This window comes from Rhodococcus sp. SJ-2 (assembly GCF_053750035.1).
Window position 1 is genome coordinate 3,599,389 of the sequence record NZ_CM132340.1, and the last position, 56,015, is coordinate 3,655,403.

General features: G+C 66.4%; 54 protein-coding genes and 1 tRNA gene (2 of these 55 only partly in view). 28 read left to right on the top strand and 27 right to left on the bottom strand.

Annotation, left to right across the window (positions count from 1 at the left end; translation table 11 throughout):
* Window positions 1-424, top strand: partial view of a thioredoxin domain-containing protein gene (locus tag ACSYG9_RS16965; RefSeq protein ID WP_454839257.1) — the end only. It extends 1,568 nt beyond the left edge of the window; only the last 424 of its 1,992 coding nucleotides appear in the window; its start codon lies beyond the left edge, outside the window; it ends in the stop codon at window positions 422-424.
* A 41-nt stretch (window positions 425-465) separates the two neighbouring features.
* Here the strand turns inward: ACSYG9_RS16965 and ACSYG9_RS16970 are convergent, their stop codons facing one another.
* On the bottom strand, window positions 466-1,128 hold the full coding sequence (locus tag ACSYG9_RS16970) for a TetR family transcriptional regulator (RefSeq protein ID WP_440123642.1): 663 nt from the start codon (window positions 1,126-1,128) through the stop codon (window positions 466-468).
* Window positions 1,129-1,271: 143 nt separating this feature from the next.
* Here ACSYG9_RS16970 and ACSYG9_RS16975 point away from each other — a divergent pair, with 143 nt between their 5' ends.
* On the top strand, window positions 1,272-3,356 hold the full coding sequence (locus tag ACSYG9_RS16975; protein ID WP_454839259.1) for an ABC transporter permease: 2,085 nt from the start codon (window positions 1,272-1,274) through the stop codon (window positions 3,354-3,356).
* A gap of 52 nt (window positions 3,357-3,408) precedes the next feature.
* On the opposite strand, the gene selB is transcribed toward ACSYG9_RS16975, so the two are convergent.
* The 3 genes from selB to ACSYG9_RS16990 all read right to left on the bottom strand — a co-directional run bounded on the left by selB (window position 3,409) and on the right by ACSYG9_RS16990 (window position 6,600).
* Entirely contained in the window at window positions 3,409-5,169 is a 1,761-nt protein-coding gene (gene selB / locus ACSYG9_RS16980) for a selenocysteine-specific translation elongation factor (RefSeq protein ID WP_454839260.1), read from the bottom strand.
* Complete coding sequence (gene selA / locus ACSYG9_RS16985) at window positions 5,169-6,473, bottom strand: L-seryl-tRNA(Sec) selenium transferase (protein WP_454839261.1); 1,305 nt, start codon at window positions 6,471-6,473, stop codon at window positions 5,169-5,171. The genes selB and selA overlap by 1 nt, the downstream gene beginning before the upstream one ends.
* Before the next feature lie 35 nt (window positions 6,474-6,508).
* A tRNA-Sec gene (locus ACSYG9_RS16990) sits at window positions 6,509-6,600 on the bottom strand.
* Between the two features lie 57 nt (window positions 6,601-6,657).
* Here ACSYG9_RS16990 and selD point away from each other — a divergent pair.
* The 5 genes from selD to ACSYG9_RS17015 all read left to right on the top strand — a co-directional run bounded on the left by selD (window position 6,658) and on the right by ACSYG9_RS17015 (window position 14,378).
* A complete protein-coding gene (gene selD, locus ACSYG9_RS16995) occupies window positions 6,658-7,677 on the top strand; it encodes a selenide, water dikinase SelD (protein ID WP_440123646.1) in 1,020 nt (339 codons plus the stop codon).
* Window positions 7,678-7,785: 108 nt separating this feature from the next.
* Window positions 7,786-11,112 (top strand): formate dehydrogenase, encoded by a 3,327-nt coding sequence (gene fdh / locus ACSYG9_RS17000; protein ID WP_454839262.1) that lies wholly within the window; start codon window positions 7,786-7,788, stop codon window positions 11,110-11,112.
* Window positions 11,109-12,023, top strand: coding sequence for a 4Fe-4S dicluster domain-containing protein (locus tag ACSYG9_RS17005; protein ID WP_454839263.1), 915 nt, complete (start codon window positions 11,109-11,111; stop codon window positions 12,021-12,023). Before fdh ends, ACSYG9_RS17005 begins: the two co-directional genes overlap by 4 nt.
* Complete coding sequence (gene nrfD / locus ACSYG9_RS17010; protein WP_440123649.1) at window positions 12,020-13,039, top strand: NrfD/PsrC family molybdoenzyme membrane anchor subunit; 1,020 nt, start codon at window positions 12,020-12,022, stop codon at window positions 13,037-13,039. The genes ACSYG9_RS17005 and nrfD overlap by 4 nt, the downstream gene beginning before the upstream one ends.
* Before the next feature lie 34 nt (window positions 13,040-13,073).
* Window positions 13,074-14,378, top strand: coding sequence for an L-lactate MFS transporter (locus ACSYG9_RS17015; protein WP_454839264.1), 1,305 nt, complete (start codon window positions 13,074-13,076; stop codon window positions 14,376-14,378).
* Between the two features lie 15 nt (window positions 14,379-14,393).
* Here ACSYG9_RS17015 and ACSYG9_RS17020 read toward each other — a convergent pair whose 3' ends face one another.
* The gene (locus ACSYG9_RS17020; protein WP_440123651.1) at window positions 14,394-15,308 is read right to left on the bottom strand and encodes a mechanosensitive ion channel domain-containing protein; all 915 of its coding nucleotides are present in this window, start codon (window positions 15,306-15,308) and stop codon (window positions 14,394-14,396) included.
* Window positions 15,309-15,372: 64 nt separating this feature from the next.
* The gene (gene trhA / locus ACSYG9_RS17025; RefSeq protein ID WP_454839266.1) at window positions 15,373-16,038 is read right to left on the bottom strand and encodes a PAQR family membrane homeostasis protein TrhA; all 666 of its coding nucleotides are present in this window, start codon (window positions 16,036-16,038) and stop codon (window positions 15,373-15,375) included.
* Between the two features lie 157 nt (window positions 16,039-16,195).
* Between trhA and ACSYG9_RS17030 the strand changes: the two genes are divergently transcribed.
* Window positions 16,196-16,963, top strand: coding sequence for an isoprenyl transferase (locus ACSYG9_RS17030; protein WP_440123653.1), 768 nt, complete (start codon window positions 16,196-16,198; stop codon window positions 16,961-16,963).
* A gap of 57 nt (window positions 16,964-17,020) precedes the next feature.
* Here ACSYG9_RS17030 and coaA read toward each other — a convergent pair whose 3' ends face one another.
* Complete coding sequence (gene coaA / locus ACSYG9_RS17035; RefSeq protein ID WP_440123654.1) at window positions 17,021-17,953, bottom strand: type I pantothenate kinase; 933 nt, start codon at window positions 17,951-17,953, stop codon at window positions 17,021-17,023.
* A 175-nt stretch (window positions 17,954-18,128) separates the two neighbouring features.
* On the opposite strand from coaA, the gene ACSYG9_RS17040 reads away from it, so the two are divergent.
* The 4 genes from ACSYG9_RS17040 to ACSYG9_RS17055 all read left to right on the top strand — a co-directional run bounded on the left by ACSYG9_RS17040 (window position 18,129) and on the right by ACSYG9_RS17055 (window position 23,203).
* The gene (locus ACSYG9_RS17040; RefSeq protein ID WP_454839267.1) at window positions 18,129-19,328 is read left to right on the top strand and encodes a DUF885 domain-containing protein; all 1,200 of its coding nucleotides are present in this window, start codon (window positions 18,129-18,131) and stop codon (window positions 19,326-19,328) included.
* A 94-nt stretch (window positions 19,329-19,422) separates the two neighbouring features.
* A complete protein-coding gene (glyA, locus tag ACSYG9_RS17045; RefSeq protein WP_440123656.1) occupies window positions 19,423-20,718 on the top strand; it encodes a serine hydroxymethyltransferase in 1,296 nt (431 codons plus the stop codon).
* A 223-nt stretch (window positions 20,719-20,941) separates the two neighbouring features.
* A complete protein-coding gene (locus ACSYG9_RS17050) occupies window positions 20,942-21,628 on the top strand; it encodes an isochorismatase family protein (RefSeq protein WP_440123657.1) in 687 nt (228 codons plus the stop codon).
* Window positions 21,629-21,883: 255 nt separating this feature from the next.
* Window positions 21,884-23,203: a PhoH family protein gene (locus ACSYG9_RS17055; RefSeq protein ID WP_440123658.1), complete on the top strand. Its 1,320-nt coding sequence runs from the start codon at window positions 21,884-21,886 to the stop codon at window positions 23,201-23,203.
* A gap of 70 nt (window positions 23,204-23,273) precedes the next feature.
* On the opposite strand, the gene ACSYG9_RS17060 is transcribed toward ACSYG9_RS17055, so the two are convergent.
* The gene (locus ACSYG9_RS17060) at window positions 23,274-23,684 is read right to left on the bottom strand and encodes a carboxymuconolactone decarboxylase family protein (RefSeq protein WP_440123659.1); all 411 of its coding nucleotides are present in this window, start codon (window positions 23,682-23,684) and stop codon (window positions 23,274-23,276) included.
* A gap of 52 nt (window positions 23,685-23,736) precedes the next feature.
* Window positions 23,737-24,171 carry a limonene-1,2-epoxide hydrolase family protein gene (locus tag ACSYG9_RS17065; protein WP_454839269.1) on the bottom strand — a complete coding sequence of 145 codons (435 nt, stop codon included), beginning with the start codon at window positions 24,169-24,171 and terminating at the stop codon, window positions 23,737-23,739.
* Window positions 24,172-24,413: 242 nt separating this feature from the next.
* Between ACSYG9_RS17065 and ACSYG9_RS17070 the strand changes: the two genes are divergently transcribed.
* Window positions 24,414-25,028, top strand: coding sequence for an LGFP repeat-containing protein (locus tag ACSYG9_RS17070; RefSeq protein WP_440123661.1), 615 nt, complete (start codon window positions 24,414-24,416; stop codon window positions 25,026-25,028).
* Between the two features lie 46 nt (window positions 25,029-25,074).
* On the opposite strand, the gene ACSYG9_RS17075 is transcribed toward ACSYG9_RS17070, so the two are convergent.
* Together ACSYG9_RS17075 and glpX are read right to left on the bottom strand one after the other, a co-directional pair.
* Window positions 25,075-26,493: a class II fumarate hydratase gene (locus ACSYG9_RS17075; protein WP_454839271.1), complete on the bottom strand. Its 1,419-nt coding sequence runs from the start codon at window positions 26,491-26,493 to the stop codon at window positions 25,075-25,077.
* A gap of 77 nt (window positions 26,494-26,570) precedes the next feature.
* Window positions 26,571-27,608, bottom strand: a complete 1,038-nt coding sequence (glpX, locus tag ACSYG9_RS17080; RefSeq protein ID WP_440123663.1) for a class II fructose-bisphosphatase — start codon at window positions 27,606-27,608, stop codon at window positions 26,571-26,573.
* Window positions 27,609-27,797: 189 nt separating this feature from the next.
* On the opposite strand from glpX, the gene ACSYG9_RS17085 reads away from it, so the two are divergent.
* Complete coding sequence (locus ACSYG9_RS17085) at window positions 27,798-28,367, top strand: DUF4245 domain-containing protein (protein WP_440123664.1); 570 nt, start codon at window positions 27,798-27,800, stop codon at window positions 28,365-28,367.
* A 4-nt stretch (window positions 28,368-28,371) separates the two neighbouring features.
* On the opposite strand, the gene ACSYG9_RS17090 is transcribed toward ACSYG9_RS17085, so the two are convergent.
* The 3 genes from ACSYG9_RS17090 to ACSYG9_RS17100 are packed head-to-tail and all read right to left on the bottom strand — an operon-like array spanning window position 28,372 to window position 30,694.
* Window positions 28,372-28,611 (bottom strand): exodeoxyribonuclease VII small subunit, encoded by a 240-nt coding sequence (locus ACSYG9_RS17090; RefSeq protein WP_440123665.1) that lies wholly within the window; start codon window positions 28,609-28,611, stop codon window positions 28,372-28,374.
* 11 nt (window positions 28,612-28,622) lie between these two features.
* Window positions 28,623-29,870: an exodeoxyribonuclease VII large subunit gene (xseA, locus tag ACSYG9_RS17095; protein WP_454839274.1), complete on the bottom strand. Its 1,248-nt coding sequence runs from the start codon at window positions 29,868-29,870 to the stop codon at window positions 28,623-28,625.
* Window positions 29,867-30,694, bottom strand: coding sequence for a lipid droplet-associated protein (locus ACSYG9_RS17100; protein WP_454839275.1), 828 nt, complete (start codon window positions 30,692-30,694; stop codon window positions 29,867-29,869). Before ACSYG9_RS17100 ends, xseA begins: the two co-directional genes overlap by 4 nt.
* 78 nt (window positions 30,695-30,772) lie before the next feature.
* Between ACSYG9_RS17100 and ACSYG9_RS17105 the strand changes: the two genes are divergently transcribed.
* Complete coding sequence (locus ACSYG9_RS17105; RefSeq protein ID WP_440123668.1) at window positions 30,773-31,771, top strand: 4-hydroxy-3-methylbut-2-enyl diphosphate reductase; 999 nt, start codon at window positions 30,773-30,775, stop codon at window positions 31,769-31,771.
* A 16-nt stretch (window positions 31,772-31,787) separates the two neighbouring features.
* On the opposite strand, the gene ACSYG9_RS17110 is transcribed toward ACSYG9_RS17105, so the two are convergent.
* Window positions 31,788-32,705 carry a DUF6542 domain-containing protein gene (locus ACSYG9_RS17110; RefSeq protein ID WP_454839276.1) on the bottom strand — a complete coding sequence of 306 codons (918 nt, stop codon included), beginning with the start codon at window positions 32,703-32,705 and terminating at the stop codon, window positions 31,788-31,790.
* Between the two features lie 24 nt (window positions 32,706-32,729).
* Complete coding sequence (locus ACSYG9_RS17115) at window positions 32,730-33,893, bottom strand: DNA recombination protein RmuC (RefSeq protein WP_440123670.1); 1,164 nt, start codon at window positions 33,891-33,893, stop codon at window positions 32,730-32,732.
* A gap of 78 nt (window positions 33,894-33,971) precedes the next feature.
* On the opposite strand from ACSYG9_RS17115, the gene ACSYG9_RS17120 reads away from it, so the two are divergent.
* On the top strand, window positions 33,972-35,165 hold the full coding sequence (locus ACSYG9_RS17120; RefSeq protein WP_454839278.1) for an exonuclease SbcCD subunit D: 1,194 nt from the start codon (window positions 33,972-33,974) through the stop codon (window positions 35,163-35,165).
* Window positions 35,162-38,140, top strand: a complete 2,979-nt coding sequence (locus ACSYG9_RS17125) for an AAA family ATPase (protein ID WP_454839280.1) — start codon at window positions 35,162-35,164, stop codon at window positions 38,138-38,140. Before ACSYG9_RS17120 ends, ACSYG9_RS17125 begins: the two co-directional genes overlap by 4 nt.
* A gap of 7 nt (window positions 38,141-38,147) precedes the next feature.
* Here the strand turns inward: ACSYG9_RS17125 and ACSYG9_RS17130 are convergent, their stop codons facing one another.
* A complete protein-coding gene (locus ACSYG9_RS17130) occupies window positions 38,148-39,392 on the bottom strand; it encodes an AI-2E family transporter (protein WP_454839282.1) in 1,245 nt (414 codons plus the stop codon).
* A gap of 167 nt (window positions 39,393-39,559) precedes the next feature.
* On the opposite strand from ACSYG9_RS17130, the gene ACSYG9_RS17135 reads away from it, so the two are divergent.
* Both ACSYG9_RS17135 and ychF read left to right on the top strand, forming a co-directional pair.
* Window positions 39,560-39,982, top strand: a complete 423-nt coding sequence (locus ACSYG9_RS17135) for a hypothetical protein (RefSeq protein ID WP_454842979.1) — start codon at window positions 39,560-39,562, stop codon at window positions 39,980-39,982.
* Between the two features lie 36 nt (window positions 39,983-40,018).
* On the top strand, window positions 40,019-41,098 hold the full coding sequence (gene ychF, locus ACSYG9_RS17140; protein WP_440123675.1) for a redox-regulated ATPase YchF: 1,080 nt from the start codon (window positions 40,019-40,021) through the stop codon (window positions 41,096-41,098).
* A gap of 90 nt (window positions 41,099-41,188) precedes the next feature.
* Here ychF and ACSYG9_RS17145 read toward each other — a convergent pair whose 3' ends face one another.
* The 4 genes from ACSYG9_RS17145 to ACSYG9_RS17160 all read right to left on the bottom strand — a co-directional run bounded on the left by ACSYG9_RS17145 (window position 41,189) and on the right by ACSYG9_RS17160 (window position 45,577).
* A complete protein-coding gene (locus tag ACSYG9_RS17145) occupies window positions 41,189-43,027 on the bottom strand; it encodes an ABC transporter ATP-binding protein (protein ID WP_454839284.1) in 1,839 nt (612 codons plus the stop codon).
* Entirely contained in the window at window positions 43,024-44,616 is a 1,593-nt protein-coding gene (locus tag ACSYG9_RS17150; protein WP_454839285.1) for an ABC transporter transmembrane domain-containing protein, read from the bottom strand. Before ACSYG9_RS17150 ends, ACSYG9_RS17145 begins: the two co-directional genes overlap by 4 nt.
* A gap of 228 nt (window positions 44,617-44,844) precedes the next feature.
* Window positions 44,845-45,075, bottom strand: a complete 231-nt coding sequence (locus ACSYG9_RS17155; protein ID WP_440123678.1) for a DUF1059 domain-containing protein — start codon at window positions 45,073-45,075, stop codon at window positions 44,845-44,847.
* A gap of 37 nt (window positions 45,076-45,112) precedes the next feature.
* Window positions 45,113-45,577 (bottom strand): iron chaperone, encoded by a 465-nt coding sequence (locus ACSYG9_RS17160; protein ID WP_440123679.1) that lies wholly within the window; start codon window positions 45,575-45,577, stop codon window positions 45,113-45,115.
* A 124-nt stretch (window positions 45,578-45,701) separates the two neighbouring features.
* On the opposite strand from ACSYG9_RS17160, the gene ACSYG9_RS17165 reads away from it, so the two are divergent.
* Entirely contained in the window at window positions 45,702-46,313 is a 612-nt protein-coding gene (locus ACSYG9_RS17165; RefSeq protein ID WP_440123680.1) for a TetR/AcrR family transcriptional regulator C-terminal ligand-binding domain-containing protein, read from the top strand.
* Here the strand turns inward: ACSYG9_RS17165 and ACSYG9_RS17170 are convergent, their stop codons facing one another.
* A complete protein-coding gene (locus ACSYG9_RS17170; RefSeq protein WP_454842980.1) occupies window positions 46,314-47,294 on the bottom strand; it encodes a pseudouridine synthase in 981 nt (326 codons plus the stop codon). It abuts the gene before it with no gap.
* A 154-nt stretch (window positions 47,295-47,448) separates the two neighbouring features.
* On the opposite strand from ACSYG9_RS17170, the gene ACSYG9_RS17175 reads away from it, so the two are divergent.
* The 4 genes from ACSYG9_RS17175 to ACSYG9_RS17190 all read left to right on the top strand — a co-directional run bounded on the left by ACSYG9_RS17175 (window position 47,449) and on the right by ACSYG9_RS17190 (window position 49,692).
* Window positions 47,449-47,736 (top strand): FmdB family zinc ribbon protein, encoded by a 288-nt coding sequence (locus ACSYG9_RS17175; protein WP_440123681.1) that lies wholly within the window; start codon window positions 47,449-47,451, stop codon window positions 47,734-47,736.
* A gap of 27 nt (window positions 47,737-47,763) precedes the next feature.
* Entirely contained in the window at window positions 47,764-49,017 is a 1,254-nt protein-coding gene (fmdA, locus tag ACSYG9_RS17180) for a formamidase (RefSeq protein WP_454839287.1), read from the top strand.
* 142 nt (window positions 49,018-49,159) lie between these two features.
* Complete coding sequence (locus tag ACSYG9_RS17185) at window positions 49,160-49,441, top strand: type II toxin-antitoxin system prevent-host-death family antitoxin (RefSeq protein ID WP_440123683.1); 282 nt, start codon at window positions 49,160-49,162, stop codon at window positions 49,439-49,441.
* Window positions 49,438-49,692: a Txe/YoeB family addiction module toxin gene (locus ACSYG9_RS17190; RefSeq protein ID WP_440123684.1), complete on the top strand. Its 255-nt coding sequence runs from the start codon at window positions 49,438-49,440 to the stop codon at window positions 49,690-49,692. The genes ACSYG9_RS17185 and ACSYG9_RS17190 overlap by 4 nt, the downstream gene beginning before the upstream one ends.
* 203 nt (window positions 49,693-49,895) lie before the next feature.
* On the opposite strand, the gene ACSYG9_RS17195 is transcribed toward ACSYG9_RS17190, so the two are convergent.
* Entirely contained in the window at window positions 49,896-50,771 is an 876-nt protein-coding gene (locus ACSYG9_RS17195) for an RCC1 domain-containing protein (RefSeq protein WP_454839289.1), read from the bottom strand.
* A 98-nt stretch (window positions 50,772-50,869) separates the two neighbouring features.
* Between ACSYG9_RS17195 and ACSYG9_RS17200 the strand changes: the two genes are divergently transcribed.
* Window positions 50,870-52,492 (top strand): long-chain fatty acid--CoA ligase, encoded by a 1,623-nt coding sequence (locus ACSYG9_RS17200; protein WP_454839290.1) that lies wholly within the window; start codon window positions 50,870-50,872, stop codon window positions 52,490-52,492.
* Between the two features lie 53 nt (window positions 52,493-52,545).
* Here the strand turns inward: ACSYG9_RS17200 and ACSYG9_RS17205 are convergent, their stop codons facing one another.
* The 3 genes from ACSYG9_RS17205 to ACSYG9_RS17215 are packed head-to-tail and all read right to left on the bottom strand — an operon-like array spanning window position 52,546 to window position 53,948.
* On the bottom strand, window positions 52,546-52,815 hold the full coding sequence (locus ACSYG9_RS17205; RefSeq protein ID WP_454839291.1) for a GlsB/YeaQ/YmgE family stress response membrane protein: 270 nt from the start codon (window positions 52,813-52,815) through the stop codon (window positions 52,546-52,548).
* 57 nt (window positions 52,816-52,872) lie between these two features.
* Complete coding sequence (locus tag ACSYG9_RS17210; protein WP_454842981.1) at window positions 52,873-53,286, bottom strand: hypothetical protein; 414 nt, start codon at window positions 53,284-53,286, stop codon at window positions 52,873-52,875.
* Window positions 53,287-53,303: 17 nt separating this feature from the next.
* Entirely contained in the window at window positions 53,304-53,948 is a 645-nt protein-coding gene (locus tag ACSYG9_RS17215; RefSeq protein ID WP_454842982.1) for a DNA alkylation repair protein, read from the bottom strand.
* Between the two features lie 151 nt (window positions 53,949-54,099).
* Here ACSYG9_RS17215 and ACSYG9_RS17220 point away from each other — a divergent pair, with 151 nt between their 5' ends.
* Window positions 54,100-54,468: a hypothetical protein gene (locus ACSYG9_RS17220; protein WP_440123688.1), complete on the top strand. Its 369-nt coding sequence runs from the start codon at window positions 54,100-54,102 to the stop codon at window positions 54,466-54,468.
* On the opposite strand, the gene ACSYG9_RS17225 is transcribed toward ACSYG9_RS17220, so the two are convergent.
* Window positions 54,448-55,047, bottom strand: a complete 600-nt coding sequence (locus tag ACSYG9_RS17225; protein WP_440123689.1) for a helix-turn-helix domain-containing protein — start codon at window positions 55,045-55,047, stop codon at window positions 54,448-54,450. The two genes, ACSYG9_RS17220 and ACSYG9_RS17225, sit on opposite strands and share 21 nt — an antisense overlap.
* A gap of 48 nt (window positions 55,048-55,095) precedes the next feature.
* Between ACSYG9_RS17225 and ACSYG9_RS17230 the strand changes: the two genes are divergently transcribed.
* Window positions 55,096-55,938 (top strand): methyltransferase domain-containing protein, encoded by an 843-nt coding sequence (locus ACSYG9_RS17230; protein ID WP_440123690.1) that lies wholly within the window; start codon window positions 55,096-55,098, stop codon window positions 55,936-55,938.
* A protein-coding gene (locus ACSYG9_RS17235; protein ID WP_454839293.1) for an NAD(P)/FAD-dependent oxidoreductase crosses the window boundary here: on the top strand, window positions 55,935-56,015 show its 5' portion. The gene runs 882 nt beyond the window's last position; only the first 81 of its 963 coding nucleotides appear in the window; it begins with the start codon at window positions 55,935-55,937; the stop codon falls past the right edge of the window. The genes ACSYG9_RS17230 and ACSYG9_RS17235 overlap by 4 nt, the downstream gene beginning before the upstream one ends.

The window sequence follows — 56,015 nt, forward strand, 5'->3', positions numbered from 1 at the left end:
GCGCGATCCTGTCGACGGCGCGATGCCGTCCGGTGCAGCTCTGATCGCCGAGGCCTTGCTCACGTTGGCGGGGGCGGTCGACGACGGGGACAGGTACGCGGAGGCGGCCGACGCATCGTTGGGCGCCGCGTCGGTCCTGCTCGACCGCGCTCCGCGCTCCGCCGGACATTGGCTCACCGTCGCCGAGGCGGCGGTGCGTGGTCCGATCCAGGTGGCGGTCGTCGGGGAGGGCGAGTTGCTCCGGGCCGCGCGACGTGAGGCACCGGGCGGATCGCTCGTGGTCGGCGGCGAGCCGGACTCGTCTCCACTTCTGCGGGGTCGGCCCCTCGTCGACGGAGCGCCCGCCGCCTATGTCTGCCGAGGGTTCGTGTGTGATCGGCCGGTCGGTTCGGTGTCCGCGTTACGCGAAGCGCTGGCCCAGTGACCGGGCACGCGGCAGCACCAGAGGCTGGGCCGCACCAAAGGCTAGGGCCACACCAGGGAGCTGCGTGCTCCGAGGAAATCGCCTTCACTGGTCACCGGTGCCTCGAGTAGCCCCGCGCACGCGTCGATGAGGAAATTGGCGAAGCCTGTCCAGTTGGGCGGGGCCTTCTCGGACTCGAGGCGCGCCTCGTAGTCGGCGCAGAGATCGGTGACGATGCGACCGAGGATCCAGGATCGGCCGGTGAGGACCGACGGTGGGATCTCGGTGAGTAGCGCACGCACGCGCTGGATGAGATCGTCCACGACCGGATCGGCCGTGATAGCACCTGCCACGGTTTCGGTGACCGACGGAACGCTTCGCATCTGGCGGAGGAATCTTGCACGCCAACCCGGGACAGGCATCGATGCGAGCTGGTCGGTGAACGGAACGATCAGGCAGCTCAAGAGATCCCGTAGGCCGGATTCCGGGGCGAGCATCGCGACCAGCTCCCGTCGTCGGGCGTGGGTGTCTTCGGAGAACCGATGCAGCAGGGCGCGGATGAGTTCGTCGCGTCCGCCGAAGTGGTAGTTGACCGCGGAGTGGTTGGAGTTGCCTGCGTGTTCCGCGATGCGCCGGTTCGACACTGCGTCGATGCCGTGTTCGGCGAAGAGTTCTTCAGCGGAGTCGAGCAGGGTCTGCCGAACTCGATCGCCGTAGCTGCCCATGTCCGCTTCCGTCGCTTCCTGTGTCGATCGATGTCCCCGCGGCATGTGGGACGAACGTCACCAGTCTTGCAGCTTGGAGGATTTAAGACACCTAGCGTAGCATTTTTAAGTCACGCAACGTAATTATTCGAGGAGTATCGCAGATGTCCACAACCACCCTCGAGCAATCCGCCAGCGGTCCGCCGGGCGATGGCGAGACCACAGAAGCCGACCTTGCTCGTGCACGTAAAGAACAGATCGGACGTGTAGTCGCGATCTTCGTCATGCCCTTCCTGATGGTCGGGATGATGATCACCGGGTATCTCTTCGCGATGCACGCCCCGGCGCCCCACAACATGCCCATCGCCGTTGCCGGTACGAGCCAGCAGGTGGAACAGTTCGCTCGGTCGCTCGAGGATGCCGACCCCGACGCCGTCGACGTGCGCATCGTTGCGACCGACGAACAGGCCCGCGATCTCGTTTTCGACCGTGAAGTTGCAGGGGCGGTCTCGCTGTCGGACACCGGCTCCGCCACGCTGTACACAGCGGGCGCGGCAGGCGCATCCCAGTCGTCCACGGTCACCGGCCTCGTGGCGCCGCACGTGATCGGCCAGGGGCTCGACCTCGTCACCGAGGATCTGGCTCCGCTGCCCGGCCACGACACCGCCGGTCTGGCGGCGATGTTCATGGCGACCGGTCTGATGCTCGCCGGGTACATGCCGTGGAGTATCACGCTGTCGAACTCGCCCGAGCTGCTCCGTAAGCGCCGCGCGATTCCTCTGCTGGCCGGCTGGTCCGCGCTGATCGCCGCCCTCGTGTGGTTCGTTGCCGATCCGGTGCTCGGCGCCGTCGAGGGGCATACCGCAGCGGTTCTCGGAATCTCCTGGCTTGCAGTGTTCGCGGTGGGGTCGGTGCAGTTCTTCCTCACCCGGATCTTCGGTCCGATGGCGGTGCTCGTCGGCATGCTGTTCGTCATGGTGCTCGGCGTGCCCGCATCCAACATGGGTATGTCGATCTACACGCTGCCCTCGATGTACGTGAAGTTGCACTCGTTCCTGCCCACCGCGGCAACCGGTGAAGCGCTCCGCTCCGTCCTGTACTTCGACGGCGTCGGGCTCGGTTCCCACATTCTCGTGATGGTGATCGGTGCCGTTCTTGCGCTCGCTGCGGTATTCGGGATCGACGCGATCAAACGCAAGCGGAACCCGGATGCCCGCGACCCCGAGATCACGGTCGCCTCACTCACCGCAGGACCGCGTCCGCAACGCAATTGGGTTCGTTACGTGACGCTCGCGGCCTTCCCGCTCGCCATGGTCGTCATGATGTTCTCGATCATGCTCGGTGCGATGTACCAGCCGGCGCCCCGTGAGATGCCCGTGACAGTGGTGGCCGCTACCGAGGATGTGGCAGAACAAGCGGTCGCAGGCCTCGAACAGAACATGGACGGACTGTTCGACTTCACCGCGTCGGCATCCGTCGACGAGGCGCGTGCCGCGGTGCAGGATCGCAGCGTCGTCGCAGCATACGTGCTGCCGTCGGCCGATTCGCCCACCGCCACGTTGATCGCGAACCAGTCGGCGGGTATGAGCCAGCAGCAGGTCGTGTCGATGACGTTCCAGCAGGTGGCCGCAGGCCAGCAGGTCCCGCTGACGATCGAGGACATCGCCCCGCTGCCGGGGTCCGACACCATGGGCACGGTCGCGATGTACGTCGCGATGGGCTGGATCATGTCGGGCTTCATGCTCGCCGTCGTGGGCAACAGTGCCGCTCCCGCAGCCATGCGACTGAAGTCGCTGCTGCCGATCGCCGCCGGGTTCTCGGTGTTCATGTCGCTGGTCGTGTGGGTGATCGCTTCTCCGCTCACCGGCGCCGTCGACGGGCACTTTCTGCAACTGTTCGGTACCGGAGTGCTGGCGATCTTCACGACGTCGATGTTCGCCACGTTCCTCACCCGGTTGTTCGGCATGCTCGCCGTGGTCCCGGCAGTCGCAGTCCTGATGTTCCTGGGTGTGCCCGCGTCGAACGGTGCAATGTCGATCTTCATGAGCCCGGAGATCTTCCGGGTGCTGCACGACATCCTGCCGATGCCCGCGGCGGTGGAGTCGGTCCGGTCGATCATGTACTTCGGCGCGGACAACGTCGGTGGCCACCTGGTGACGTTCGTGATCTGGGGTGTCGTCTCACTCGCACTCGTGGCCGCGGTCGACCTGATTCGCTCCCGCAAGTCTGCGCAGGAAGCCGAGGTCTAGCGTCGCGCGCCCGTCGATTCGTTGCACTGGTCCGGTCGGCCGGTTTCAGCTCTTACCGGGCTACCTCGCGACGGTCGTCGGCGAGCCGCCGCGTGCGGCCGGCTCGGTCGAGCTGATCGAGCAACGGCAGCACCACCCGTCGGGTCGTCCCCAGCCGCTCCCGCGCGGCGCTGGTGGTGAACGGCTGCTCCAGCTCCCGAAGCCGTGCCACGGCGGCGTCGGCGGCGTCGGGAAGCAGGACGATCCCCGGGCCGACCCGCCACAGCTGCCCGCTGCGGTCGGCCGCTCCCAGAGCCCGGTCGTCCAGGCCGAGCTCGCGGAGCCGGTCGGCCGTCGGCGCGACGAACGGCGCCGCGAGGAGATCGCGGCGCACCACGTCGACTGCCGTCCGGACCTTGCTCGGCAGTACCTCGGTTGCTGGTCCGGAGACCCGGCCCCCGACCACGCGGAGGGGCAGGCGTACCAGCTCCCGGACCAGGTCGGGAGTGGGCAGTCGCAGCTGCGACGCCAGAACGGTCAGCGGGACGGCCGGATCCAGCGGATGCGCGCGAGCATGCTGCTGGACGAGTGCGGGCAGCCGATCGGCGACCGCTCTTGCGAGAGCGGGTGCGACGAGCCACGGCCCTACGGCCAGGTGGTCGCCGGCCTCCTCGGGGATACCCAATCGACGCAGCTGCTCTCGGTGCAGGAGCCCGCGGCGGCCGAGTTCGTCCGTCAGCCTCGCAGTGCCGTCGGCGCCCGCGAGTTGCCGGGACCGGCGTGTCGCAGCACCGCGTCGCCGGAGACGTGGCGGGTCGGGATCGAGCACGTCGGCACGCCAGATCATCCGGCGTCCGGGGTCGCGAAGCAGGGCGCGGTCGCCGATGCGGAGAGGCAGCGCCCGGTCGAGGGTGAGTCTGACGAGATCGTCTCCGAGCGGGCGACACCGGACTGCGACATCCACCGCCCCGATATGCAGCACTGGAGCGAGCGGAGGCCGGTCCGTTCCTGTGATGCGCACGTCCACGACGGAGGTGTGGTGCCATGCGCCGGGTGTCACGAGCACACTGCCCCGCACCACGTCGTCGACTCGGCCGCTCAGATTGAGCGCGACCCTGGCCACGCCGCTCACTGCTGTCTCGTCGCTACCGAGCGCTTGAATACCGCGTACCCGCACGGGTGTGTCGTCGACGGCGAGTGTGTTTCTGACGACGAGGGTGTCTCCGACGCGGACCGTCCCGGCGGGCAGCGTCCCGGTGACGACGGTCCCCGCTCCTCGCACGGTGAACCGGCGGTCGACCCAGAGCCGGACGTCGGCGTCCGGATCCGGATCGGGTAGCTCGGCGACCATCGTCACCAAAGCTGAGCGAAGGTCGTCGAGCCCCATCCCGGTGTGGCCGCTCACGGCGACGACGTGAGCCCCCGCCAAACCGGTGCGGGCAATCTCCGCGGTGGCCTGCGCGGCAGCGGGACCCGGATCAGCGAGGTCGGCGCGGGTTACCGCGATGACGGCGTGCCGCACTCCGAGAGCGTCGAGCGCGGTGAGGTGTTCGGCCGCTTGCGGCATCCACGGGTCGTCGGCGGCCACCACGAACAACACCGCCGGGACCGGTCCCACTCCGGCGAGCATCGTCGTCAGGAAGCGCTCGTGTCCGGGGACGTCGACGAAGGCGACCTCCCCTACATCCGGCCAGGACGTCCAGCAGTAGCCGAGCTCGATGGTCAGCCCTCGCCGCCGTTCCTCGGCGAGCCGATCGGGGTCGGCGCCGGTGAGCGCTTCGACCAGCGTGGACTTTCCGTGATCGACGTGGCCGGCGGTCGCGATGACGTGCATCAGCGTTCTTCGTGACCGGCCGCGCACCTGACGGCGTCGATCAGGTCGTCGTCCTCGTCGGGAGCGACCGTCAGCAGGTCGAGCAACAGCCGGGCGCGCTCGACTCGTCCGACGACAGGTTTCGCGCCGAGTCGCAATGGGCCGGCGAGGCGTTCGGGCAGGGCGATCGCGACGCTGGGCAGGATGACGTCCGGGGCACCGCCGCCTCCCACAACACCGTCGGAGTCGAACACCTCCGGATTCAACTCGCCCGGGAGCGCGGCGCAGATCGTCCGCGCCCGGGCACGGAGATCGTCCGGCCGAGCGGCCAGCGCGGCTGGCACCGGAGGGGTCGGCCCCGTCAGGGTCGCCTCCAGCGCAGCCAGGGTGAGTTTGTCGACGCGAAGTGCACGAGCGAACGGGTCGCGTCGAAGCCGCTCCACCAGCCCCGACTCGCCGAGCAGCAGTCCGGCCTGCGGACCTCCGAGCAACTTGTCGCCCGAGGCGGTCACGAGATCCGCTCCGGCGCGCAGCGCACTGGCGGCGTCCGGCTCGTTCGGCAGACGCGGATGCGGGGCCAGCAGCCCCGACCCGATGTCGACCACCACCGGCAGGCCCAACCCCGCCAGCTCCCGGACCGGCACCGACGACGTGAAGCCGCTGACCGTGAAGTTCGACGGATGCACCTTGAGAACGAAGGCGGTGTCGTCGTCGACCGCCGCGGCATAGTCGCTCAGACGCACCCGGTTGGTGGTACCGACCTCCCGCAACCTGGCGCCCACGGACTCCAGCAATTCCGGGATCCGGAAGCCGTCGCCGATCTCGACCAGCTCGCCCCGCGCGATCACGATCGAGCGGCCACCGCGCGCGAGCACCCGGGCGACCAGTGCGAGCGCGGCGGCGCCGTTGTTGACCACGTGGACGCCTCCGGCGTCGGGCACCTGCTCTGCGAGGGCCTGGAGGGCGCCACGCCCGCGCCGGCCGCGCCGACCCGTGGCCAGGTCCAGTTCGACGTCGGTCGCGCCTGCCGCCGCGGTCACGGCGTCCACCGCCGCGCGGGAGAGCGGGGCGCGGCCGAGATTGGTGTGCACCACCACCCCGGTCGCGTTGACGACGCGGCGCAGGGTGGTCGCCCCGTCGGGCAACGATGCGACCGCTTCGTCGGCGACGGCGGCCGGTTCGATCTCGCCGGCGCGGCACCGCTGCTGGGCCGCGGTCACCGTCTGCTTGACCAGGCGGGTGCCGAGCCGGTCGACGGCCTCACGCAATCGCGGGTCCGCGAGGACCTGGTCGGTGCGGGGCGTGCCCCGTCTCGGGTCCGGCACGCCCCTCCTCATCCCACGGCTGACCTGAAATCCGGCGGAGGCGGACGGGAATCGAACCCGCCTGACCCAGATGCTGGGCCACAACGGTTTTGAAGACCGCGTCCATCACCAGACGAGAACCGCCTCCGCGCTCACCCTAACCGAAGTCGAGCCCCGTGTTACGGCTCGCCCGTATGTTGGGCCCATGACCACACACGTCCACCTTCCCGAGGGCATCAGACTCACCCAGTACGCAGCCGGCGGTGGCTGCGCTTGCAAGGTTCCGCCGGGTGAGCTCGAGCGGGTGCTCGGTGGTCTGCAGGGCGGCCGTGCCGGAGGCGACCTGCTGGTCGGTGTCGAAAACGGAGACGACGGGGCGGCGGTCCGTATCGACGCGGCACCCGACGGGAGCGGCCGAGCGCTGATCGTGACCGCCGACTTCTTCACCCCGGTCGTCGACGACCCCTACGACTGGGGACGAATCGCCGCCACCAACGCCATGTCCGACGTCTATGCGATGGGAGGCACGCCGATCGTCGCGGTGAACCTGCTCGGCTGGCCGCGGGAACTCATCCCCTTCGAGCTGGCCGCCGAGGTGATGCGGGGCGGTGCCGACGCGTGTGCCGAGGCCGGTGCTCATCTCGCCGGCGGGCACAGCATCGACGATCGGGAGCCGAAGTACGGGCTCGCGGTCACCGGGCTGGGCGACCCGGACCGCCTGCTGCGCAACGATGCTGCCGCGCCGGGCCTGCCGCTCACCCTGACCAAACCGCTCGGACTCGGCATCCTCAACAACCGCCACAAGGCCACCGGCGAGCGGTTCGAGGAAGCGGTCGCGGTGATGACGACTCTCAACCGCGACGCGGCGCAACTCGCCCACGCCGCAGGTGTCCGTGCCGCCACCGACGTCACGGGTTTCGGTCTGCTCGGCCACCTGATGAAGATGATGCGGGCCAGTGGCACAACCGCAGTGATCGATGCCGCGGCCGTGCCGTACGTCGCCGGAGCGCGCGAATCGCTCGCTGCGGGATTCGTGCCCGGCGGGAGCCGTCGCAATCTCGACTGGGTCCGTGACGAGGTCGACTCCGAAGTGGACGACGACGAGCTGCTGTTGCTCGCCGATGCCCAGACCTCGGGCGGTCTCCTGGTCGTCGGGGAGCTCCCCGGCCATCCGGTCATCGGCGAGGTGGTCCCCGCGGGCGAGCACGCGATCCGGGTGCGCTGACCTCGACGACCGCCGGACATGCCGACACACCTGCACGGGATCCCGAATACCGGGCACGAAGCGTGGGTAGACGGTAACTTCGGAAACGACAGCGCGGAGAGGAGACCGATGGCGGAGAAGGACACGTCCCTCCCCTGGCCCGTCCTGCGACAGTTCCTCGGTAAGGACCTGCTCGGGCGTGGCAAGGCCGCCCGTTCCCGTCGCACCGACGAGGTCGAACCACGCACCTCTACCGCCGATCGGGTGGCGCACAGCGTGTGCCCTTACTGCGCTGTCGGTTGCGGACAGAAGATCTTCGTCAAGGACGAACGGATCGTCCAGATCGAAGGCGACCCCGACAGCCCGGTGAATCGCGGGCGCCTCTGCCCCAAGGGTTCGGCCAGCAAGAACCTCGTCACCAGCGAGTTGCGTGAGACCAAGATTCGCTATCGTCGGCCCTACGGCACCGAATGGGAAGACCTCGACCTCGGCACGGCCATGGAGATGGTCGTCGATCGCGTGCTGAAGACCCGCCGCGAGACGTGGCAGGAGTTCGACGAGAAGGGTCGCCGCGTCCGACGCACGATGGGCATCGCAAGCCTCGGCGGTGCGACGCTGGACAACGAGGAGAACTACCTCATCAAGAAGCTGTTCACGGCGATGGGGGCGATCCAGGTCGAGAATCAGGCCCGCATATGACACTCCGCCACCGTCCCCGGTCTGGGGACCAGCTTCGGGCGCGGCGGCGCCACCGGCTACACAGCCGACCTGGCCAACGCTGACTGCATCGTCATCCAGGGCTCCAACATGGCCGAGGCCCACCCCGTGGGCTTCCAGTGGGTCGTGGAGGCTCAGAAGCGCGGTGCCCGCGTCATCCACGTCGATCCGCGCTTCACACGCACCAGCGCGGTGGCGGACAAGCATGTGCCCATCCGGGTCGGCAGCGACATCGCCTTCCTCGGTGGCGTCATCAACTATGTCTTGAGCAACGAGCTGGACTTCCGCGAGTACGTCGTCAATTACACCAACGCGGCGATGCTCGTCAGCGACAAGTTCGAGGACACCGACGACCTCGACGGGCTCTTCTCCGGCTTCGATCCGGAGAAGCGGACCTACGACCCGACGAGCTGGCAGTACGACGTGGAGGACGAACCCGGCGACCTGCACAAGTCTCAGGCCGACGATTCCGGCGAACATGCCGAGCACCGAGCGACCGCTGCCGGACTGCAGAACGAGGCGCACGGCATCCAGACGGCGGGCCACCCGAGGCGCGACGAGACCCTGCAGCACCCGCGCTGCGTCTACCAAGTGCTCAAGCGGCACTTCGCCCGCTACACGCCCGAGGTCGTCGAGCAGGTGTGCGGCGTCTCGCAGGAGGACTTCCTCGACGTCTGCCGCGCATGGACGGCGAACTCCGGTCGGGAGCGGACGACCGCGCTCGTCTACAGCGTGGGCTGGACCCAGCACAGTGTGGGCGTGCAGTACATCCGCACCGGCGCGATCCTGCAGCTGCTGCTCGGCAACATGGGCCGCCCCGGCGGGGGGATCATGGCGCTGCGCGGTCACGCCAGCATCCAGGGCTCGACCGACATTCCGACGTTGTTCAACCTCCTGCCCGGCTACCTGCCGATGCCCGATGCGAACAAGCACGAGTCGATGACGGACTGGGTGGACAGTGTCCGCAACCCGGGCAGCAAGGGCTTCTGGTCGAAGGCCGACGCCTATGCCGTGAACCTGCTCAAGGCCTACTGGGGCGATGCGGCGACCGCCGACAACGACTACTGCTTCGACTACCTGCCCAAGATCACCGGCGATCACGGTACCTACCGCACGGTGCTCGACATGATCGACGGCACGGTCAAGGGCTACTTCCTTCTCGGCCAGAACCCCGCGGTCGGGTCTGCCCACGGCCGCGCGCAGCGTCTCGGGATGGCGAACCTCGACTGGCTCGTGGTCCGCGATCTGTTCGAGATCGAGAGTGCGAGTTTCTGGAAGGACTCGCCGGAGGTCGAGACCGGCGAGATCGTCCCCGAGGAATGCGGCACCGAAGTGTTCCTGTTCCCCGCAGCCTCCTACGCGGAGAAGGAGGGCACCTTCACGCAGACCCAGCGGATGCTGCAGTGGCGTGAGAAGGCGGTGGAGCCGCCGGAGGACTGCCGCTCGGAGCTGTGGTTCTTCTACCACCTCGGACGGATGATGCGGGAACGGCTGGCCGGGTCGACGGACGAACGCGACCGCCCGCTGCTCGACCTGGCATGGGATTATCCCGAGCACGGCGAGCACGACGAGCCCAGCGCCGAAGCCGTGCTGATGGAGATCAACGGCTACGACGTGGCGACGCGCCGGCCGCTGTCGTCGTTCACCGAGATGAAGGACGACGGCTCCACCCTGGGTGGCTGCTGGATCTACACCGGTGTCTATGCCGACGGCGTCAACCAGGCCAACCGTCGCAAGTCCCGTCACGAGCAGTCGTTCGTGGCTCCGGAGTGGGGTTGGGCGTGGCCGATGAACCGTCGCATCCTCTACAACCGGGCGTCCGCCGATCCCGAGGGCAGACCGTGGAGCGAACGCAAGGCCTATGTGTGGTGGGACGCCGACGCGCAACAGTGGACCGGCGAAGACGTGCCCGACTTCGAGAAGACCAAGCCGCCGAGCTACCGCGCGCCGGCGGGTTCCGACGGTGTCGAGGCGATCGAGGGAATCGATCCGTTCATCATGCAGGGCGACGGCAAGGGCGCCCTCTACGCGCCGCAGGGACTCGTCGACGGCCCGATGCCGACCCACTACGAACCTGTGGAGTCGCCGTTCCGGAACCAGCTCTACGGGCAGCAGGCCAACCCGACGCGCGTCGAGTACCGCCGCGACGACAACCCGATGAACCCCGCCCCGCCCGAGGAGCACGTCGACGTCTTCCCGTTCGTGTTCACGACCAGCCGGCTCACCGAGCACCACACCGCGGGCGGGATGAGCCGTTACCTCGAACATCTCGCCGAGCTTCAACCGGAGATGTTCGTGGAGGTCTCGCCCGCACTGGCAGCCGAGCGCGGCCTCGAGCACATGGGGTGGTGCCACGTCGTCACCGCACGTTCGGTGGTCGAGGGCCGGGTACTGGTGACGGAGCGACTGCGGCCGCTGAAGGTCGAAGGACGCACCGTCCACCAGGTCTGGATGCCCTACCACTGGGGCAGCGGCGGTCTGGTCACGGGTGATTCCGCCAACGACCTGTTCGGCATCACGCTCGACCCCAACGTGCTCATTCAAGAAACCAAGGTCGGTACGTGCGATGTCCAGCCAGGACGGCGCCCGACCGGAGCGGCGATGCGACAGTACGTCGAGGAGTACACGAGCAGGGCCGGGGTAACCGACACCGAGTATCCACCCATCGTCACCGTCTCGGACGACATTGTCGCCGCCTCGGAAGACGCAGGTACCCAAGAGGAGGAGGACGACGAGTGATCGGCCGCAACAGTCTCTTCGGACCGCTCGACCCGGCATCCGATGCCGGGTACGAGGATTCGCCGGCACGGAAGGGCTTCTTCACCGACACGAGCGTGTGCATCGGATGCAAGGCCTGCGAGGTCGCATGCAAGGAGTGGAACGACGTCCCCGAGAACCTGTTTCAGATGCTCGGCACCTCCTACGACAACAGCCACTCGCTCAACGCCAATCAATGGCGGCACGTCGCCTTCATCGAACGCCCGGCAGAGAAGCCGGCCGCGGTGGCGTTGGGAATGCCCTCCGTCGGTGCGGCACCGAGTGATCGGCCGGATGAGGAGAAACCCGACTTCCAGTGGCTGATGTCCTCGGACGTGTGCAAGCACTGCACCCACGCGGCCTGTCTCGATGTCTGCCCCACCGGTTCCCTGTTCCGAAGCGAGTTCGGCACGGTGGTCGTGCAGGACGAGATCTGCAACGGCTGCGGCTACTGTGTGGCCGCCTGTCCGTACGGTGTCATCGACCGTCGCAAGGGACCGGAGGACGACCCGAAGGTCGGAATCGCCCAGAAGTGCACGCTCTGCTACGACCGGCTCACCGACGGCCAGACGCCCTCGTGTGCGCAGGCATGCCCCACCGAGTCGATCCAGTTCGGCGACGTCGAGGAGTTGCGTGCGCGGGCCGACGAGCGACTGGCGTTGTTGCACGAGCGAGGGGTGTCGGAGGCACGTCTCTACGGCAACGATCCGGAGGACGGGGTCGGCGGAACCGGCGCCTTCTTCTTGCTGCTCGACGAGCCGGAGGTCTACGGACTGCCTCCGGACCCGGTGGTGACCACCAAGGACCTACCGGAGATGTGGAGTCGGGCCGCCGTCGCGGCGGTCGCGATGCTGGCGGGTGCTGCCGTGTCGTTCCTGAGGAGGCGCGGATGACCCAGGTGCAGCACGGCGGCAGTCCGGGCAATCCCCATCGGTCGGGCGGCGCTCGTGGCGGTGACCGGGTGATGGTGCCGGAAGCCGACTTCGAGTCCTATTACGGGCGCCCCATCGTGAAGCCCGCGCCGTGGGAGCACGACATCGCCGTCTACCTGTTCACCGGTGGCGTGGCGGCCGGATCTTCTCTGCTCGCCGCGGGCGCGGACCTGACCGGTCGCCCTGCACTGCGTCGGGTCGCCCGGTTCGGGTCGCTCGTGTCCCTGCTCGTCAGTGTCGGTGCCCTCGTCCGCGACCTGGGCAAGCCGAGCCGTTTCCTCAACATGCTGCGGGTCGTGAAGCCGACGTCGCCGATGTCGGTCGGTACCTGGATCCTGTCCCTGCACGGCCCGTTCGCGGGTATCGCCGCGGCGGCGGAAGTGGCCGGAATGCTGCCCGACGGCGTGAAGCGGGGGCCGGTTCGGCTACTGCTCGCCCTCGGTCGGCCCGCCGGGATCGTGGGGGCCCTGACCGCAGCGCCTGTGGCCTCCTACACGGGAGTGCTGCTCTCGGACACCGCCACCCCGGCCTGGCACTCGGCCTACAAAGAGCTTCCCTTCGTGTTCTGTGGGTCGGCTGCCGCCGCGTCCGGCGGTCTCGGTCTCCTGGGCGCGCCGGTCGCCGAGGCCGGTCCTGCGCGCGCGTTCGCAGTCGGCGGCGCGTTCGTCGAACTCGCGACAGAACATCGGATGGAACAGTCGATGGGTCTGGCCGCCGAGACTCTTCACCAGGGCAGGGCCGGACAGTTCATGAGGGTCAGCAAGGCCCTGACGGCGCTGGGTGCCGTCGGAGCACTCGCCGGGCGTCGCAGCCGGGTGCTGTCGATGGCGTCCGGTGCCGCACTCATGGCGGGCTCGCTGTGCACTCGCCTCGGCGTCTACGAGGCGGGTATCGCCTCGGCGAAAGACCCGAAGTACACCGTCGTTCCACAGCGTGAACGAGTCGATCGCGGGGAGCCGGTGCGCTACCGGGGCTGAGGTTCGGCTCCCGGGCAGAACGAAGGAGAACGGCATGGACTCCGAGAAGGCCACCGACGAGCAACTCGGCACCGGTGCACGGGAGGGGCAGCGTCCGGGGAGCTTCCGCTGGGTGTTGGTGGCAGGCGGATTGCTGCTGCAGTTCTCGATCGGGGCGGTCTATGCGTGGTCGGTCTTCGGCGGGGCGCTAGAGAGCGCAGAGTCCTGGCAGCTCAGCACGGTCCGGGCTTCACTTCCGTTCACCGTCACGATCGGCATGATCTTCATCGGCACTTACGCCGGGGGCAGACTGCAGGATCTCAGGGGCCCGCGCATCGTCGCGTTGATCGGCGGTGTCATCTATGCCGTCGGCATTCTGCTCGCCTCGCTGACCAACGGTGCCGAGGACTACTGGTTGCTCATTCTCGGATACGGCATCATCAGCGGCTTCGGGTTGGGTTTCGCCTACATCGTCCCGATCGCCATGCTGCAGAAGTGGTTCCCCGACAAGACCGGTCTCATCACCGGTCTGGCCGTTGGCGGTTTCGGATTCGGCGCGGTGCTCACCTCGCCGGCCGCGCAGTGGCTCATCAACCGGAACCCGGAGGACCCCACGAGCGCATTTCTTCCGTTGGGCATCGTCTACCTCGTGATGTCACTGGCGGGCGCAGCGCTGTTCCGCAACCCGCCCGAGGGCTACACCGTGCCGGGCTTCGAACCTGTCCATCGAGGCGACGACCATGCAGCCGCCGGTAAGGAATACACCCAGGGCGAGGCGTTGCACACGCCGCAGTGGTACCTACTCACCGCGATTCTCACCCTCAGTGTGGCAGCCGGCATCTCCTTGATCTCGCAGGCCAAACCGAGCGCCACCGACATCGCCGGGTTCAGCGTCACCGGTGCGGCGACGTTGGTGGGTGTGCTGGCGATCTTCAACGGTGCCGGCCGGATCGTGTGGGCGGCGATCTCCGACTACACCGGTCGGATGAAGACGTTCACTGCCATCCTCGTGCTGCAAGGCGTGTGCCTGATCGTGCTGCCGCACGCCGACAACGCCGTGGTGTTCTCGATCCTGGCTGCGATCGTCTACCTGTGCTACGGCGGCGCATTCGGTACGATGCCTGCCACCGCAGGCGATTTCTTCGGAGTCCGCAACGCCGGCGCCATCTACGGGCTGATGCTCATCGGCTGGAGCCTCGGGGGCATCATCGGCCCGATCGTCGCCTCCACGCTGATCGGCGAGGAGAAGGCCTACACCCTCGCCTACACCACCATCGGCATCATCGCCCTGGTCTCGGTGCTGCTGACGGTCGTCACCAAGGTGCCCGCAGCCCGGCGGTCGGATGATGCCGATGTATAGGCGAGTCGGCCCCGGCTACGTCGCGACCGGCGCGAGCATCAGCGACGGCGACTCGATTCCGTTCGAATCGAACGACTCGAGTACCGCGCCGGTCAGGGCGCGGCGGACCGCCCACTGCTTGCCGGCTCGCACCCGCACGGTCATGCGGAGGGTGACCGCGCCCGCGGTGACCGAGTTCACGCCGAGCAGTTCAGGTTTCTCCAGAACGTAGGGTGCGATGTCGTCGCGGTCGGCCGTTTCGATCACCGCACGGAACGCGACCTGTTGCGCGCGGTCGACGTTCGCCGTGGGGGCGATCGGCACATCGACGACCGCGACCGCGTGACCCTGGCTCATGTTGCCGACCCGCAGAATCTCCCCGTTGCGGCAGTACCACAGTGTCCCGTCGATGTCGCGGATCGTCGTCACGCGGAGCCCGACGGATTCGACCGTGCCGATGGCATCTCCCACATCGACCACATCACCCACGCCGTATTGGTCCTCGAGCAGCATGAACATGCCGGAGATGAAATCCCGGACCAGGTTCTGGGCGCCGAAACCGAGCGCGACACCGGCGATACCGGCCGAGGCGATGAACGGTGCGACGTTGAAGCCGAGCTTGTCGAGGGTCTGCAACACCACCCAGGCCAGCACGATGATGGACACGCCGGATTTGAAAACGGACCCGATGGTCTGGGCGCGCTGAGCGCGTCGCTCGCGTGCGGCCGGATCGCCTAGGGTCTTGCCCGTGCGACCCTGCAGGGGACGCAGGATCGACCGCTTGGGCGGCCGGTCGGGATCGCGGGGCAGCGTCATGCGGTCGATCAGTTTGTGCAGCACATATCTGAGCACCACTGCCACGACGAGGTAGCTGACGATCGCGAGCGGCTTGTGGATCAGCCACTCGCGATTCGTTTCGGTCAATTCGAAGGCGAGAAGCGAGATAGACATTGCCCGCGAGGTTACCGAACCGTGACCATTGGTGCGGCAGGTGTGACGAGTCCGATCGAACGATTCAGGCGAACACGACGAGCCAGACCGCAACTGCGTGACACACCGCCGCGATGACGGTGGCAGCGTGGAAGAACTCATGGTGCCCGAACGTCGAGGGCCACGGGTCGGGCCATTTCGTCGCGTACAGAATCGCTCCGCCGCTGTAGAACAGTCCGCCCACGACGAGCAGGACCATCGGGGCGACGCCCGCTTCGGATACGAGGTCGCCGGCGACGGGAACGATCGCCCATCCGAGCAGCAGGTAGAGGGGCACGCCCACCCATCGCGGTGCGGTCGGCCACAGCATCTTCAGTGCGACGCCACCGGCTGCCCCCGCCCATACGATCGCCAAAAGTGTCCGTCCGGTCTCGGGTGGCAATGCGAGCGTCGCGAACGGGGTGTAGCTGCCTGCGATGAAGATGAAGATCATCGAATGATCGGCTCGCTTCATCCACATTCTGTGCCGGAGGTTGCTCCAGTGCACGCGGTGATAGAGGGCACTGATTCCGAAGAGGCCGCACACCGTGATGCTGTAGATGACGGTCGGCCACGTCGCGGCGGGGTGCGTCATCGCGGCGGCGCTCACCAGGATGATGCCCGCGATCACCGCGGTCCCGAATGCCCACAGGTGAATCCACCCGCGCATGCGAGGTTTGACGGGCAGCTCGTCGATCCCGAAGACCGTCATCTGAGTGGATCCTTCCCGACCGATCAGTAACCTACGGTTGCGTAGGTTCGGTGGATGTCACGCTACCGGGGCGGGGGCGGAGTGCGCGAGTGTCGTTGCCCACCGTCGCAACCGCGACAACTCGTGGGCGTAATGTGACTCACGTGGTGATGACGCGGTGAGGCTCAGCGGCGTGCTGTACGGGCTCTACGAACGGCGATTGCTCAGGGAGCTCGAAGGGGCTCGCCAACCGCGACACGTTGCGGTGATGTGCGACGGGAACCGCCGATGGGCACGAGAGAACGGGTTCACGGACGTCGCGCACGGTCACCGCATGGGCGCCCGCAAGATCGCCGAATTGCTGAGCTGGTGCGACGCCGCGGGTATCGAGACCGCAACGATCTATCTGCTGTCCACCGAGAATCTCGGCCGTGACCCCGAGGAACTCGACGCACTCCTCGAGATCATCGCCGACGTCGTCGAGGAGATCTCGGCGCCGGATCAGAACTGGAGCGTCAAGATCGTCGGCACTCCCGAACTGCTTCCGGACGATCACGCGACTCGGTTGCGTGAAGCCGCGGCCGGGACCGCGGGTCGTACCGGCACGCACGTCAACGTTGCCGTCGGATACGGCGGTCGGCAGGAGATCGTCGACGCGGTGCAGGCGCTGTTGCGCAAGAAGCAGGCCGAGGGGCTCTCGGGCGACGAGTTGATCGACGCGATCACCGTCGAAGGCGTCGACAGCCACCTCTACACCTCCGGGCAGCCCGATCCGGATCTCGTGATCCGCACCTCCGGTGAGCAGCGCCTCTCGGGTTTCCTGCTGTGGCAGAGCGCGTACTCGGAGATCTGGTTCACCGAGGCGTACTGGCCCGAGTTCCGGCGAGTCGACTTCCTTCGTGCCCTCCGCGACTTCGCGGCCCGGCATCGCCGTTTCGGAGTCTGAAGAGGTCGGTCGGATTGTGCACGACCGGGTCGGTCAGATCTTGCACGACCGGGTCGGTCAGATCTTACGCAGCCGCAGCCTGTTGATGGAGTGGTTGGCGTCCTTGCGGAGTACGAGCGTCGCGCGCGGCCGGGTCGGCAGGATGTTCTCCACCAGGTTCGGCAGGTTGATCGAGTGCCAGAGCTCTTTCGCGGCGCTCATCGCATCACGATCGGACAGTCCCGCGTAGTGGTGGAAATGCGCGTCGGGGTTCGAGAACGACGTCTTTCGCAGGGCGAGAAACCTGTCTACGTACCACTTCTCGATGTCCTCGATGCGAGCGTCGACGTAGATGGAGAAATCGAACAGGTCGGACACCATGAGGCGGGGTCCGGTCTGCAGGACGTTGAGGCCCTCGATGATGAGGATGTCCGGCTGCCGGACCACATGGTACTGGCCGGGGACGACGTCGTACGAGATGTGCGAATAGAGCGGGGCTGCAACCTCTTCGGCACCCGATTTGACCTCGGTGACGAAGCGCAGAAGCTTGCGCCGGTCGTAGCTTTCCGGGAAGCCCTTCCGATGCATGATGTTCCGGCGGATCAGTTCCTTCGACGGATACAGGAAACCGTCGGTGGTCACCAGGTCGACGCGGGGATGATGCTCCCATCGCGCCAGTAGTGCTTGAAGCACGCGCGCGGTGGTGGATTTGCCCACGGCAACCGAGCCCGCGACACCGATCACGAACGGCACCTGGCGGTCGGGATGCTTCTCCCCGAGGAAGGTTGCGGTAGCTGCGAACAGACGTTGTCGCGCTGCGACCTGGAGATGGATCAGGCGAGCGAGAGGCAGGTACACCTCGGCCACCTCGGCGAGGTCGATCTGCTCACCGAGTCCGCGTAGCCCTACGAGTTCGTCCTCGGTGAGCACGAGCGGTGTGGACTTACGCAGCGTTCGCCACTGCTTGCGGTCGAACTCGACGTACGGGCTGGGTTCGCTCAAACGCGCCATCGGTACGTCCCTCCGATGACGCACATCCGGTTGATGCGGCCCCTGCGTGGGTCGTGGCGCTGCGTGTCCATGCAGGGGATTGTGCTCGCTGACACAGGATGATGCGTCGCCGGGGTCCCCGCACGTGGCGGAACCGCGCGTCGTCCCGTCGGGGGAGCGACTAGTGTTGCCGGGTATGGGATCGGACGCATTCGTACGGGAATACCTGCTGCTGGGGCTGGCTTTCGACCGTCTCGAAGAGGGGTTCGTCGACGCCTACACCGGCGACCCGGAGTTGCGGCACCGAACGGAGAACGCGCCCCCGGCGGCGCCTCGTGATCTATCACACATCGCGCAACGGCTCCGCCGCGAGCTTCCGGCTGCGGGACTCTCGGACGAGCGGACCCGGTTTCTCGACGCCCACCTGCGGGCACTGGACTGCTCCGCCCGCAAGTTCGCAGGCGACGACATCGGATTCGTCGACGAGGTCGCAGCCTATTTCGACGTGTACATCGAGCCCGGAAACGAAGACGACTACCGCGACGCGCATCGACGCCTCGACGCGCTGCTGCCCATTCGGAGTAGTGGGGCGTCGCTGGCCGAACGGCTGCAGGCTCATCGCAAGACCGAGGTGATTCCCGCCGACCGGCTGGCCGAATGCGTCGAGGCATTTTCGAGTGCGCTGCGCGACAGAGTCCGCGCGGTCTACCCGCTGCCCGAGACCGAGCACGTCGAATACGAGGTGGTCGGCGACAAGCCGTGGTCCGGGTTCAACTACTACCTCGGCGACTATCGGTCGCGGGTCGCGATCAACTCCGACCTCGAGCAGCAGATGTCGAATCTGCCGCGGCTGATCGCGCACGAGGCCTATCCCGGCCATCACACCGAACACTGCAGGAAGGAAGCGGGCCTCGTCGCGGGCGGGCAAGGTGAACAGACGTTGTTCCTCGTCAATACCCCGCAGTGCCTCATGGCCGAGGGGCTCGCCGACCTCGCGCTGGAGGCGATCGTCGGGCCGGGTTGGGGGCTCTGGGCGCAGGAGATCTACGCGGATCTCGGACTCCGATTCGACGGGGAACTCGCAGAGCAGCTGGGGCAGGCGTCCGCCGGGTTGCTTTCGGTGCGTCAGGATGCCGCGCTGTTGCTGCACGACCGCGGGCGCAGTCACGACGATGTCGCCGAGTTCCTGCAGCGCTGGTCGCTGTCGAGTCAGGAACGCGCGCGGCAATCCCTGCGGTTCCTGTCGTCGCCGCTGTGGCGCGCCTACATCAGTACCTACGTAGAGGGCTACCGACTGCTCGGCGGCTGGCTCGCTCAGGTTCCGGTCGGCGACGCGCGTTCCGAACGCTTCCTGCGCCTGCTCGACGAGCCGCTCGTGCCGAGTTCGCTGCGGTGACCTCGGTCACCTACGGGGACCGGGTTCCTCGAATGGAGGCGCGGTTCGTAGACTGGACGCCGTATCCTGCCGTCCTCAGCTTGGAGAATCCTCGATGACAACTGTGCCCGGCACTGACGTCAACACCGCTTCGCTCGCCGATCTCGACCCGGAGGTCGCGCAGGCGATGGCCGGTGAGTTGTCTCGTCAGCGCGACACCCTCGAGATGATCGCGTCGGAGAACTTCGTGCCGCGTGCGGTCCTGCAGGCCCAGGGCAGCGTCCTGACCAACAAGTACGCCGAGGGCTACCCCGGTCGCCGCTACTACGGTGGCTGCGAGCACGTCGATGTCATCGAGGACCTCGCCCGCAACCGCGCGAAGGAACTGTTCGGCGCCGAGTTCGCAAACGTTCAGCCGCACTCGGGCGCGCAGGCCAACGCGGCTGTGCTGATGGCGCTCATGACGCCGGGGGAGAAGCTCCTCGGTCTCGATCTCGCGCACGGCGGTCATCTCACGCACGGCATGAAGCTCAACTTCTCCGGCAAGTTGTACGACGTGGCGTCCTACGGGGTCAGCAAGGACGATCACCGCATCGACATGGACGAGGTCCGCGACATCGCGCTTCGGGAGAAGCCGAAGGTCATCGTCGCGGGCTGGTCGGCGTACCCGCGGCACGAGGATTTCGCGGCGTTCCGCGCGATCGCCGATGAGGTCGGGGCCTACCTGTGGGTCGACATGGCTCACTTCGCAGGTCTGGTTGCTGCGGGTCTGCACCCGTCGCCCGTGCCGTATGCCGACGTCGTGTCGACCACGGTGCACAAGACCCTGGGTGGCCCCCGTTCCGGTCTGATCCTGGCCAAGAAGGAGTGGGCCAAGAAGCTCAACTCGGCGGTCTTCCCCGGCCAGCAGGGCGGTCCGCTCATGCACGCGATCGCCGCGAAGGCCGTCGCGCTGAAGATCGCCGCGGGCGAGGAGTTCAAGGACCGCCAGCAGCGCACGCTGTCGGGTGCCCGCATCCTCGCCGAGCGGCTGTCGCAGGCCGATGTGGCCGACAAGGGCATCTCGGTCCTGACCGGCGGCACCGACGTCCACCTGGTTCTCGTCGACCTGCGCAACTCGCAGCTCGACGGACAGCAGGGTGAGGACGCGCTGCACGAGGTCGGCATCACCGTCAACCGCAATGCGGTGCCGTTCGATCCGCGCCCGCCGATGACCACCTCCGGCCTGCGCATCGGTACCCCGGCGCTCGCAACCCGCGGCTTCGGCGACGAGCAGTTCACCGAGGTCGCCGACATCATCGCGCAGACGCTCATCGGTGGCGCCGATCTCGACGCGCTGCGCGCCCGGGTGAGCAAGCTGGCGCAGGACATCCCGCTCTACCAGGGACTGGAGGACTGGCCCCTGATCTGAGTCGTCCAGGCCGGGGTTCCGGTCTCGACCTGTGCTTGTCGTGAGCCCGGTCCGCACCTGTATGGGTGCGGACCGGGCTCACGTCGTATGTCGTTCGGCTCGTGCGTGTCCGACACCCATCTCGGAGCGGTCATTAGGGTAGCCTATGCTCCGTTGGGGCCGTGTTCATGGCCGCAATGTTCGCGACAACTTTTGTGCCCTGAGACCAGAAGGACTATGCCGCATGGCCATTCCCGCCATTTCCCCGTACTCGATGCCCACCCGCGACGAGCTCCCGGACGCCAGAGTGGAGTGGGCGCTCGACGCCTCGCGTTCCGTCCTGCTGATCCACGACATGCAGAAGTACTTCATCGACGCCTACCGGCCGGACGCCGAGCCGCTGTCCGTCGTGGTTCCCAACATCGTTCGTATCCGCGAGGCCTGCAAGGCTGCGGGAGTGCCCGTGGTCTACACGATGCAGCCGGGCGATCAGCACCCGTCCCGCCGAGGCATCCTCGCCGACTTCTGGGGCACCGGCCTGACCGCAGGCCGCGACACCGAGGTGATCGATGAGCTGACCCCGGACACCTCCGACATCCAGGTCACCAAGTGGCGGTACTCCGCTTTCCAGCGCACCGATTTTCGGCAGCTGCTCGCGCACTACGGCCGTGACCAGCTGATCGTCACCGGGGTCTACGCGCACATGGGTTGCATGCTCAGTGCCGCCGATGCCTTCATGAGCGACGTTGCTCCGTTCATGGTGGTCGACGGCACCGCCGACTTCTCGCGCGACGAGCACGTGATGGCTCTCGAATACGTTGCCAAGCGGGTCGGCAGGGTCGAAACGACCGACGCGATCATCGGCGCGCTCGAAGCGACGGCCCACCGCAACGTGCCTCACGACGGGCAGTTGGCCGCGACGCTCTCGTGATGCCGCGCAGACGGACAACTGCGGTTCATCCGAACTTCACCGACACGCCTTGCCGGTACCCAGCGAACCGGTCGTATCGGGGTTAGCGTCGAGGGTGTAGGCGGCGCAGTGCCGGCTACGCGGGAGGTCCCTGATCGTGCGGCAGAACAGTCCGAGCGAGGGGCCGGCACCCGGCCCTCGTGTCCGTGAGGACCACCAGGGAACGACCGGCCACCGAACAATCTGCGCGGTGCCGCGCAGGTCGAGGAGCCTCACGTGAACGCAACACGCTCCGTTCCAGCCGTACGCACCTACGTGCTGGATACTTCCGTCCTGCTCTCCGATCCGTGGGCGGTCACGAGATTCGCCGAACACGAGGTCGTACTGCCCCTGGTGGTGATCGGCGAGCTCGAAGGCAAGCGCCACCACCACGAACTCGGGTGGTTTGCGCGGGAGTCACTGCGGTTGCTCGACGACCTGCGGCAGCGCCACGGTCGCCTCGACCGCCCCATCCCGGTCGGCGAGTCCGGTGGAATGCTGCACGTGGAGCTCAACCACACCGATCAGATGGTCCTGCCCTCCGGTTTCCGCACCGATTCGAACGACTCGAGAATTCTCGCGTGCGCAATGAATCTGGCGGCGGAGGGTCGCGATGTGGTGCTCGTCAGCAAGGACACACCGCTGCGGGTCAAGGCGGGTGCGGTCGGCCTGACCGCGGACGAATACCACGCACAGGACGTGGTCACCTCCGGCTGGAGCGGCATGTCCGAACTCGAAGTGGACAAGGCGCTGATCGACGAGTTGTTCGCGGCGGGCGTCGTCGATCTCGAAGCGGCCCGGGATCTTCCGTGTCACACCGGTATCCGTCTTCTCGGCGGATCCTCGAGCGCACTCGGCCGCGTCACCGCGGACAAGCAGGTGCAGCTGGTCCGCGGTGACCGCGAGGCATTCGGTCTGCACGGCCGCTCGGCCGAGCAGCGCGTCGCACTCGATCTGCTGCTCGACGAATCCGTCGGCATCGTGTCACTCGGGGGTAAGGCGGGAACCGGCAAGTCGGCACTTGCGCTGACAGCGGGCCTCGAGGCGGTGCTCGAGAAGCGGTCCCACCGCAAGGTCGTCGTGTTCCGGCCTCTCTACGCCGTCGGCGGTCAGGAACTGGGCTATCTCCCCGGGACCGAGGCCGAGAAGATGAACCCCTGGGGACAGGCAGTGTTCGACACCCTCGAGGGGCTCGCGAGCCCGCAGGTGATGGAGGAGGTCATCGCGAGAGGGATGCTGGAAGTGTTGCCGCTCACCCATATTCGCGGGCGGTCGCTGCACGACTCGTTCGTGATCGTCGACGAGGCGCAGTCTCTCGAACGCAATGTGCTGCTGACGGTGCTGTCGCGGCTCGGTACCGGGTCGCGGGTGGTGCTCACCCACGATGTCGCGCAGCGCGACAACCTCCGTGTCGGGCGGTACGACGGTGTGGCAGCGGTGATCGAGAAGCTCAAGGGTCACCCACTGTTCGCGCACATCACGCTGACGCGCAGCGAGCGTTCGCCGATCGCGGCGCTCGTGACCGAGATGCTCGAGGAGTTCGCGCCGGGCGCTTGATGTGTCGGCCGAACGTCACCTTCAGTACGCTGAGATAGCCGAAGGTGACGTTCGGCCATGTGCGAGTGCGCTATTCGGAGTCGGGGAGGGCGCCGAGTTCGGTCTCGAGTACTTCCTGAACGACACGCATCGCGGCGAGTGCCGCGGGGGCGCCACAGTAGGCGCTGCAATGGATCACGGATTCGACGATCTCGGTGCGGGTCAAGCCGTTGCGCAGTGCGCCTCGTACGTGACCGCGCAGCTCGTTCTCGGCGCGCAGCGCGATGAGCATGCCGAGATTGAGCAGGCTTCGGCTACGGCGGTCGAGGCCGGGCCTCGACCACACTGCACCCCAGGCATGTTCGGTGACGAACTCCTGGATTTCCTCGGAATCGGTGCCTCGCGCGCGGTCGAAGGCTCGCTCGACGAAGTCGTCTCCCATGACTTCGCGCCGGATCTCGAGTCCCGCTTCGAACCCAGGACTGTACTCGGCGTCGGACATGTCAATGCTCCCTGTTCGATGGCCACCGAACCGTTCGGTCGCCGCAGAGAGTTTACGGCCGGCGGACCGCGGCCCGGACGAGACCGAGCGCGGTCGCACCGAGGAATCCGAGAACATCGAAATGGTCGCGCCAGACAACGATGCGTCCGTCGCGTAGTTCGAACGTGCCGCACACCGGGAAGACGATCTCGATGCGGCCGAAGCGGAGCACGTCGGTGCGTTCGGTGAGCACGACCTCGGCGCTTTCGGCGGCGATATGGTGTACCACCACATCGAAACCGAGCGATTGCTTCTCGAGGCCCGCCAGCACGGAGCCGATCCTCCGAGCGCCACGCAGGGTGGGCAGCGAGGTGTTGTGCCACGACATGTCGTCATCCATGTGGCGGGTGGCGTCGCGTGGCCGGCTTTCGGAAAGGGCCTCGAGGAACTCCCTGACCACCGTGATGGCGGTGTCGGGTGTGGTCGGTGTCGTGGCGATGGCATTCATGTGCTCCCCCTTTTGTCGATTGCGGGGATGGTACGGCGTCGTTCCCGGCGTGTCGACGAGAACGACCTTCTCGGAATCGAATCGATCTGCAGGGACGCCATGAATCGGTTCACTTCGAAGAAAGTGGACTTATCCAGGTCGAATGGCTACGAACACCGGTTCCGCGCGGTTACGTTCGGGGCGTCCGCTTGTCCTATCCCGTGCGTGACCACCGGTGCGGGAAGTCCGACAGGAGAAGATCCATGAACCGAATCAACCGTCGAATGGCAACTACAGTGGCTGCGCTCGCTGCCGTCGGCCTGGTCGCCTCGGCCTGCGGCGACGACACCAGTGCAGAAGATGTTGTCGGTAGCGCTACGAGCGCCGTCGAGTCCGCAGCCGAAAGTGTGGCGTCCGAGGTGCAGGGCTCTGATGAAACCACCGGCGCTGAGGAGACCACCGGCGACGAAGGAACCGAGGGTGCGGAAGAGACCGGCACCGAGCCTGCTGACGAGCAGACCAGCGCGGTACCCGGACCGGACGGCGAATCGGTCGAGCTGAGCGGTCAGATCCTCGCCAAATACAACGAGGTCGGCGGTGAGTCCAGTCCGCTCGGCATGGCAACCGGAAACCAGGAGGACGTCGGCGACGGCAACATCGCCGAATTCGACGGAGGCATCATCGCGTGGAGCCCGGACACCGACGCCCACATCGTGTGGGGCGAGATCCGCGTGGCGTGGGAGGCGGAAGACGGGGCAGGCGGCGAACTAGGTTTCCCGGTCAGCGATGAGCATCCTATCGACGGGGGTCTGCAGAGCGACTTCGAGAACGGCCATATCACCTACATCGACGGCCAGACCGAGGTGGTGATGGACTGACGCCATCCCCGGCCCCGGAGCATGGGGCCGGGGTCGGGGTCGGGCATCACCGTTCGGGTTCGACCTTCGCCATCGCGAGAACATCGAGGCGACGGTCGAGCTCGTCCTCACTGAGTTGCTCGCCGATGAGTCCGCGGTCGATCACCGTCTGCCGGATGGTCTTGCGCTCCTTCAAGGCTTCCTTGGCGACTGCGGCAGCCTCCTCGTAGCCGATCGCCGAGTTCAACGGGGTCACGATCGACGGCGACGACTCGGCGAGGGTGCGCAGATGCTCGACATTCGCGACCAGGCCCGCGATGCACCGGTCCGAGAAAAGCCGCGAGACGTTGGCGAGCAGCCGAATCGACTCCAGCACGTTCCGCGCCATCATCGGGATGTAGACGTTGAGTTCGAATGCACCCGCTGCGCCTCCCCATGCGACCGCGGCGTCGTTACCGACGACCTGTGCCGCGACCTGCGTAACCGCTTCGGGCAGAACAGGGTTGACCTTCCCCGGCATGATGGAGCTTCCGGGCTGCAGATCGGGTAGCTGGATCTCGGCAAGCCCCGTCAACGGACCCGACCCCATCCAGCGAACATCGTTCGCGATCTTGGTCAGCGACACCGCGATCGTGCGCAACGCTCCGGATACCTCGACGAGACCATCCCGCGCGGCCTGCGCTTCGAACCGGTTCCGGGCGGGTGTCAGCGCATCGACACCGGTGGCCTCGACGAGTTCGGCGACCACCCGCGGCCCGAAGTCGTCCGGGGCGTTGAGTCCGGTACCGACGGCGGTCCCGCCGATGGGCAGTTCGCCGAGGCGCGGCAATGTGGCCTGCACCCGCTCGATCCCCGCTTCGATCTGGCGTGCGTATCCACCGAATTCCTGACCGAGAGTGACGGGTACGGCGTCCATCAGGTGCGTACGGCCGGATTTGACGACAGTGCGCCACTCGGTGGCCTTGTCGCTGAGCGCGCTCTGCAATTGCCCCAGTGCCGGAACGAGATCGGCGACGGCCGCTTCGGAGGCGGCGACATGTGTTGCGGTGGGGAATGTGTCGTTCGACGACTGCGACATGTTGACGTGGTCGTTCGGGTGAACGGTGACGCCGGCCTGCGCGGCGATCGACGCAATGACTTCATTGGTGTTCATGTTCGAGCTTGTGCCCGAACCGGTTTGGAACACGTCGATCGGAAACTGGTCGTCGTGCTTGCCGTCGGCGATCTCGCGGGCAGCGGCGATGATCGCATCCGCCTTCTCGGCGTCGAGAAGGCCGAGATCCTTGTTGACCTGTGCACATGCGGCTTTGAGAAGTCCGAGAGCGCGGATCTGCGCGCGGTCGAGGCCGCGTCCGGAGATCGGGAAATTCTCTACGGCGCGCTGGGTCTGTGCGCGCCAGAGGGCGTCGACCGGGACCCGGACCTCGCCCATGGTGTCGTGCTCGATGCGGTACTGAGGGGAAGACTGCTCGGAAGTGTCGGTCATGCCGTCCACGGTAGGCCCGCCGAGCACATCTGTGGGGTGCAAGAAAACGTTCCTGCACCCCACAGAGGCCTGTCAGGTCACGGCAGCGGCGGCGCGGCGCCGTCGACGCCCTGGAAATCGATCGACGAGAACTCGCCGAGCTTCTTGAGGCGGTGATAGGCCTCGACCATGCGGACGGTGCCGGACTTGCTGCGCATCACGATCGACTGCGTTTCGGCTCCACCCGGGGTGTACCGGACACCGCGCAGCAATTCGCCGTCGGTGACACCGGTCGCGCAGAAGAAGATGTTCTCGCCGGTCACCAGGTCGGTCGTGGTCAGCACGCGGTCGAGGTCGTGTCCTGCGTCGATGGCCTTCTGGCGCTCGTCGTCGTCCTTCGGGGCGAGCCGGCCCTGCAGCGCGCCACCCATGCACCGCATGGCGGCCGCAGCGATGATGCCCTCGGGGGTGCCACCGATACCGAGCAGCATGTCGACACCCGAGCCGGGCCGTGCCGCGGCGATGGCGCCGGCAACGTCGCCGTCGGAGATCAATCGGATGCGGGCCCCCGCCTCGCGCACCTCGCCGATGATGCCTGCGTGACGCTCGCGATCGAGGATCGTGACCGTCAGGTCCGGGATCGCAATGCTCTTGGCCTTCGCCACGCGGCGGATGTTCTCCGCGACGGGGACGGTGATATCGATGACATCCGCTGCCTCGGGACCGACCGCGATCTTCTCCATGTAGAACACGGCCGACGGGTCGAACATGGCGCCGCGTTCAGCGACTGCGAGGACTGCGATCGCGCCGGGCGCGCCCTTCGACATGAGCGTGGTGCCGTCGATCGGATCCACAGCGACATCGCACAGCGGTCCGTCGCCGTTGCCGACTTCCTCGCCGTTGTAGAGCATGGGCGCTTCATCCTTCTCGCCCTCACCGATCACGACGACGCCCTGCATCGACACCGAACTCACCATGTGGCGCATGGCATCGACGGCGGCTCCATCGCCGCCCTCCTTGTCGCCGCGTCCGACCCAGCGGCCTGCTGCCATCGCTGCGGCCTCGGTGACGCGCACCAGTTCGAGCGCGAGGTTGCGGTCGGGAGCTTCGCGGCGCTGTGGGGTGCTGGCCGTCATGGGCTACTGCCTCCTGATGAAAGTCGGTCGACGCTCGAGTGGCGCCGGCGCAGATGTGGCCGCCGGGATCGGGGCCGCACGAGCGGATGGGTGTATCGCGTGGTCATTGTCTCATCACCCGGGCCTTGATGACGTGTCGGACCCAGGGCGGGCGCACCGCACCTCGGCGTGGGCTGTCAGACTGGTTACGTGGCTCCCAAGAAACCTCGCATCCTGAACGACACCCGCGATATGGCCTGGTCGCTGATTCCGCTGGTTGTCGCAATGCTGGTCATTGCCGGAGTCGCGAGCCAGTGCTCCTTCAGCCCCGGGGGGCCGACTGCGGGTCCGGTACCGACCTTCGATCTCGATGCAGGCCTGAAGTACGACGCGAAGGAACTCGGCTTCCCGATCCGGCACCCCGAAGTTCCGGAGGGCTGGCAGTCCAACTCGGGGAGTCGCAGCATCATCTCCGGAAGCGAAGGCGGCGATTCGAGCACCGTGGGGTTCGTCACCGCCGGAGGACGCTACGTGCGCTTCACGCAGTCCGACGCGGGCGAGGACGAACTCGTCCGGTTCGTGGCAGGCGAATCGCGTCGCGTCACCGGCGCGCAGCAGATCGGTACCCGGGACTGGACCGTCTACGGGGGCGAAGGCGTCGAAGCGCTGTGGGTATCGGACTTCGGCGACGTCCGCATCCTGGTCGGTGGTTCGGGCACCGACGAAGAGTTCACCGAACTCGCCACCGCGGTCGGAGTTGCCGAGCCGCTGGAGCCCTGACCGGTTAGTCTTCGTCGCTGTCGTCGTACTCGTCGTCGGCGTGCGCGAGGGCGTTCTCGACCCGCTGACGTGCGCCGGCAAGATGTTGCTCGCACCGCTTGGCCAGTGCCTCACCCCGCTCCCACAATGCGAGTGAATCGTCCAGATCCAGCCCGCCCTGCTCGAGCATCTTGACGACGTTCGCGAGCTCATCGCGCGCGCGTTCGTAGCCGAGTTCGGCAACGTCGGAATTCGTGTCGCTCACAGCGTGATCCTTCACTTCTCTCGTCCCATGACGACGGCTCGCACCGCACCGTCACCCACTCGCACTCGCAGCTGTGTGCCCGGCGGGGCATCGTCCACCGACCGCACCACCTCGGGATCGCCGTCGGCCACGACCCGCTGAACCACGGCGTAGCCGCGAGCGAGTGTTGCCGCAGGTCCGAGTGTGGACAGGCGTGCACGCAGATGCTCGACGGTCGTTGCCTCGGCCGCGATCGTCCGCGAAATGTCGCGGCGCGCGGCCACCCGGAGTCGTTCGATCTCGTCGGTACGCCGATCGAGTGCGGCGGCCGGATCGGCCAACACGGGCCGGTCGCGCAGCTGTGCGATCACGTGTTCTTCCCGTCGCACCCAGTTCCTCAGGGCACCGGCAGCTCGTGACCGGAGTTCGTCGACGAGATCCTGTTCGGCGACGGCGTCCGGCACGACACACTTCGCAGCGTCGGTGGGTGTCGCGGCCCGGAGGTCCGCGACGTAATCGGACAGTGGGGTGTCCGGTTCGTGCCCGATCGCACTGACGACGGGCGTCGTGCACGCGACGATTGCGCGGCACAGAGCTTCGTCGGAGAACGGCAGCAGATCTTCGGGGCTACCACCGCCGCGCGCGAGGATGATCACATCCACGTCGGGATCCTTGTCCAGCGCGGCGAGCGCTTCGAGGATCTGCGGCACCGCGGTCGGCCCCTGCACCGGGGTGTTGCGCACGTCGAACTGCACGGCGGGCCACCGTCGCTCCGCGACCGACAACACGTCGCGTTCGGCGGCGCTGGCCCGGCCGGTGATCAGTCCGACGCGCCGGGGCAGGAACGGCAACGGGCGCTTGAGCCGCTGATCGAAAAGACCTTCCGCGGCGAGAAGTTTGCGTAGTCGCTCGAGGCGTGCGAGAAGTTCGCCGATTCCGACGGGGCGGATCTCGGTGATCCGCAACGCCAGGCTGCCGCGACCCGGCCAGAACGTGATCTTGCCGAACACCACGACGCTGGCGCCCTCGGTGAGCGGCACCTCGGATGCGCGAAGCAGCTGCGGGTCGCAGGTGAGCTGCAACGACATGTCCACCGACGGGTCGCGCAGGGTCAAGAACGCAGTCCGGGTCCCCGGCCGGGCGTTGATCTGGGTGAGCTGCCCCTCCACCCATACGGTGCCGAGTTTGTCGATCCAACCGGAGATCTTCTGTGACACGGTGCGCACCGGCCACGGGTTCTCCGCCGAGTTGGTGCGACCACCGGTCTGACCTGTGCTCACTTGCGTTCGGCGCTGGAGATCCGGTTGGACAGCATCGTGACGAACGGAGCGCGCCCGGCGTTCGCGTTCTCGTAGGCGAGGAGCGCGGTGAGGTCCTCGACCGACAACGTGCGGAGACGAGCACGCAGCTGCGCGAGGGTCAACGTGCCGTAGTCGAGGTACTCGGCGATCTCGGCCGGCTGCGTCGGCTTGGCCGCCGAGGCGGGTGCCGACTTCGACGCGGACTTCGCGGCCGCCGACTTCTTCGCCGGTGAGGTTTTCGTCACAGCCGCCTTCGCGGCGGAGGGGCGCGGGGCCGAGGCCTTCTTCGCAGGGGCCTTCTTGGCGGCCGCCTTCTTCGCAGGCGCTTTCTTCGCCCCGGCAGCAGCGGGAGCCTTCGACTCGGCGGTGGACGAAGCGGATGGTGCGGGGGTGGTGGCGGGCGCCTCCGTCGAGGCGGGGGCCGCGGCAGGCCTGCCCGCAGCCTCACCCGGCGGCACCGAGTACAGCGCGAAGCGGCCGGACGCCGACGCCCCCGGTGCGGCCGGGGCCGCGGTATCGACCGGCCTTGCGGGCTCCTCTGTGCTGGTGAGAGGCTCTTTGTCCTCGTCGAACACTGCCCACTCGGGTTCCTCGGAAGGCGACGACGCGAACACCTCGAAAAGCTGATCGCCCTTGATCGCCAGGCCGGTCATCACTTGCTGCATCCGCATCGCGGTCTGCAGGATCTGACTTACCGTGGTCATCGGGAGCGCAACTGCAGTACTCGGAAGTCGGAGAGTTTCTTCGTACGCGGTGACGGCCACGCCGGCGGCCACCCGTGCCATGAACGGTGGACGGATCATTCCCTCACCCTGCCTCACGATCGGTGTCTTTGGTAGCCGAGCGGGTCGGTGTGACCGCTCGGCCCGTACTCTGGAGACATGTCTGCGCCTGTCCCGCTCGAAGTAGGAATCACACGGTCACCCGGCACATCGGCGCCGGGGAAGCGCGTCCTTCTCGCCGAGCCGAGAGGATACTGCGCCGGTGTGGACCGTGCAGTGGAGACCGTCGAGAAGTCTCTCGAGAAGCACGGTGCTCCGATCTACGTCCGTAAAGAGATTGTGCACAATCGGCACGTCGTGGAGACCCTTGCCGAGCAAGGTGTCGTGTTCGTCGACGAGACCGACGAGGTCCCTGAGGGGTCGGTCCTCGTGTTCTCGGCGCACGGCGTCTCGCCCGCGGTGCACGAGGCCGCGGCCGTCCGCAACCTCCACACGATCGACGCGACCTGCCCGCTGGTGACGAAGGTGCACCAGGAAGCGAAGCGTTTCGCCCGCGACGATTTCGACATCCTGCTCATCGGCCACGAAGGCCACGAGGAGGTCGAAGGTACTGCAGGAGAGGCCCCCGACCACGTTCAGCTCGTCGACGGCCCCGACGCGGTCGATGCCGTGACGGTACGAGACCCGTCGAAGGTGATCTGGCTTTCGCAGACCACCCTGAGTGTCGACGAGACGATGACCACCGTGCAGCGGTTGCGCGAGAAGTTCCCGCAGTTGCAGGATCCGCCGAGCGACGACATCTGCTATGCCACGCAGAATCGTCAGGTCGCGGTCAAGGCAATGGCACCCGAATGCGACCTGGTGATAGTGGTCGGCTCTCGGAACTCCTCGAACTCGGTCCGCCTGGTGGAGGTCGCGCTCGGTGCGGGCGCGAAGGCCGCGCACCTGGTGGACTACGCCCGCGAGGTCGACCCCGCATGGCTCGACGGCGTCGAGACGATCGGTATCACCTCGGGTGCATCCGTGCCGGAGATCCTCGTGCGTGGCGTGATCGATCTACTGGACGAGCACGGATTCCACAGTGTGCAGTCGGTGACCACCGCCAACGAGACCCTCGTGTTCGCGCTGCCGCGCGAGCTGCGGGACGCCCGCCGCTGAGCGGACATCGCGCAACTCAGTCGTCGACGCGATCCCGGTAGCGCACCACCGGTGGCCGGTACCCGGGGACCTGCCTCGGAGCACCGGCCATGGGTGTGGGCTGTGGTGTGCGGAGGGAGGCTTCCTCAGGTCGGGGTCGTCGCCGTTGAGGGGCGTCGCGCCTCGGATCGATATCGCCACGGCGCGGCGCAGGTGTTGCGCGCGCCACCGGGTCGCTGGCCGGGGGCGGGGTGCTTCGCCGTCGCGGTGCTGCCGCACGGCTGCGTGAATCGGCGACGTCGCGGACCGAGGCCTTCGCCCTCGGCGGTTCTGCCTGCTCCGCGCGTGCCGAGGGGCCGCGCACTGCGGAGGTGCGCGGCGAGGAAGCCTTGCGAGGAGCCTCGGCCGGATTCGGTTCCTCCGGTACGGGACGCTTCGCGGTACTGCGTCGGCGTGCGGTTGCGGCACTGCGCGCAGGCGCCGCTCGACGGGACCGCGGGGCGCGCGCGCGAACACCGACGTTCTGCTTGGCGAGGAAGATCCGTGCAGCACCGATCACCAACACCGCCACGGTCGCCAGCAACATAGCCGGGAACCGATTGACCAGTGGATATGCGACATTCAAGGCCAATTCCTTGAGTCCGCTCGTGCTGCCCGAAGCCAGGATTTCCTGACCGATCGGCACAGCCAGCAGCAGCAACAACGGCGGCTGGGCCATCGCGGTGAACAATCCGCGATAGCGGACCGCGGCAACGGCCGCGATGCATCCGAGGACATAGAAGACAGTGAATGTGGACGTCAGCTGGTCGCCGCCGGTCGCATCGATCAGCAGCCCGACAAGGGTGACACCGACAGCGATGAGTGGTGCACCCCACCAGGGGACACCGGGAAGCGACGGGACCAACGACCGCATATCGAGCGGCACTGCCGAGCGAGCGCGTTGGGATGCAGACACAAGGTAAACAGTAACCCGACAGAATCAGCTTGCTTCGTCGACAGGACCGTCGGATTCCGCAGTTTCTGTGAGTGTGCTGCGTCGCGGCCACGAGTCGACGCGCCGGATCTCGGGAACGTCGCCATCGAAAAGTTCCAGCTCATTGAGCTTTCGGGCGGTGACTCCCACCCGTGCCTCCATCGACGACACCGTGAGGTTGAACGAATCGACTGCTTTGCCCAATTGCCCGCCGAGCCGATCGAGGTGATCGCCCACCGTGCCGAGGCGCTGATACAGCTCTCTACCCAGCCTGTGGATGGTCGCGGCGTCCCGCGACAGGGCCTCTTGTCGCCATGTGAAGGCGATCGTGCGCAGCAGAGCGACGAGCGTGGTCGGGGTGGCGAGGATCACGTTTCGCGCGAACGCGTACTCGAGCAGATCCGAGTCGGCGCCGAGGGCTGCATCGAGGAACGGGTCGCCCGGTACGAACAGCACCACGAACTCCGGCGTCGGATCGAACGACTCCCAGTACGACTTCGCGGAAAGCTGGTCGATGTGGGTGCGTAACTGGCGTGCGTGCCGGGTCAGATGTCGTTCGCGCTGTGCCGGGTCCTCCTCCTGCGCCGCGTCGAGATAGGCAGCGAACGGTACCTTGGCGTCCACCACGATCTGTTTGCCGCCTGCGAGGTAGACCAACAGGTCGGGGCGTACGCCCTCCTTCGATACCTGCGTGTCGAAGTCGCAGTGCCGCACCATCCCGGCCAGCTCGACGACCCGCTCCAGCTGGATCTCGCCCCACCTGCCGCGTACCTGCGGCGCTCGCAGTGCAGTGACGAGTTGCTGGGTCTGCGTCGACAGCGACTGGGAGGCACGGTGCATCCCTTCCACTTGCTCGGTCAGGCCCGCATACGCGTGGATCCGGCTCCGCTCGACGTTCTCGACCTGTTTGGACAGCGCCCCGACTGCCTCGTGCAGGGGCCCGACCAGCCGCGATACCTGTTCACCGACGGCCCCGGAATGCCGCCGCGCGGCATCCTCGTTCACCGCGCTCAACGATTGCCGCAACTGTGATTCGTTGGCCTCGAGGGCAGCGAGTTTCGCCTCGGCACGCGCTGCGCGGTCGCCGCTGCGCGATGCGTGCAGCAGCCAGCCGAGCACCACCCCGAGGGCGAGTGCGACGACGAGACCCAGAGCTGTGAGAGCTGACATGAGCCGCATGATGCCGCACCGCCGTGACAGTTACCCGGAACCCGAGCGTGTCGGTGTCTTCCTCTACCGTCTGACGACATGCGGATCCTGCACACCTCCGACTGGCACCTCGGTCGCACCTTCCACGGTGTCGACCTGCTCGCCGACCAGGCCGCCGCGCTCACCGCCGTCGCAGAACTCGTCGCGGAGCGTGGGGTGGACGTGGTGGTGGTGCCGGGCGACATCTACGACCGCTCCATCCCCAGTGCCGACGCCGTCGCAGTGTGCAATGCCGGGCTCGAGGCCATTCGTGCCGCCGGTGCAGTGATCGTCGCTACCTCCGGCAACCACGACTCGCCCGTGCGTCTCGGCGCGGGTGCCGCGTTTGCTGCGCACGGAGGACTGCACCTGATCACGCGGGTCTCGCAGGTCGACCGGCCCTTGGTGCTGAACGACGAGCACGGGCCGGTGGCGTTCTACGGCATCCCGTATCTGGAGCCGGAGATCACCCGTGCCGAGCTCGGCGTCCCCGGTGCGCGGTCGCATCAGGAGATCCTCGACGCCGCCATGGCCCGGGTACAGACCGACGCCGCCGAGCGCGGCGTCCGCACCGTGGTGCTGGCGCACGCATTCGTCGTGGGCGGGGAGCCGACGGAGTCGGAGCGGTCGATTTCGGTCGGTGGTGTCGAGACCGTGTCCGCGGTCACTTTCGACGGCGCCGACTATGTTGCGCTCGGGCACCTGCATTCGCCGCAGACGGTGTCCGAACACGTCCGGTATTCGGGGTCGCTGCTGCCCTATTCGTTCGGTGAGCGCTCTCATCGCAAGGCGGTGTGGCTCGTCGACCTCGACGAGAACGGCCTCATCTCCGCCGACCGCGTCGACCTGCCCGTGGTGCGCGAGCTGACCCAGCTCACCGGCGATCTCGACGATCTGCTCGCGGATTCGGCTCACGAGGCCGCGGAGGACCACTATGTCGCTGCTGTCCTGACCGACCGGGCCCGTCCCGTCGACGCGATGCGACGGCTGCAGGAGCGATTCCCGCATGCTGTGCACGTTCAGTGGGAACGCCCCGCGTCGGGATCCGACGGCAGCTACCGGGAGAAGGTCCGAGGCCGCACCGACCTCGAGATCGCCTCGTCGTTCCTCACCGACGTCCGCTCCGAGCCGTCCCCCCGCGAAACGGAATGGTTCGAACAGGCCCTCCGCGACGATGATCGCCGCCGCGGCATCGGCAACGAGTCGCGGGGCGACGACTCCGGTCGCGACCAGCGGGTGGACGTACCGGCATGAGATTGCACTCGATCGAGATCACCGCCTTCGGGCCGTTCGCCGACACCGTCGCCGTCGACTTCGACGATCTCGGCGCCGACGGCTTGTTCCTCCTGCACGGACAGACCGGTGCGGGGAAGACGTCGATCCTCGATGCCGTCGCGTTCGCGCTCTACGGCACGGTGCCCGGCGCCCGCGCCGACGGGCGTAGGTTGCTGTCCGACCACGCGCCCGCGGGTGCCGCACCGAAAGTCTGCCTCGAGGCGACGATCGGCGGTCGGCGACTACGCATCGAGCGCAGTCCCGAATTCGAGCGCCCGAAGAAGCGCGGGGTCGGCACCGTCAAGCAGCAGGCGAAAGCCACCCTGTTGTGGCTCGACGGCACTGGGGAGAACCTGTCGCGCATCCCCGAGATCGGCGACGTGGTCAAGGGGCTGCTCGGGATGAGCGCCGAACAGTTCTTCCAGGTCGTGTTGCTGCCGCAGGGTGAATTCGCGAAATTTCTGCGGGCGCCCAGCGATGAGCGCGGCAAACTTCTCGAGCGACTGTTCGACACCACCAGATTCGGTGACGTCGAGCAATGGTTCCGCGAGCGCCGCGGGTCCGGCGCGAAAGCGCTCGCCGAACAGCAGAAGGCCGTCGACGTACTCGCAGCGAAGGTGGCCGCAGCCGCCGGGATCGAGGCCGGAGCCGACGCCGAACCGGTTGAATGGGCCCGCAGGTTGCTCGCCGATGCAGCCGACGTCCGGGATTCGGCCGAGGTGGTGCACGCCGATGCCCGCGACACCGATCGTGTCAACCGCGCCGCACTCGACCACGCGGTCGCGCTGGCAGACCGAATCCGGCGACGCGGCGAAGCACTCGCGGACCGAGCCCGGCTCGACGTCACCGAGCCGGAGCGCACCGCGATTCTCGCCGAACGTGACGCAGCGCGTCGTGCGCAACTGGTGGCGGTCCTCGATCGTGAAGCCGCGGGCGCTGCCGCTGAATCGGCAGCTGCCCAGGCCGAACTCGACTCCACTGCATCGGTTCTCGCAAGGTCGGTCGAGGGACGCGGCCTACTCGGCGAGGTGCCCGGGCCGCCCGACGAATCAGACCGCGCGCTGATCCGTCCCCGCTGCGAGCAGTGGTCGAGTGAGGTGACCGGACTCGACGCCCTGATCGATCAGCAGCGGCGTCTTTCCGAGATCGTCTCGCGCCGTGAGACTTTGGAGGGAAGACGGCAGACCGCCGCTGCAGAACTCGAAGGGGTTGTTGCGGAACGTGCTGCGCTGCCCATTATGGTGACGGAGGCAGCGGCCGCGGTCGCCGAATCGGAGAAGGCTGCAGCGTCGCTCCCGGGGTTGCGCGATGCCCGCGACCGCGCCGCCGACGCGCTTGCTGCTGCTCGTGAATTGCGCTCGCGCAGCGCAGAACTTCACCAACTCGAGAAGACGGCTGCGCAGCGCCATACGGATCACAATCTGGCGCACGAGGCCCTGCTCGATGTTCGCGCTCGCCGAATCGCCGGTATGGCGGCGGAACTGGCTGCCAGGCTGGTCGACGGCGATCCCTGCGAGGTGTGCGGAGCGGTCGCACATCCGTCGCCGGCACGGCCCGAACCCGACGCCGCGACCGAGGACGACGAAGAGAACGCCCATGCCGCAGAGCGGCGAGCAGCGAAGGCGCTCACCGAGGTGCGTGCGGCGGTCGGAGATGCCGCCAGCGCGGTGGCGATCCTGCGGCAACGCAGCGGCGACTCTTGTGAAGACGAGTCGGCCGCGGCGCACGCCGACGCCGTACGGGCGCACGACACGGCTGAGTCTGCGGCAACGCAGCTGGAGGGTCGTCGCCGCGCGGTGGCCGATCTTCACGAACGCGACCTTGCTCTGCAGGCCCGAGAGCGGGAGGCGGAGACCGTACTGGCAACCATCGCCCGCGACGATGCGGTACTCGCATCGGAGGCCGAGGAGATCGGCTGTCGTATCGCTGCGGCAGTCGACGGCAGTGAATCGTTGTCGGTCAAGCGGGAGCACCTCGCCGCTCTGGTGCGCGCTGCCACCGCGTGGCTCGATGCCAGGCTCAGGGTGGTTCAGGTGCGTTCGGTTGCGCAGCAACGCGCTCGTGAAGCGGAGGCCGCCGCAACCGACGGCGGATTCGCCGACCTGGCGCACGCGCGTGCCGCGCTGCGTCCCGCGTCGAGAATCGCGGAGATCGATTACGAGATCCGCGATGCCGAGAACCGCAAGGCGATCGTCGCCGCCGTGCTCGCCGAACCGGAGATCGATGCTCTCACCGGCAACGAGGTCGCCGATGTCGAGGCAGCGCGCGGGGTGGTCGACTCCGGTGCTGCGGCACTCGAATCCGCGCTCGCTGCCGCGACCGAGGCGCACCGTCGTCACGCCGACATCGCGTCCTACGCGAGCCGTCTAGAGCGGGCCTACGAGGCGCTGGTGCCGCTGCGCGACGAGCAGGCCGAACTCACGGCACTTGCCGACGTCGTCGCCGGTGGAGGGGCGAACACCCGCAGAATGTCGTTGCGTTCCTATGTGCTCGCTGCACGCCTCGAAGAGGTGGCGGAGGCGGCGTCCGAGCGGCTGCGCAGGATGTCCGGTGGCCGCTACGAATTCGTGCACAGTGACGCTGCAGGTAGCCACGGCAAGCGAGGCGGGCTCGGCCTCGACATCCACGACGAATACACGGGTTCGGTGCGGTCCACCAAGACGCTGTCGGGTGGCGAATCGTTCCAGGCATCCCTGGCGCTGGCACTGGGGCTCGCGGATGTCGTCGCAGCCGAGGCCGGCGGAGTGGTGATCGACACCATGTTCATCGACGAGGGTTTCGGCACTCTCGACGCCGACGCACTCGATGCGGTGATGGGGGTCCTCGACGAGCTGCGTGCCGGTGGGCGGGTAGTGGGTGTGGTCAGCCACGTCGACGAACTGCGGCAACGAATTCCGAGCCGCCTGCACGTGTTGCGTGGTCGCACCGGCTCCACCGTGCAGGTGGCGGGTTGAGCGGTACTTACGGGTTGGGGGACGACGAGTTCGGGTCGGGCGCGGAAGTGTCTCCCGGCGCAGGCAAGGCCTTCCTGTCCTCCTCGTCCTCGTCCTCGCTCTCGCTGTCTTCGTGCTCCACCGATCGTGCGTCGATCTGTTCGCCGATGTAGCGGATGACCACCGCGCCGACTGCCGCGACCGGGACGGCCAGGAAGGCACCGATGATCCCGAACAATGACGAGCCGGCCGTCACGGCGAGCAGCACAACGACGGCGTGCAATTTCATGCTCTTGGACTGCAGCACCGGTTGCAGTACGTTGCCCTCGATCTGCTGCACCGCGATGATCAGGATCAACACGATCACTGCTGTGGTGAACCCGTTTGCGACCAGGGCGACCAATACCGCGAGTGCGCCCGCGACGAACGCACCGACGATCGGAATGAACCCACCGATGAACGTCAGGATCGCGAGTACCGGGGCGAGCGGGACCCCCAGGATGACGAGGCCGATGCCGATGAACAATGCATCGATGAAGCTCACCAACGCCTGGGTGCGGATGAATCCGCCGAGGGTGGCCCACATCCGCTCGAGTACTTCTTCGAGGTGACGGCCTGCCCTGCGACCACTGACCGAGTGCAGCCACGGCAAGAACCGCGGCCCGTCCTTGATGAAGAAGAACGTCAGCACAAGTACCAGAGCCAGAGTCACCAGCAGTGATCCTGCCGTGCTCACCCCGGAGAACACGCCGCCGGCAATCGAGGCGGCACTGCCCTGTAGACGTTCGACGACGACGTGCACTGCGTTGTCGAGCTGTTCGTCCTGCAGGTTGATCGGCGGGCCCTGTACCCAGTCCTGCACGGTGTTGATGCCCTCGGTGGCCTTGTTCGCAAGGTCGGGAACCTGTGCCACCACGGAGGGGACGATGCCGGCGATGATCCCGGCGACGATCGCGAAGAACAGCACGAGAGTCAGCCCGGCTGCTGCGGCGGGCGGAACCCCACGTCTGGTCATCCCGCGGGTCGGCGGCCACAGGATCGTCGAGACGACGATTGCCAGGGCCACCGGCAGGATGATCACCCACATCTTCTCGATGACCCAGCCGAGCACTACAGCCGCGGCGGCGATGAGAACGAGGCAGCCCGACCACTTCGCCAACCAGATTCCACCGACGCCCAGTAGGGTCCCGCGATCCGGCTTCGCAGCTTTGTCGCCTGCCTTGTGGTCGGAGGTGTTCTTCGCCTCGCTCAACGGTGGTCCTTCCGCGCGCATGTGTTGATCGCCTCGATCGATATTCGCCAATCTACGGCCACCGTGCCGGATCTGCCGTGGATGCAGGTTTGTCGGATACGCCCGTGTCCAGCACGAACGCGTGGCATTCTCGACATATGTCCTTGCGCATCGACACATCCCGTCCCCGCAGAGTGATGTATGTGGTCATGGCCCTCTCATGTGCCGCAGCCCTCAGCGCTTGTGGCGAGGACGACTCGGCCACTTCCGAGGGTGTGCGCTCCTCGGTGGACGTCGCTGTCACATCCGCTCAGGAGCGTGTGGAGGGGGCGGCCTCGTCCGTGCAGAGCGCCGCGTCCAGCGCGGCAGAGCGTGCCGGAGGCTGGTTCGACGACGCCAAACTCGGTGCATTCGTCACTGCATTCCGTGCCGCATATCCGAACCTGTCGGCCGACCGCGAGACCCAGTCGATCGAAACGATCGTCACCGAAACCTGCCCGCTGATCGAAGACGGCGCCGACGATGCCGAGGTGAACGCGAAAGTTGGAGAACTCGCGACCAACGGCTCGGCGGTCCCCACCGAAGATCAGGCGGCCCGCATCGCGCAACTGGTGCGTGTGGCGTGCGGATGAATGGTCACCGCGACGACCACGTAGACTCTTGATCCTGTGAGCCTTACCCTCGGAATCGTCGGACTTCCCAACGTCGGCAAGTCGACGCTCTTCAACGCGCTGACCAAGAACGATGTGCTCGCCGCGAACTACCCGTTCGCGACGATCGAGCCGAACGTCGGTGTCGTCGAACTGCCTGATCCGCGGCTCAATCGGCTCGCCGAGATCTTCAGTTCGCAGCGAATCCTTCCCGCCACCGTGTCGTTCGTAGATATCGCGGGCATCGTCAAGGGCGCGTCCGAAGGCGCGGGGCTCGGCAACAAGTTCCTCGCCAACATTCGCGAAGCCGACGCAATCTGCCAGGTCGTGCGCGTGTTCGCCGACGACGACGTCGTCCACGTCGACGGTCGCGTCGACCCGCTCGGCGATATCGAGATCATCGAGACCGAACTCATCCTCGCCGATATTCAGACCCTCGAGAAGGCTGTGCCACGCCTCGAGAAGGAAGCGAAGAAGAACAAGGAACTCAAGCCGCAGCATGAGGAAGCGCTCAAAGCGCAGGCCGTGCTCGACGAGGGTGCCACTCTGTTCTCGAAGAAGGACACCCTCGATTTCGGCTTGCTGCGTGAGCTCAACCTCATGACGACCAAGCCGTTCCTCTACGTGTTCAACGCCGACGAGTCGGTACTCACCGATGACGCGAAGAAGCAGGAACTGCGCGCGGCCGTGGCGCCCGCCGACTGCGTGTTCCTCGACGCGAAGGTCGAGTCGGAGCTCATCGAACTCGAACCCGACGAAGCGCAGGAACTGCTCGACTCGATCGGCCAGGACGAAGCCGGACTCGATTCGCTCGCGCGCGTCGGCTTCCACACCCTCGGTCTGCAGACCTACCTCACTGCGGGACCCAAGGAAGCGCGCGCCTGGACCATCCCGCAGGGCGCGACCGCGCCGCAGGCGGCGGGTGTCATCCACTCCGACTTCGAGCGGGGCTTCATCAAGGCCGAGATCGTATCGTTTGCGGATCTCGACGCGGCCGGATCGATGGCCGAGGCGAAGGCCAAGGGCAAGGTCCGCATGGAGGGCAAGGACTACGTGATGGCCGACGGCGACGTGGTGGAGTTCCGGTTCAACGTCTAGCGTCATTGACGTACCGCACCCGTTGCGACGAGGGGGAGGTCATGTGCGAGTCCGATGGCAAACACGCACACAACCACCCCCTCGTGCGAACTAGTCGCGGTACGCGTGCACTTTCTCCGCGCGCACGTCGTCGGTCTCCTGCCGACCGGCAGTCCACGCGGACCACAATCCGTGATAGATCCCGCCACGAGCGAGCAACTGGCCATGGGTGCCCTGCTCCACAACCTGACCCGAGTCCATGACGAGGATGTTGTCGGCACGTGAGGCCTGGTCCAAGCGGTGCGCCACCACCAGGGCGGAACGACCACGGGTCACTTCGTCGGCGGCATCTTCCAACGCCCCCGCCCCGGCAGAGCCGGCCTCGGCGGTTGCCTCGTCCATGATGACGACGGCCGGGTCGAGAAGCAGGACGCGAGCCAGTGCGAGCTGTTGCGCGGCCACCGGATCGAGCTGGATGCCCCGTGCACCGACCACCGTGTCGAGACCTTCGGGGAGCCGGTCGAACCACGGGCGCGCATGAACCAGATCGAGTGCCGCAAGGAGCTCTGCGTCGGTGGCATCGGGCTTGGCGAGAGTCATGTCCTGGCGCAGGGTTCCGGAGAAGACGTGCACTTCCTGGCTGACCATGGCGAGACGGGCGATGCGCTCACGGTCGGACAGCGACGACACGGGGCGGTCGTCGACGAGCACCACACCGGCATCGGGTACTCGCAGTCCCGCCACAAGCGCTGCCACCGTGGTCTTTCCGGCTCCGGATGCGCCGACAACGGCGACCGTCTCGCCCGGGCCGATGGTGACGTCGATATTGCGTACCGCCCAGGAATCGCCGTAGCCGAAGCTGACGTCGCGCAGCTCGACGCGACCCTGCGGAGCATCGACACCGCTGTCGGGTACCGGCACCGGTGGGTCCGTCACCACTCCCACGACACGCGCCAGTGAGGCATACCCGGACTGTACGACGTCGAGCACACGCATGAACGTGTTCAAGGGACCGCGCAGCCGGATGATCATGAGGACCGCACCGGTCACGGCACCTACGGTGAGGACGCCCGTGGACACCAGGTGATATCCCATCGACAGCGCGATCGTCAACATGAGGAACTCGGCACCGAGCATCCAGGCGTTGAGGCCGAGCATGGTGGTGCGTGCCCTGATCCCTTTGCGGACCACGCTCCACGAGGCGTTCCCGATCTCGGTGTGCATGCGGTCTTCCATCGAGAACGCACGCACTGTCGCTCGGCCCCGGATGGCCTCCAGAACGCGGCGGGCGCGCTCGGCCATTGCCGCGCGTTCGTCGGCGTAGCGTGCGGGAGCCTTGCTGAGGTAGAGGCGCGCGGCAATGTAGTACACCGGCGCGACGATGACCGGGATGATCAGGAACTGCCAGTCCAGCGTGAACAGGGCGATGACGGTGGCAATGACCGTGAACAACGAGGTGGAGAGCGTCGGTACGGTCTCGGTGACGGCAGCCGACAATTCGGCGACGTCATCGGTGGAACGACTGACGAGGTCACCTGTGCCTGCATCCTCGACTCGGTGAGTGGGCAGCCCGAGGGCGGTGCCGACCATGTCCTGGCGGAGGTTCGCGATCACGCGCTCCGACAGCCGGGCCACCAGATAGAAACCGCAGGCGCTCATGACCGCGCCGGCGATCGCCGCCGACATCAGGCCTGCGCCGATCGGCCACAGCGATTGCTGGATATCGCCCATCACAACGTCCACGATCCGGCCCATCAGCTGCGGCACCAGCACTCCGGCGTAGGCGCCGAGGCCGAGCAGCACGAGTGCGAGCAGGAACAACGGCTTCGCGTGGCGGACCCGCCCCAACTGATGCGCTACCTCGCGCCGTACCTGACTCAGGGTGGCCAGGGGGAATCGAAGGGTGGTGTCGGCCTTGACGGGTGGGGTCGGGCTTGTCGGCGACCTCATGCGGTGGCCCCTGCCAGTAGTTCCTCGGTTGTGGCCTTCAGATCCTCCGCACTCAGGTGGTTGGCGGCGACAGCGTTCCATGCAGGTGCCTCGCTGAAGACAAGGGTGATCTTGCCCGCCCGGTGACGGGACGCTCGCTCGGCAATGTTCTGCTCCGTCACCGAGTCGACGGCGGTGGTCGGATCCTGCAATACGAGGACCTCGGGATCGAAGGCGAGGGCGCGCGCCAGAGCCACGCGCTGGCGCTGACCGCCGGAGAGCATGCGTCCGTTCTCTCCGACGCGTTTGTCGGGGCCCTCCGGGATGTCGTCGCAACAGGCGGCGCGGAGTGCTTCTTCCGCGATGGCTCGGTCGGAGTAGACGTTGTCGGCGACGCTGCCGTCGAACAGGTCGGCCGCATGCGGGACGACGATCACTCTGCTGCGGGGCATCGACTCGAGTTGGGCGATCACATCGTGATCGGTGCCGCGTACCGAGGTGAGACCGATAGGCAGGGACTCGATGAATCGGGTGGCCCTGGCGGCGTCGACCTCGGTGGTGCGTTCGAAATCCGCCCCGAGAACCTCTCGGATCCGCCGTCCGGATGCCTCGGCCGACGCCCAACGCGAGGCGAGGTTTCTTCCGAACATCGTCATCGGAGTGATGAGGAATTGGGTCAGGCCGACGACCGTGATGAGTTCACCGACGGTCACATGCCCGTTGAGCGCGAGCGCACCGGTGGCGATGCCGAGGGCGGAGACGAAGATCGCCCCCGCTGCCTCGGTGGCACCATTGAGGCTCGCCTCGGCCCCGTTGGCGCGAACGGTCTTGCGATAGGCGATGTCCGAGACCTCGTCATAGCGATTCCGGACAGTGACGATCGCGCCCAGCCCCTTGAGGATGCGCAGCCCTTGGACCACATCTGTGGCGGTTGCCGCGGCCTGCGCGATTGCGTGTTGACGTGCCACCGAACGGCTCTGCAACGGCCGGGCCACTGCGAGCGCAACGACCACGAGGAGGGGCCCGCCGATGAGGGTTGCCAGGCTCAGCCAGGGATTGATGGTGAACATCATGATGGCGCCGTAGGTGATGGCTGCAGCCTCGGCCACCGGCATGACCGTCATCATGACGATGTCACCGACCCGGTTGGTGTCGGACGATGCGATCGACAGCAAGCCGCCGGCGGTGCGCTCGCGACCGGCGAACCCACGCGGATCCTGGATGCGGTCGGTGACCATGGTGCGCAGGTCATGACTGACCAGTTGCTGACTTCGGATCAGCATGAAACGCGCAACCCAGTTCACGCCGATGGCGACCACGAAGAGGCAGCCCAGCATCAGGATCCAGAAACCCAGCCGGTGGAGTGACGAGGTGGCGATGGCTTCGTCCACGGCCTTGCCCACCACGACCGGCGTCAGACCGTTGCAGACGAACGAGGCTGCCATGCCTGCCGACGCCACGAAGCTCCACGGGCGCTGGGAGAGCGCCACCTTCAGCGTCCACGCCCGCGCATCGAGAGCGGGCATCTTGGATCTGCTTCCGCCCGGCCCGGGAAGCGCCGAATAGTCGACGGCACTCTCCTGTCCAGGAGAGCGAGGGATGTCAGGCATAAGGGACGATATTACTTTGTAGGCAAAGTAAAGGCTGTGGTCGCATGCCTCGGCCGGCGTGGGCGGCGACGGCGACGGAGTGGTTCCGTCCGACCGTGGTGGTTGCGCCGGACCCGTCGATCGTCGCCGCTCTCGAATGTGCAGCGGATTTCGGTGCACCGTTACCTGTGAGCCGGGGCTGCCAGTCGAATGCGCCTGAACTGAGGGAGTTCCGGAACGCTCACGAGGTCAGGGGAGCGCCGCGAATGCCTTCTTGGTGTCCTTGTACCAGCCCATCGCCTTGATCGGGTGCTTCCACCGCTTCCTCATCTCCTCGAGTGCCGGAACATGATCGGTGTCACCGCTGTCCACGGACTCCCGTAGGTGTCGGTCCTGCGCCTTGATGATCTCGTCGGCTGTTTCTCCGCGGAGGTCTGCGTCGCAGGGCCCTCCGAGCTCTCGACAGGTCATGGATTTCATCGGATCTCCTTCGAATGAGGTGGGGTGTGGGTGAAGTTCAGCTGACGGCGCGTTGCACGAGTGCGATGATCTGCATCTCGACGTCGTCGGTCACCTCGGTGATGGCGTAGTTCGTAGGCCACATGGCGCCGTTGTCGAGTTGCGCTTCGTCGCTGAATCCGAGAGTTGCGTAGCGAGCCTTGAATTTCGCGGCGTTCTGGAAGAAGCAGACGATCTTCCCGTCGAGCGCGTAGGCAGGCATGCCGTACCAGGTTCTCGGTGCGAGCTGCGGTGCGCTCCTCGTGACGAGTGAGTGGATCTTCTCGGCGATCTCACGATCGCGACCCTGCATCTCGTCGATCTTGGCGAGCACGGCCTGTTCGTCCTCGGCGGCCTTCCGGTCGGCGGACACGCGTTTTGTCGACGCGCGTGCCTCGCGCGCACGCTCTTTCATGGCCGCTCGCTCTTCGGCGGTGAATGTCTGCTGTTCGTCGGTAGTCGTGTGTCTTGTGTCGGTGCTCATCGTCGTTCCTCCCGTGTTGTTCCGCTTCCGGCTCATAACGGCACGGCTAGTGCCGTTATGGGTCAGTGTGCACTCGGGGATCGGGTGCTGTCAACGGCACGATGCGTGCCGATATAATGGGGGAATGGATGAGCGAGAGCACTCGTCAACGGAATCTCGGGCACCGCGGCGACGCGGGGAGGCGCTGACCCGTCAGTTGTTGGATGTCACGCTCGAGCTTGCGACGGAGGCGGGCTACCGTGGCCTGACAATCGAAGCGGTCGCGCAGCGCGCAGGAGTAGGGAAGCACACCATCTACCGCCGCTGGTCGTCGATGCCCGAGTTGCTGCTGGACGCACTGAACCACGTGTGGATCACCGAGCTCGACTACCACACGACGCGAGGCATCCGCGCGGATCTACGCGAACAGTTCCGACGGTCCGTTCGCGCCCTCTCCACACCTCCGATCGGCCCCGTTTACCGAGCGGTCATCGCCGAGGCCCAGGCCGATCCGGAACTGCGGAAGACGTTGCACGAGCGGTTCCTTGCGACAGTCGAGCAGAGGACGTTCGATCGCATCAGGCTCGCACAGCAACATGGAGAGCTCGAGTCCGGCGTAGACCTGACGATCCCCGCCGAGGTGCTCGCCGGCGCGCTCTACTACCGGTTGCTCCTGACGCCGCGACCGGTCGACGAACAGGTCATCGACGGACTCATCGACATGTTCCTCGCTGCCTACGGCGTCACCGGAGAATAGCTACGACGGTGCGGCAGCGTCTCGATGCTCCGGAAGCGGGATCTCGCTCAGCGTCAGTCCGGTGACGAATCGTCGGAGCTCTCCTGACAGCGGATCGGTGAATTCCAGTTCCCGCGCGAGTAATTGGAGCGGAAGGGAATGGTCGTCCGGAGACTCGGGAAGGAGATCGGGATACCAACTGTCGCCCAGGATTCCGATACCGAGCGCGGCCAGATGCACCCGCAACTGGTGCATCCGGCCAGTGTGCGGACGCAGGATCGTGTGGAGTACAGCGCGTCCGGATGCACTCACACCGGAACCGAGCACCCCGACCACGGTCTCGGAGTTGGGTTCCCGGCTGTCGTCGACGACCACCCGCAGCTCGCCCTTACGAGCCTCGATGTGGTTCCGGTAGGTGACGGGAAACACGTGCCCTGCGAGCGTCGGCGAGCCGGGGGCCCAGCCTGGCGGTAGTACCGAGACCGCCTCGTAGACTTTCGTGACCTGCCGCTTCTCGAACAGTGATTGGTAGGCGCCGCGTGTGGCAGGGCGGGTCGAGAACATCACCAGACCGGCCGTCGCGCGGTCCAGTCGATGAATCGGCGTCAGGTCGGGGTTGTCCAGGCGGATCCGCAGGCGGACGAGTGCCGACTCGCGTAGGTAGCGCCCACCCGGAGTGGTCGGGAGGAAGTGCGGTTTGTCGATGACGACGAGGTCGTCGTCGATATGAAGAATCTCTTCGCGGAACGGCACCGGATCTTCCAAGGGCAGTTCGCGGTAGTACCAGATGAATCTGTGTGTGCCCAATGCGGCGCCGCGATCGATCGGAGTGCCGTCGGCACCCACGATCTCGCCGTCGTCGAACCGCCGATACAGGGTGCCCGCGTCCATGTGATCGAATCTCGCAACCACGTACTCGGCGATCGTCGACCACGGACCGGTCGTCGGAACACTCAGCCGGGTCGGTCCGATTCCGTTCTTGACGGGTAGTGGTGAGGGCATCGGCACGGCGTCGATTCTCTCACTGCTGGTCGCGTGGATGACCGACGGGAGCGATCGCGGCGGAATGGCCGTGACGAATTCTGTCGACGTGGCGCGCGGAACAGGCCGGTCGGTTACGGTTTCGGCAGCAGATCGATTCGAAAGGTCGATACCCATGCCGCTGTACGACTTCCGGTGCGTCGAGTGCGGTCTGTTCGATGCATCGATACCGATGGGGGACGTCGGCCCGTCCACTGCGTGCCCTTCGTGTGGAAAGCAGGCATCGCGCGCGATCACGGCCCCGCGTCTCGGTCGGGGCGCATCTGCCGCGATGCGCCTGCACGACGCGACAGCGCGCACGGCATCCGATCCGCACGTCGTGTCGGGTGCGCTCCCAGGTGGCGCGCGGCAATCCCGTCCCGTCTCGACCGACCCGAGACACCGGCTACTCCCTCGCCCTTGAACGAGTTCGTCCGACCCAGGAGGACCAGTGCCCGACGTCGTCTTTCCGCTCGATTCGACACGCCGCTTCACCGACCAGGACAAGATCGGTCACAACCGCTGGCATCCCGACATCCCATCGGTGGCTACGGTGAAACCGGGGGAGTCGTTCCGGGTGCACTGCCGGGAGTGGTTCGACGGGGAAATCCACAACGACGACTCCGCCGACGACATCCGCAATGCGCCGCTGCACACGGTCCACGCGCTGTCCGGGCCCTTCGCGATCGAGGGTGCCAAGCCGGGTGATCTCCTGGTCGTCGACATTCTCGATCTCGGCCCGATCCCACAGGAGGATTCCGGTCCGCTCGCGGGACAGGGCTGGGGTTACACAGGGATTTTCGCCAAACCCAACGGGGGCGGCTTCCTCACCGAGCAGTTCCCCGACGCCTACAAGGCGGTCTGGGATTTCTCGGGTCAGAGGACAACGAGCCGCCACATTCCTCACGTCTCGTTCACCGGTATCGTTCACCCAGGACTGATGGGAACGGCGCCGTCGCATGATCTGTTGTCCACGTGGAACACTCGTGAAGCCGCGCTGATCGCGACCGACCCCGAACGGGTGCCCCCTCTCGCGCTACCACCGGAACCGAACGGTGCGATCCTGGGCAGCCTCACGGGGGCAGACTTCGACCGTGTCGCGGGGGAAGGCGCGCGCACGGCCCCTCCCCGCGAAAACGGCGGCAACCAGGACATCAAGAATCTGACCAAAGGCAGCCGGATCTTCTATCCGGTATTCGTCGATGGCGCGAATCTGTCGGTCGGCGATCTGCACTTCTCGCAGGGCGACGGCGAGATCACCTTCTGCGGTGCCATCGAGATGGGTGGTTTCATCGATCTGCGTGTCGATCTCATCCCGGGTGGAATGGATACCTACGGGGTGAGTGAGAACGCGATCTTCATGCCGGGGAACACCGACCCCCAGTTCTCCGAATGGCTCGCTTTCTCGGGCACCTCGGTGACGCTCGACGGTGAACAGCGCTATCTCGATTCGCAATTGGCGTACCAACGGGCGTGTCTGCACGCTATCGAGTACTTGACGAAGTTCGGGTACAGCCCGGAGCAGGCGTACCTTCTCCTCGGTGCCGCACCGATCGAGGGGCGGCTGTCCGGAGTCGTGGACATCCCCAATTCCTGTGCCACCGTCTATCTTCCGACCGCGATCTTCGACTTCCCGCTGTCGCCCACAGTGGACGGGCCGGTACGGATCGATCCGGGCATCGGGGCGCCGCGTTCTCCTGCGTGAGTCGCGCGACTTCGATCGCGGCAGGATCCGTAGGCGTATGGAGCGGCGACACATCCGTGGGCTCTACGGCTCACCTCGCGTCCTGGCTATGTACGTTATGCAGTACGTTTGTGGTATCTTCTTGGGTGTTGAGTTGTCAACCGTGGACACCTCGTCATTGGGAGGCTCCGAAGCCATGTCCGCAATTACTGCTACCGAAGCCAGGAAGAACCTGTTCGGCCTGGTAGCCCAGGTCAACGAGGATCACACAAGCATCGAAATCGTTTCGAAGAACGGCAACGCTGTGTTGCTGTCCAAGGACGACTACGACTCGATAATGGAGACCGCTTACCTTCTCTCGTCACCGGCAAACGCGCGCCGGTTACTCCGGAGCTTGGAGGCGACCAAGCGCGGTGAATACACCGAGAGGGAACTGATCGAGTGAAGGTCGCCTTTACCGACGATGCTTGGGACGACTACACCCACTGGCTGACCGCCGACCGAAAAGTCCTGACCAAGGTCAACGACCTGATAAAGGACATCAAGCGACACCCCTATGAGGGCATCGGGAAGCCGGAACGTCTCCGTCACATGGAAGGCAACGTCTGGTCCCGCCGGATCACCCACGAACACCGTCTGGTGTATGTCGTCGACGCCGACACCGTCATCATCCAACAGGCCCGCTACCACTACTGACGATCGCCTACGACGTGTGTCATCGCGGGGTCACGCATAGCGTCGACTCGGTCACGGTGTCGTCACCGCCGATACGTGCGTCGAAGATGGTTCGCGGCGTCTCACCCCCAGACCGAGCTGAACATACTCCCTGATGCAGGCCACGCGGTGCTGGTGGATGAGCCGCAGGCGGTCATCGATCGGGTTCGTGAATACGTCGCTCGTCATGATCGGTAGGGCGATTGCGGATGAGGTCGACACCTGGGTAGCCGGATGCCGTGCCATTCATCGACATCGCACCGACCATCTCTCGGATCTCCCGCCGCAACGACTGTGCCGTCGGCGCAGAGACCGAGCGTGTGGTTCGAGCCTGCCGCGACCGCCACGATGCCGTGCCATTCGTGGACGTCGCACTGCCCGTGACTGTTGTCTCCGGCCGCGCTAACCCTGCCGCTCGCGAGCACCCCGACGGTGTGATGACTGCCCGCGGCCACCGACGTCACGTCGGTCCACTCGTCGGTGTCGCACGCGCCCGACTTACGTTGCCCGACAGCGAGAACGGTTCCCTCGCGTCTCAGGCCGACGGTATGGAGGTATCCCGCGGTGATCGCCGTGAGATTCCGCCAGTCGTCGACCCGGCACTGCCCGAATCGATTGTTGCCTGTGGCGACGGCTGTACCGTCTTCCCGGACACCGACGGAATGCCAGTCACCCACCGCGACGCCCACGATCTCGTTCCAGGAGTCGACGTCGCACTGCTGGTCGGTGTTGCGGCCGGCGGCGACGACAGTGCCGTCCGACTGCACGCCGAGGGTGAGGCGCCAACCCGCAGCGATCGCCACGACGTCGTGCCACGTACCCACGTCGCACTGACCGTCGCCGTTCCACCCCGTGGCCACGACCGTCCCGTCGGATCGCAGGCCGACGGTGTGAGACCTTCCGGTGTTCCGGGCGGTGTGCACATTTCCGGCGGCCACTGCGACGATGTTGCGCCATCCGAGGACGTCGCACTCACCGGCGGAGTCGTTTCCTGCCACGACGACGGTTCCGTCGGTGCGGAGGCCCACCGAATGGCGTCTGCCGGCGGCAAGTGCGGTCATGGGATTCATACTGCCAAGTAGGAAAGCTCCACCTCGATGGTCCGGAATCGGGTGGTGTACGACACAATGGTCGCGAACCGATCGAAGAGGAGCGATTCATGTTGAGCACCATGCAAGACGCACCCTTGTCCATTGCGCAGATTCTGCGTCACGGCAGCTCCGTTCACAGTGGGGCGGAGGTGGTGACCTGGACCGATTCCGGCGCGCGTCGGCGTAGCTACGCCGAGGTCGGCGAACGCTGCGCGCAACTCGCGCATGCTCTGCGCGGGCTCGGCGTCGATGGTGACGAGCGTGTCGCGACGTTCATGTGGAACAACGCCGAGCACCTCGAGGCCTACCTCGCGATACCGGCGATGGGCGCGGTCCTGCACACCCTCAACATCCGCCTGTTCCCGGAACAGCTGATTCACGTGGCCAACCACGCCGAGGACCACGTGATCATCGTCGATCCGACTCTCGTGCCTTTGCTCGCGCCTCAGCTGCCGCAGTTGACGACCGTCAAGCATGTGGTCGTCACCGGAGACTCGACCGCCGGTCTCGAGGTCCCCGACGGTGTGCAGCTGCACACCTACGAAGGGCTCATCGCCGACCAGCCGACAGTCTTCGATTGGCCCGAAGTGGACGAGCGTTCTGCAGCCGCGATGTGCTACACCTCCGGAACCACCGGCGACCCGAAGGGCGTCGCATACTCGCACCGTTCGATCTACTTGCATTCGATGCAGGTGTGCATGACCGACGGGCCTTCGCTTCGTCAGGGCGACCGTGCGCTGGCCGTCGTTCCGCAATTCCACGCCATGTCCTGGGGTCTGCCGTATGCGGCCTTCATGATCGGGGCGTCGCTGATCATGCCCGACCGCTTCCTGCAGCCCGAACCTCTCGCCGCGCTCATTGCCGCCGAACGCCCGACCTTCGCCGCCGCTGTCCCGACGATCTGGCTCGGACTGCACCAGTACCTCGAGGAGCACCCGCAGGACATCTCCTGCATGAAGGAGGTGCTCATCGGCGGGTCGGCAGTGCCGCCATCGCTGATGCACGCGTTCGAGACCGACCACGATGTGCAGGTCCTGCATGCATGGGGGATGACGGAGACGTCGCCGCTGGGGTCGGTAGCGCGACCACCAGTAGGCGTCGAGGGCGAGGAGCGGTGGCGCTACCGGTACACGCAGGGACGTTTCCCGGCGTCGGTACAGGCCCGGCTGGTCGGTGACGACGACGAGGTGGTTCCCAACGACGGCGTCAGCATCGGTGAACTCGAGGTTCGAGGTCCGTGGATCGCAGCCTCGTACTACGGTGTCGAGGCACCCGAGAAGTTCCACGACGGATGGCTGCGTACGGGCGATGTCGGAACGATCACCCCGGACGGCTACCTCACGTTGACGGATCGCACGAAGGACATCATCAAGTCCGGCGGCGAATGGATTTCCTCGGTCGACCTGGAGAATGCTGTCATGGGGCACCCGGATGTTCTCGAAGCAGCGGTGATCGGTGTGCCCGACGACAAGTGGGACGAACGTCCGCTGGTTGCCGTCGTCCTTCGCGCCGGGTCCACCGCGACCGTCGAGACGCTGCGCGAGTTCCTGTCGGACAAGGTCGCCAAGTGGCAGCTTCCGGAGAATTGGACCGTCGTGAGTGAGGTTCCCAAGACCAGCGTCGGCAAGTTCGACAAGAAGCGCTTGCGGTCGCAGTTCCACGACGGCGGGCTGGACATCACCCGGATCTGACGCGGACCCGAAGGGCCTGCCGCACCGTCAGCGGTGTGGCAGGCCCGGTGCCGTCAGCTCACAGACGAACCCGAGCGCCCCTTCCACCAGAACCACGCCGCAGTGACGATGACCGCGCCGGCGATGGAGCCGATGATGCCGCTGGGACGGAAATGGAGGCCGTCCCTTGCGAGCAGACTGATGAGCAGGCCGCCGACGAACGAACCGCCGACTCCCGCAGCAAACGCCAGTGTCCAATCGATTCCGGACGCGGACCTGCCCAGAATGAGTTGTGCACCTGCGCCGACGAGAATTCCGAACAGGATGATCCCGATGATCAGCATTGCCGGAGTATATGCAGGGGATTCATTCCGACGTGGCGATTCTCGACGGGACGCCGACTACGGCACCTGGAATGTGGCGATGCCGGGGGTGATCGGTCCGGCTGCCGTCGAGGTCAAGAGGACGGCGACCTGGCCCGCGCCGGTGTCGATGGCGGCGAATGCCGGAATACCGTTCAGACCGTCCGACAGACGGGCAGAGCCGGATTCCCCGGTCGACAGGTTCACCCATTGCACATCCGCGGAGAGGAGACAGCCCCAGCCGTCTTCCTTCCCACCGGTGATCGTCACGACGCCCGGCTCGTCGCCGACTACCGCGACGCAGCGGACCGACGGAGCGTCGAAACTTCCGTTCGGATTCCCGTAGGGCGCCGGATCGATCTGGAACGGAATGGTCGCGGAGGCCGAAGCCACCCCTGCCGTGAACAGTGCAGATGCGGCGATAGTGGTGGCGAAGACTCCGGCGGCGCGCATCGGGCGCATATACGACCTCACTTGTCGGTTTTCCGGTTCACCATTTCGGTGATCCAGATGGGTGCGAACGGCGACGTACAACCCGGGGAAGCCGGATAGTCCTCGAGGACTTTCAAGCGGTTGCCGATATCGAGGGCCCGCACGCGATACTCGGCGTGCTCGATCCCGATCTGGGCCAGGCAGGTGTTCATGGCCCACTGCAAGCGTTCCGGGGCATCCTTCATCTGCCCTTCGATGGTGTCCAGCAGGCCGGCGAGATCGACACTCTCGGGTTTCTTCACCACACGTTCGGCAGTCAGGGCCCAACCCGCACTCGCCACGACCGGATCCGGATCGTCGAACCACAGCACGCGCAACTCGTCGGCGTGCGGGCTCTTCTTCACGATGTAGTTGACCAGCCAATCCTGGACTTTGGGTACGCGTGCTTCCCGCAACATCGTGTCCAGGGCGTCGCGCGTGAACGCTTTCGGCCGACCGATGAGGATTGCGAGCAGTCTCGCCGCGCTGTCGCCGGTCTCCCAGAGTTCCTCGGCGAGCTCCTGCTGGACCTTCAGCCTCTTGGCGATCGCGCGCAGCTGGGTGAGATTGACGCCGTGGTCGTCGCCGTGCTTGACGTTCACCTCGCGGATCTTCGGGTTCTCGAGTTCGGCCAGTTCGGCCATCAACTCGGCCACTGTCGGCGGTTCCGTCGTTGTTCCGGCCACCGTTGACTCCGTTCTCTCGATGCTTCGGGAATCACACTACGTGCGTCGCTCGCGGCTTCATCGCGTTACGCTGCCACCGAACGCAATTCGGGGACTATGGGGGCGTACGGTGAATCGGGACGAACTTGCCCGGGTAGTGCTCGGGCTCGACAGCGTCGGGTGCGCGCTCGCCGCGGTGGCCGTGTCGGTCGACGAGCGGATGGCAGGATCGGTCGATCCGTCGCGCCGTGGACGTGTAGCTGTTGCTGTTGCTCTGGGTGCGACCAGCGTCGTCCTGGGTCGCGCAGCTGTTCGTCGTCCGGTTCGAGACCGCGACCTCGAGATCGCCGGGGCGGTCAACCTGGGCTGGGTGGCAGCATGCTGCGTCGGATTGTCGCGAGCACCGTCGAGACTGGGGCGGACGCTTCTCCTCACTACCGCGCTCTCCGATGGGTTCGCGGCGATTGCTCAGTGGGCTCTACGAGCGGGCGCCCGCTGACCTCTCGTTGCCGTGCAGGTGTGCGCGTTCCCCGTTGTGATCGAGGATCGTGAGGATTTCGACGACGCCCTCGTGGGCACTGATCGCGTGCGGGGTCATCGTCGAGAACTCCGCGGCATTGCCTTCCTGGATGAGGATGGTGCGCTCGCCGAGTTGGAGGCGAGCTGTGCCGCTGAGGACCGTGAACCATTCGTGCCCGGGGTGGACCGGTAACGTGTCGGTGGGGCGGGGGTGTTCGTTGGTGATGCGCATCTTCGCGATGGTCACCCCGTTGAGGGAACGTTCGCGGGAGAGCAGCCACGTGGTGAAGCCGGGGGTGTCGCACGGTTGCGGTCTGATCACCACATCCTGGTCGTCGTCGGATTCGACGAGATGATCGATCGTGGTGTCGAGTGCGCGGGCGATAGGAACCAGCTGGTCCAATGCGATTCTGCGACGGCCTGTTTCGATGCGACTGAGGTTCGAGGGGCTGATGTGGCAGCGGGTGGCCAGTGCATCGAGTGTCCATCCGCGCGCCAGGCGGAGGCTGCGGATCCGTTGCCGAACAATCTGGTCCAGATCGACATTTTCTTGCTCCATAGGCAATATGGTATGCCGAAACTGCATTTATGGCTATAGCGTGAAGGCATGCATCAACACAGTCATCATCAACCGCACCGGCACAGCGACTCCCCGGCAGATCTGCTGGATCTCGATGCGGAGGTCCATAGCGAATATCTGAAGGACCTGGTCGACTGGGTCGCCGATCGAGTCGATCCCCGTGTGATCGTCGATGTGGGCGCCGGAACAGGGACCGGTACGCGCGTTCTCGCCGCACGATTCCCGGAAGCAGAGGTCATCGCCGTCGATCGGTCGCCGGAGATGCTGGCTCGCATCCGCGACACCGCCGACCGTCACGACGTGCGCGGGCGGGTGACGACCGTCGAGGCGGACCTCGACGCAGGCTGGCCGGCCGTCGACTCGCCCCATCTCGTGTGGGCGGCGTTGTCATTGCATCACGTCCAGGAGCCCGACACCTTCCTGAGGGAGCTCCACGATTCGCTCGATCCCGGCGCTCTTGTGGTGGTCATCGAAATGGAATCCCAACCGCGGTTCCTTCCCGACGACATCGGGATCGGTACGCCGGGGCTCGAAGCACGTGCTCACGCGCTGGCCGGTGAACGCGGATGGAACAACCACCCGGATTGGACCGGCGACCTCGAACGTGCCGGCTTCGACGTCGAGGCCGTGCGTCGCACCGAAATCGACCTCGATGGCACTACACCGACGGCACGTACCTACGCCCGAACGGTGTTGGGTAAGCTTCGGCACGGACTTGAAAACGGCTTGTCCGCAGACGATCTCGAAGTTCTGGCACAGCTGAGTTCGAACCACGGACCCCACTCGGTGCTCAGCAGGAACGACCTGAGAGTCCGTGGGCACCGCACCGCATGGGCAGCAAGAAAACTCGACCTGGGAGTGAACCGATGAACTCGAAAACGGAACCGACCGCTCCTGCTCACTACGACGTCGTCGTGATCGGAGGTGGCGCAGCGGGATTGAGCGCC

Excerpts from the sequence above, each read along its gene's own strand:
- nrfD (WP_440123649.1), top strand. The coding sequence starts at position 12,020 with ATGACCCAGGTGCAGCACGGCGGCAGTCCGGGCAATCCCCATCGGTCG.
- glpX (WP_440123663.1), bottom strand. The coding sequence starts at position 27,608 with ATGACGGCCAGCACCCCACAGCGCCGCGAAGCTCCCGACCGCAACCTC.
- ACSYG9_RS16970 (WP_440123642.1), bottom strand. The coding sequence starts at position 1,128 with ATGGGCAGCTACGGCGATCGAGTTCGGCAGACCCTGCTCGACTCCGCT.
- ACSYG9_RS17100 (WP_454839275.1), bottom strand. The coding sequence starts at position 30,694 with ATGATCCGTCCACCGTTCATGGCACGGGTGGCCGCCGGCGTGGCCGTC.
- ACSYG9_RS17020 (WP_440123651.1), bottom strand. The coding sequence starts at position 15,308 with ATGTCTATCTCGCTTCTCGCCTTCGAATTGACCGAAACGAATCGCGAG.
- coaA (WP_440123654.1), bottom strand. The coding sequence starts at position 17,953 with ATGGCGCGTTTGAGCGAACCCAGCCCGTACGTCGAGTTCGACCGCAAG.
- ACSYG9_RS17070 (WP_440123661.1), top strand. The coding sequence starts at position 24,414 with ATGAACCGAATCAACCGTCGAATGGCAACTACAGTGGCTGCGCTCGCT.
- glyA (WP_440123656.1), top strand. The coding sequence starts at position 19,423 with ATGACAACTGTGCCCGGCACTGACGTCAACACCGCTTCGCTCGCCGAT.
- ACSYG9_RS17120 (WP_454839278.1), top strand. The coding sequence starts at position 33,972 with ATGCGGATCCTGCACACCTCCGACTGGCACCTCGGTCGCACCTTCCAC.
- ACSYG9_RS17200 (WP_454839290.1), top strand. The coding sequence starts at position 50,870 with ATGTTGAGCACCATGCAAGACGCACCCTTGTCCATTGCGCAGATTCTG.
- ACSYG9_RS17205 (WP_454839291.1), bottom strand. The coding sequence starts at position 52,815 with ATGCTGATCATCGGGATCATCCTGTTCGGAATTCTCGTCGGCGCAGGT.
- ACSYG9_RS17125 (WP_454839280.1), top strand. The coding sequence starts at position 35,162 with ATGAGATTGCACTCGATCGAGATCACCGCCTTCGGGCCGTTCGCCGAC.
- ACSYG9_RS17175 (WP_440123681.1), top strand. The coding sequence starts at position 47,449 with ATGCCGCTGTACGACTTCCGGTGCGTCGAGTGCGGTCTGTTCGATGCA.
- ACSYG9_RS17015 (WP_454839264.1), top strand. The coding sequence starts at position 13,074 with ATGGACTCCGAGAAGGCCACCGACGAGCAACTCGGCACCGGTGCACGG.
- selD (WP_440123646.1), top strand. The coding sequence starts at position 6,658 with ATGACCACACACGTCCACCTTCCCGAGGGCATCAGACTCACCCAGTAC.
- ACSYG9_RS17050 (WP_440123657.1), top strand. The coding sequence starts at position 20,942 with ATGGCCATTCCCGCCATTTCCCCGTACTCGATGCCCACCCGCGACGAG.
- ACSYG9_RS17155 (WP_440123678.1), bottom strand. The coding sequence starts at position 45,075 with ATGAAATCCATGACCTGTCGAGAGCTCGGAGGGCCCTGCGACGCAGAC.
- ACSYG9_RS17075 (WP_454839271.1), bottom strand. The coding sequence starts at position 26,493 with ATGACCGACACTTCCGAGCAGTCTTCCCCTCAGTACCGCATCGAGCAC.
- ACSYG9_RS17195 (WP_454839289.1), bottom strand. The coding sequence starts at position 50,771 with ATGACCGCACTTGCCGCCGGCAGACGCCATTCGGTGGGCCTCCGCACC.
- ACSYG9_RS17105 (WP_440123668.1), top strand. The coding sequence starts at position 30,773 with ATGTCTGCGCCTGTCCCGCTCGAAGTAGGAATCACACGGTCACCCGGC.
- ACSYG9_RS17165 (WP_440123680.1), top strand. The coding sequence starts at position 45,702 with ATGGATGAGCGAGAGCACTCGTCAACGGAATCTCGGGCACCGCGGCGA.
- ACSYG9_RS17145 (WP_454839284.1), bottom strand. The coding sequence starts at position 43,027 with ATGAGGTCGCCGACAAGCCCGACCCCACCCGTCAAGGCCGACACCACC.
- ACSYG9_RS17060 (WP_440123659.1), bottom strand. The coding sequence starts at position 23,684 with ATGTCCGACGCCGAGTACAGTCCTGGGTTCGAAGCGGGACTCGAGATC.
- ACSYG9_RS17170 (WP_454842980.1), bottom strand. The coding sequence starts at position 47,294 with ATGCCCTCACCACTACCCGTCAAGAACGGAATCGGACCGACCCGGCTG.
- trhA (WP_454839266.1), bottom strand. The coding sequence starts at position 16,038 with ATGACGGTCTTCGGGATCGACGAGCTGCCCGTCAAACCTCGCATGCGC.
- ACSYG9_RS17130 (WP_454839282.1), bottom strand. The coding sequence starts at position 39,392 with ATGCGCGCGGAAGGACCACCGTTGAGCGAGGCGAAGAACACCTCCGAC.
- ACSYG9_RS17150 (WP_454839285.1), bottom strand. The coding sequence starts at position 44,616 with ATGCCTGACATCCCTCGCTCTCCTGGACAGGAGAGTGCCGTCGACTAT.
- ACSYG9_RS17040 (WP_454839267.1), top strand. The coding sequence starts at position 18,129 with ATGGGATCGGACGCATTCGTACGGGAATACCTGCTGCTGGGGCTGGCT.
- ACSYG9_RS17215 (WP_454842982.1), bottom strand. The coding sequence starts at position 53,948 with ATGGCCGAACTGGCCGAACTCGAGAACCCGAAGATCCGCGAGGTGAAC.
- ACSYG9_RS17115 (WP_440123670.1), bottom strand. The coding sequence starts at position 33,893 with ATGTCAGCTCTCACAGCTCTGGGTCTCGTCGTCGCACTCGCCCTCGGG.
- ACSYG9_RS17225 (WP_440123689.1), bottom strand. The coding sequence starts at position 55,047 with ATGGAGCAAGAAAATGTCGATCTGGACCAGATTGTTCGGCAACGGATC.
- ACSYG9_RS17230 (WP_440123690.1), top strand. The coding sequence starts at position 55,096 with ATGCATCAACACAGTCATCATCAACCGCACCGGCACAGCGACTCCCCG.
- ACSYG9_RS17160 (WP_440123679.1), bottom strand. The coding sequence starts at position 45,577 with ATGAGCACCGACACAAGACACACGACTACCGACGAACAGCAGACATTC.
- ACSYG9_RS17065 (WP_454839269.1), bottom strand. The coding sequence starts at position 24,171 with ATGAATGCCATCGCCACGACACCGACCACACCCGACACCGCCATCACG.
- ACSYG9_RS17210 (WP_454842981.1), bottom strand. The coding sequence starts at position 53,286 with ATGCGCGCCGCCGGAGTCTTCGCCACCACTATCGCCGCATCTGCACTG.
- selB (WP_454839260.1), bottom strand. The coding sequence starts at position 5,169 with ATGCACGTCATCGCGACCGCCGGCCACGTCGATCACGGAAAGTCCACG.
- ACSYG9_RS16975 (WP_454839259.1), top strand. The coding sequence starts at position 1,272 with ATGTCCACAACCACCCTCGAGCAATCCGCCAGCGGTCCGCCGGGCGAT.
- ACSYG9_RS17135 (WP_454842979.1), top strand. The coding sequence starts at position 39,560 with ATGGCCCTCTCATGTGCCGCAGCCCTCAGCGCTTGTGGCGAGGACGAC.